This window comes from Agrobacterium larrymoorei, from assembly GCF_005145045.1.
In the GTDB taxonomy this organism is placed as follows: Bacteria; Pseudomonadota; Alphaproteobacteria; order Rhizobiales; family Rhizobiaceae; genus Agrobacterium; species Agrobacterium larrymoorei.
Map to the genome: position 1 here is coordinate 1,407,363 of NZ_CP039692.1, position 52,638 is coordinate 1,460,000.

Annotated in this window: 39 protein-coding genes (2 of these 39 running past the window's edge); 24 read left to right on the forward strand and 15 right to left on the reverse strand. The window is 57.4% G+C overall.

Going from position 1 to position 52,638, the window contains the following annotated elements:
- The 5 genes in view from CFBP5473_RS20740 to CFBP5473_RS20760 are tightly spaced (at most 20 nt apart) and all read left to right on the forward strand, a layout consistent with a single transcriptional unit that may run on beyond the window.
- On the forward strand, positions 1 to 926 hold the 3' portion of the coding sequence (locus CFBP5473_RS20740; RefSeq protein ID WP_027676194.1) for an ABC transporter substrate-binding protein. Its footprint begins 403 nt before the window's first position; 926 of the gene's 1,329 nt are visible here — the last part of the coding sequence; its start codon lies beyond the left edge, outside the window; it ends in the stop codon at positions 924 to 926.
- Positions 926 to 1,864, forward strand: a complete 939-nt coding sequence (locus CFBP5473_RS20745) for a carbohydrate ABC transporter permease (protein WP_027676195.1) — start codon at positions 926 to 928, stop codon at positions 1,862 to 1,864. The genes CFBP5473_RS20740 and CFBP5473_RS20745 overlap by 1 nt, the downstream gene beginning before the upstream one ends.
- Positions 1,864 to 2,685, forward strand: coding sequence for a carbohydrate ABC transporter permease (locus CFBP5473_RS20750; RefSeq protein ID WP_027676196.1), 822 nt, complete (start codon positions 1,864 to 1,866; stop codon positions 2,683 to 2,685). The genes CFBP5473_RS20745 and CFBP5473_RS20750 overlap by 1 nt, the downstream gene beginning before the upstream one ends.
- A 20-nt stretch (positions 2,686 to 2,705) precedes the next feature.
- Positions 2,706 to 3,764 carry an ABC transporter ATP-binding protein gene (locus CFBP5473_RS20755; RefSeq protein WP_027676197.1) on the forward strand — a complete coding sequence of 353 codons (1,059 nt, stop codon included), beginning with the start codon at positions 2,706 to 2,708 and terminating at the stop codon, positions 3,762 to 3,764.
- Positions 3,765 to 3,770: 6 nt separating this feature from the next.
- Positions 3,771 to 4,721: a sugar kinase gene (locus CFBP5473_RS20760; protein ID WP_027676198.1), complete on the forward strand. Its 951-nt coding sequence runs from the start codon at positions 3,771 to 3,773 to the stop codon at positions 4,719 to 4,721.
- A gap of 6 nt (positions 4,722 to 4,727) precedes the next feature.
- Here CFBP5473_RS20760 and CFBP5473_RS20765 read toward each other — a convergent pair whose 3' ends face one another.
- The gene (locus CFBP5473_RS20765; protein WP_027676199.1) at positions 4,728 to 6,725 is read right to left on the reverse strand and encodes a putative bifunctional diguanylate cyclase/phosphodiesterase; all 1,998 of its coding nucleotides are present in this window, start codon (positions 6,723 to 6,725) and stop codon (positions 4,728 to 4,730) included.
- A 324-nt stretch (positions 6,726 to 7,049) separates the two neighbouring features.
- Here CFBP5473_RS20765 and CFBP5473_RS20770 point away from each other — a divergent pair, with 324 nt between their 5' ends.
- From CFBP5473_RS20770 to CFBP5473_RS20780, 3 genes are all read left to right on the forward strand, one after another.
- Entirely contained in the window at positions 7,050 to 8,084 is a 1,035-nt protein-coding gene (locus CFBP5473_RS20770; protein WP_037171261.1) for a class I SAM-dependent methyltransferase, read from the forward strand.
- 129 nt (positions 8,085 to 8,213) lie between these two features.
- Positions 8,214 to 9,035 (forward strand): bifunctional allantoicase/(S)-ureidoglycine aminohydrolase, encoded by an 822-nt coding sequence (locus CFBP5473_RS20775; RefSeq protein ID WP_027676201.1) that lies wholly within the window; start codon positions 8,214 to 8,216, stop codon positions 9,033 to 9,035.
- 115 nt (positions 9,036 to 9,150) lie between these two features.
- The gene (locus tag CFBP5473_RS20780; protein ID WP_027676202.1) at positions 9,151 to 10,614 is read left to right on the forward strand and encodes a sensor domain-containing diguanylate cyclase; all 1,464 of its coding nucleotides are present in this window, start codon (positions 9,151 to 9,153) and stop codon (positions 10,612 to 10,614) included.
- Between the two features lie 27 nt (positions 10,615 to 10,641).
- Here CFBP5473_RS20780 and eglC read toward each other — a convergent pair whose 3' ends face one another.
- Both eglC and CFBP5473_RS20790 read right to left on the reverse strand, forming a co-directional pair.
- Positions 10,642 to 12,072 (reverse strand): endo-1,3-1,4-beta-glycanase EglC, encoded by a 1,431-nt coding sequence (eglC, locus tag CFBP5473_RS20785; protein ID WP_027676203.1) that lies wholly within the window; start codon positions 12,070 to 12,072, stop codon positions 10,642 to 10,644.
- 193 nt (positions 12,073 to 12,265) lie between these two features.
- Positions 12,266 to 13,060 (reverse strand): hypothetical protein, encoded by a 795-nt coding sequence (locus CFBP5473_RS20790; protein WP_027676204.1) that lies wholly within the window; start codon positions 13,058 to 13,060, stop codon positions 12,266 to 12,268.
- A 1,014-nt stretch (positions 13,061 to 14,074) separates the two neighbouring features.
- Between CFBP5473_RS20790 and CFBP5473_RS20795 the strand changes: the two genes are divergently transcribed.
- A complete protein-coding gene (locus CFBP5473_RS20795; protein ID WP_136954410.1) occupies positions 14,075 to 18,727 on the forward strand; it encodes a beta strand repeat-containing protein in 4,653 nt (1,550 codons plus the stop codon).
- Positions 18,728 to 18,816: 89 nt separating this feature from the next.
- Here the strand turns inward: CFBP5473_RS20795 and CFBP5473_RS20800 are convergent, their stop codons facing one another.
- Positions 18,817 to 20,013 carry an MFS transporter gene (locus CFBP5473_RS20800; protein WP_027676852.1) on the reverse strand — a complete coding sequence of 399 codons (1,197 nt, stop codon included), beginning with the start codon at positions 20,011 to 20,013 and terminating at the stop codon, positions 18,817 to 18,819.
- 235 nt (positions 20,014 to 20,248) lie between these two features.
- On the opposite strand from CFBP5473_RS20800, the gene CFBP5473_RS20805 reads away from it, so the two are divergent.
- Positions 20,249 to 21,889: a Na+/H+ antiporter gene (locus tag CFBP5473_RS20805; protein ID WP_027676851.1), complete on the forward strand. Its 1,641-nt coding sequence runs from the start codon at positions 20,249 to 20,251 to the stop codon at positions 21,887 to 21,889.
- A gap of 41 nt (positions 21,890 to 21,930) precedes the next feature.
- Here CFBP5473_RS20805 and treY read toward each other — a convergent pair whose 3' ends face one another.
- Positions 21,931 to 24,453: a malto-oligosyltrehalose synthase gene (gene treY / locus CFBP5473_RS20810; RefSeq protein WP_027676850.1), complete on the reverse strand. Its 2,523-nt coding sequence runs from the start codon at positions 24,451 to 24,453 to the stop codon at positions 21,931 to 21,933.
- 214 nt (positions 24,454 to 24,667) lie between these two features.
- On the opposite strand from treY, the gene treZ reads away from it, so the two are divergent.
- A complete protein-coding gene (treZ, locus tag CFBP5473_RS20815; RefSeq protein WP_037171657.1) occupies positions 24,668 to 26,446 on the forward strand; it encodes a malto-oligosyltrehalose trehalohydrolase in 1,779 nt (592 codons plus the stop codon).
- 56 nt (positions 26,447 to 26,502) lie between these two features.
- Here treZ and CFBP5473_RS20820 read toward each other — a convergent pair whose 3' ends face one another.
- From CFBP5473_RS20820 to CFBP5473_RS20830, 3 genes are all read right to left on the reverse strand, one after another.
- Entirely contained in the window at positions 26,503 to 29,697 is a 3,195-nt protein-coding gene (locus CFBP5473_RS20820; protein WP_027676848.1) for an efflux RND transporter permease subunit, read from the reverse strand.
- Positions 29,698 to 29,814: 117 nt separating this feature from the next.
- Complete coding sequence (locus CFBP5473_RS20825; RefSeq protein WP_027676847.1) at positions 29,815 to 31,005, reverse strand: efflux RND transporter periplasmic adaptor subunit; 1,191 nt, start codon at positions 31,003 to 31,005, stop codon at positions 29,815 to 29,817.
- A gap of 62 nt (positions 31,006 to 31,067) precedes the next feature.
- Positions 31,068 to 31,865 carry an alpha/beta hydrolase fold domain-containing protein gene (locus CFBP5473_RS20830; protein WP_027676846.1) on the reverse strand — a complete coding sequence of 266 codons (798 nt, stop codon included), beginning with the start codon at positions 31,863 to 31,865 and terminating at the stop codon, positions 31,068 to 31,070.
- Between the two features lie 135 nt (positions 31,866 to 32,000).
- On the opposite strand from CFBP5473_RS20830, the gene CFBP5473_RS20835 reads away from it, so the two are divergent.
- Together CFBP5473_RS20835 and CFBP5473_RS20840 are read left to right on the forward strand one after the other, a co-directional pair.
- Positions 32,001 to 32,900: a LysR family transcriptional regulator gene (locus tag CFBP5473_RS20835; protein ID WP_027676845.1), complete on the forward strand. Its 900-nt coding sequence runs from the start codon at positions 32,001 to 32,003 to the stop codon at positions 32,898 to 32,900.
- Between the two features lie 150 nt (positions 32,901 to 33,050).
- A complete protein-coding gene (locus CFBP5473_RS20840; protein ID WP_027676844.1) occupies positions 33,051 to 34,088 on the forward strand; it encodes an NAD(P)-dependent alcohol dehydrogenase in 1,038 nt (345 codons plus the stop codon).
- Here the strand turns inward: CFBP5473_RS20840 and CFBP5473_RS20845 are convergent.
- A complete protein-coding gene (locus CFBP5473_RS20845; RefSeq protein ID WP_136954411.1) occupies positions 34,075 to 34,491 on the reverse strand; it encodes a hypothetical protein in 417 nt (138 codons plus the stop codon). The two genes, CFBP5473_RS20840 and CFBP5473_RS20845, sit on opposite strands and share 14 nt — an antisense overlap.
- Between CFBP5473_RS20845 and CFBP5473_RS20850 the strand changes: the two genes are divergently transcribed.
- The 9 genes from CFBP5473_RS20850 (at position 34,465) to CFBP5473_RS20890 (ending at position 42,916) form a co-directional block, all read left to right on the forward strand.
- The gene (locus CFBP5473_RS20850; RefSeq protein ID WP_027676843.1) at positions 34,465 to 35,349 is read left to right on the forward strand and encodes an AraC family transcriptional regulator; all 885 of its coding nucleotides are present in this window, start codon (positions 34,465 to 34,467) and stop codon (positions 35,347 to 35,349) included. The two genes, CFBP5473_RS20845 and CFBP5473_RS20850, sit on opposite strands and share 27 nt — an antisense overlap.
- A 96-nt stretch (positions 35,350 to 35,445) precedes the next feature.
- The gene (locus tag CFBP5473_RS20855) at positions 35,446 to 36,351 is read left to right on the forward strand and encodes an ABC transporter substrate-binding protein (protein ID WP_027676842.1); all 906 of its coding nucleotides are present in this window, start codon (positions 35,446 to 35,448) and stop codon (positions 36,349 to 36,351) included.
- Positions 36,352 to 36,417: 66 nt separating this feature from the next.
- Positions 36,418 to 37,920 (forward strand): sugar ABC transporter ATP-binding protein, encoded by a 1,503-nt coding sequence (locus CFBP5473_RS20860; protein ID WP_027676841.1) that lies wholly within the window; start codon positions 36,418 to 36,420, stop codon positions 37,918 to 37,920.
- Entirely contained in the window at positions 37,910 to 38,887 is a 978-nt protein-coding gene (locus CFBP5473_RS20865; RefSeq protein ID WP_027676840.1) for an ABC transporter permease, read from the forward strand. The genes CFBP5473_RS20860 and CFBP5473_RS20865 overlap by 11 nt, the downstream gene beginning before the upstream one ends.
- A 39-nt stretch (positions 38,888 to 38,926) precedes the next feature.
- Positions 38,927 to 39,658, forward strand: coding sequence for an SDR family oxidoreductase (locus CFBP5473_RS20870; RefSeq protein WP_027676839.1), 732 nt, complete (start codon positions 38,927 to 38,929; stop codon positions 39,656 to 39,658).
- Between the two features lie 32 nt (positions 39,659 to 39,690).
- Complete coding sequence (locus CFBP5473_RS20875; protein ID WP_027676838.1) at positions 39,691 to 41,316, forward strand: FGGY-family carbohydrate kinase; 1,626 nt, start codon at positions 39,691 to 39,693, stop codon at positions 41,314 to 41,316.
- Between the two features lie 24 nt (positions 41,317 to 41,340).
- Complete coding sequence (locus CFBP5473_RS20880) at positions 41,341 to 42,066, forward strand: SDR family oxidoreductase (protein WP_027676837.1); 726 nt, start codon at positions 41,341 to 41,343, stop codon at positions 42,064 to 42,066.
- Positions 42,067 to 42,141: 75 nt separating this feature from the next.
- A complete protein-coding gene (locus CFBP5473_RS20885; RefSeq protein WP_027676836.1) occupies positions 42,142 to 42,570 on the forward strand; it encodes a MerR family transcriptional regulator in 429 nt (142 codons plus the stop codon).
- On the forward strand, positions 42,506 to 42,916 hold the full coding sequence (locus CFBP5473_RS20890) for a carboxymuconolactone decarboxylase family protein (protein WP_027676835.1): 411 nt from the start codon (positions 42,506 to 42,508) through the stop codon (positions 42,914 to 42,916). The genes CFBP5473_RS20885 and CFBP5473_RS20890 overlap by 65 nt, the downstream gene beginning before the upstream one ends.
- An 18-nt stretch (positions 42,917 to 42,934) precedes the next feature.
- Here CFBP5473_RS20890 and CFBP5473_RS20895 read toward each other — a convergent pair whose 3' ends face one another.
- The 6 genes from CFBP5473_RS20895 to CFBP5473_RS20920 all read right to left on the reverse strand — a co-directional run bounded on the left by CFBP5473_RS20895 (position 42,935) and on the right by CFBP5473_RS20920 (position 51,133).
- Positions 42,935 to 44,872, reverse strand: coding sequence for a beta-galactosidase (locus CFBP5473_RS20895; RefSeq protein WP_027676834.1), 1,938 nt, complete (start codon positions 44,870 to 44,872; stop codon positions 42,935 to 42,937).
- Positions 44,872 to 45,963 carry an ABC transporter ATP-binding protein gene (locus CFBP5473_RS20900; protein ID WP_027676833.1) on the reverse strand — a complete coding sequence of 364 codons (1,092 nt, stop codon included), beginning with the start codon at positions 45,961 to 45,963 and terminating at the stop codon, positions 44,872 to 44,874. The genes CFBP5473_RS20895 and CFBP5473_RS20900 overlap by 1 nt, the downstream gene beginning before the upstream one ends.
- On the reverse strand, positions 45,956 to 48,061 hold the full coding sequence (locus CFBP5473_RS20905) for an alpha-galactosidase (RefSeq protein ID WP_027676832.1): 2,106 nt from the start codon (positions 48,059 to 48,061) through the stop codon (positions 45,956 to 45,958). The genes CFBP5473_RS20900 and CFBP5473_RS20905 overlap by 8 nt, the downstream gene beginning before the upstream one ends.
- On the reverse strand, positions 48,058 to 48,909 hold the full coding sequence (locus CFBP5473_RS20910; protein WP_027676831.1) for a carbohydrate ABC transporter permease: 852 nt from the start codon (positions 48,907 to 48,909) through the stop codon (positions 48,058 to 48,060). The genes CFBP5473_RS20905 and CFBP5473_RS20910 overlap by 4 nt, the downstream gene beginning before the upstream one ends.
- Positions 48,909 to 49,817, reverse strand: a complete 909-nt coding sequence (locus CFBP5473_RS20915; RefSeq protein ID WP_027676830.1) for a carbohydrate ABC transporter permease — start codon at positions 49,815 to 49,817, stop codon at positions 48,909 to 48,911. Before CFBP5473_RS20915 ends, CFBP5473_RS20910 begins: the two co-directional genes overlap by 1 nt.
- Before the next feature lie 86 nt (positions 49,818 to 49,903).
- Complete coding sequence (locus tag CFBP5473_RS20920) at positions 49,904 to 51,133, reverse strand: ABC transporter substrate-binding protein (RefSeq protein WP_027676829.1); 1,230 nt, start codon at positions 51,131 to 51,133, stop codon at positions 49,904 to 49,906.
- 150 nt (positions 51,134 to 51,283) lie between these two features.
- Between CFBP5473_RS20920 and CFBP5473_RS20925 the strand changes: the two genes are divergently transcribed.
- The gene (locus CFBP5473_RS20925) at positions 51,284 to 52,195 is read left to right on the forward strand and encodes a helix-turn-helix domain-containing protein (protein ID WP_027676828.1); all 912 of its coding nucleotides are present in this window, start codon (positions 51,284 to 51,286) and stop codon (positions 52,193 to 52,195) included.
- 95 nt (positions 52,196 to 52,290) lie between these two features.
- A protein-coding gene (locus CFBP5473_RS20930) for a D-TA family PLP-dependent enzyme (RefSeq protein ID WP_037171661.1) crosses the window boundary here: on the forward strand, positions 52,291 to 52,638 show its start. It continues 732 nt past the right edge of the window; only the first 348 of its 1,080 coding nucleotides appear in the window; the start codon lies at positions 52,291 to 52,293; the stop codon falls past the right edge of the window.

Genomic DNA, 52,638 nt, shown 5'->3' on the forward strand with positions numbered 1-52,638 from the left:
TCGTTGAAAGCGATTTTGCTGAGGCAGGCATGCAGTTTGCCAAGGATAGCGACGGCGTTCTGCGCTCGCTGCCCTTCTCGGTGGATTACTGGATCCTCTACTGGAACAAGGAACTCTTCGACGCCAAGGGCCTGAAATATCCGCAGACTTTCGAAGAGCTGGTGTCCGCGGCTGAAGCCCTCACAGATCCGTCCACCAACACCTATGGCTTCGTGGCCCGCGGCCTGAAGAACGCCAACACGCCGGTCTGGACCTCACTGATGCTGGGTTACGGCGCGACCCCGATCGTGGACGGCAAGATCGACACGCAGACCAAGGAAGCGGTTGAGGCGGCGAAGCTTTATCAGCGCCTGATGACCAAATCCGCCCCTCCCGGCGTCTCCGGCTTCAACTGGGCCGAAGCACAGTCTGCCTTCCTTCAGGGCAAGATCGGCATGTGGTTCGATGGCGTCGGCTTTGCGCCGCCAATCGAAAACCCGGAAAAATCCCGCGTCGTCGGCAAGGCGGGCTACGGCGTCATGCCAAAGGGCCCGGCACAGCAGGCGGCTGGCACGTTCGGCGACGGTCTCGGCGTGGTCGAAGCCAGCCAGAAAAAGGAAGCCGCTTACCTCTTCTGCCAGTGGGCGATTTCGCACGAAATGGGTGCGCGTCTGTTGCAGGCCGGTGCGGGCGTTCCGTTCCGCCAGTCCATTCTGGAAGATGCCAAGGTTCGCGAAGGCGTGAAAATGCCGGGCGAGTGGCTGGATGCCGTCGTCGGTTCGGGCAAGGTTTCCAAGCTCGCACTGCCGGTCATCATTCCCGTCACGGAATTCCGCGACATCTACGGCGTCGGTCTCACCAACATGATCGGCGGTGCTGATCCTGCCGAAGAGCTCAAGAAGGCGACGGAACAGTTCACGCCTGTTCTGGCACGCAGCGAGGGATAATGGTGTCTGTCAGCATCGAAAATGTCGCCAAGACAACGAAAGTCGTCAGAAGGAGCAAGCCCACGCGGCTTGCTCCCAACTACTGGCCTTTCGTCATTCCGGCACTCGTCGTCATCGCCGCAGTCATCGTTTTTCCATGGGTCTTTACCCTGTGGATGAGCGCGCAGCGCTGGACGCTGGGGCAGGAGCAGAGTTTCATCGGCCTCGATAACTACATCCGTCTGGCAAGCGATGCCCGGTTCTGGGAATCGATGTGGCATACGCTGGTCTATACGGCGCTGTCGGTTGTGGCCCCGCTGTTTCTCGGCACCTTGGCTGCCCTTGTTTTCGATGCGCAGTTCCCGCTGCGCGGTTTTCTGCGCGGCGTGTTTGTCATGCCGATGATGGCGACCCCGGTCGCCATTGCACTCGTCTGGACCATGATGTTCCACCCGCAGCTCGGCGTACTGAATTACCTTCTGTCCTTCATCGGCATTGGTCCGCTGGAGTGGATATATAACCAGTCCACCGTCATTCCGTCGCTGGTGCTGGTGGAAACATGGCAGTGGACGCCGCTCGTCATGCTCATCGTGCTGGGTGGTCTCGCCGCCGTGCCGCGTGAGCCTTACGAAAGTGCCGAAATCGACGGCGCGAATGCGTGGCAGAAATTCCGTTATCTCACCATGCCGATGATCGCGCCCTTCCTGATGATCGCCGTCATCATCCGCTCCATCGATGCCGTCAAAAGCTTCGACATCATCTATGCGATGACGCAAGGGGGGCCCGGCACGGCATCGGAAACGATCAACATCTACCTCTACAACACGGCATTCGCCTATTACGACATCGGTTACGGCTCGGCCATGGCTGTCGTCTTCTTCATCGTCATCATCGCGCTGTCCTTCGTTCTTCTGATGGTTCGTGCGCGCACCCAGTGGAACGAGATGGAGGACCGCTGATGACCCGCAAAACCATAGACCGCATCAGCCTGTTTCTCGTCGCTCTGGTGATGATTTCGCCCGTCATCCTGTTCTTTCTCTGGATGATCTCGCTGTCGCTGAAATTCGAAATCGACAACGGCGCCTATCCGCCGATCCTCATCCCGGAACGCTTCGCATGGTTGAACTATGTGAAGGTGTTCGAGGAGAACAACTTCTTCCTCTACTTCTGGAACTCCGTTCTGGTCACGGGCGCAGCCACCTTCCTCGCCCTCGTCATCGGCGTTCCCGCAGGCTATGGCATTGCGCGGCTGAAGGCTGAGAAGGCGGCCATCGTCATCATGATTGCGCGTATGACGCCCGGCCTTTCCTTCCTCATTCCGCTGTTTCTGCTGTTCCAATGGCTGAACCTTCTCGGCACGCTGTGGCCGCAGATCATCATCCATCTGGTGGTGACGGTGCCAATCGTGGTCTGGATCATGATCGGTTACTTCGAAACGACACCGAAGGAACTGGAAGAAGCTGCCAGCATCGATGGCGCATCATCATGGCAGGTGTTCCGTTTGGTGGCGCTGCCCATCGCCAAGCCCGGCATCGTGGTGTCCTTCATCCTCGCCGTCATCTTCTCATGGAACAACTTCGTCTTCGGCATCGTGCTTGCCAGCCGTGAAACCCGCACGCTTCCGGTCGCGGTCTACAACATGCTGTCCTTCGAACAGGTCAGCTGGGGGCCGCTGGCTGCCGCAGCGCTCATCGTGACGCTGCCGGTTCTGTTGCTGACCATGTTCGCGCAGAAGCAGATCGTCGCAGGACTTACCGCAGGTGCCGTCAAGGGCGGCTAACGAAATCTAGGATAAACATCATGGCACCGGTCAATATTCAAAACGTTCAAAAGCGCTTCGGTTCGGTCAACGTCATCCACGGCATCGATATCGATATTCGTGACGGCGAATTCGTCGTGCTCGTCGGCCCCTCCGGCTGCGGCAAGTCCACGCTTCTGCGTATGATCGCGGGGCTGGAAGAGGTCAGCGATGGCGAAATCCACATCGGCGCACGCGAGGTCAGCCACCTCCCCGCCCGTGACCGCGATATCGCCATGGTCTTCCAGAACTACGCGCTCTATCCGCATATGACGGTGGCCGAGAATATGGGCTTTGCGCTGAAGCTGAAGAAGGTCGATGCGTCGCAAACGAAGGCGAAGGTGGATAAGGCTGCGGGCATTCTCGGTCTGGAAAAACTGCTGGATCGTTATCCACGCCAGCTCTCGGGCGGCCAGCGCCAGCGTGTTGCGATGGGCCGCGCGCTGGTGCGCGATCCCCAAGTCTTCCTCTTCGATGAGCCGCTGTCCAACCTCGATGCCAAACTGCGCGTACAGATGCGCGGCGAGATCAAGGCCATGCACCAGCGCATCGGCACCACCACCATTTATGTGACGCATGATCAGGTTGAAGCTATGACCATGGCCGACAAGATCGTGGTTCTGCATGATGGCGTGATCGAACAGATCGGCGCGCCGCTGGAGCTTTACGACCGCCCCGCCAACCTGTTCGTTGCGGGCTTCATTGGCTCGCCTGCCATGAACTTCGTTCGCGGGCGCGTGGAGGAAGGCATATTCCGCACGGCCAAGGGCGTAACGCTGCCCCTGCCGCCGACTGCCGACCCGGCAGCACTCGGCGGTCGTGATCTGGTCTATGGCATCCGCCCCGAACATATCCGCGCTGCGGATACCGGCATCGAAGGACGCGTCGAACTGGTAGAAGGCACCGGCTCTGAAATCTACGCCAAGCTGAACTGCGGAGGCGAAGAGATCGCCTGCCTGTTCCGCGAGCGGCTGGATATTCGCTTTGGCGATACGGTTCGTGTTGCCATCGATCCCGCTTCCGCGCACCTCTTCGACAAGGAAACAGGCAAGCGAATCTGAGTTTCGATGACAGTTGCAGTTGAAGACGAGAACCACGGTAAGCGCGTACTTTGCGTAGGCGCTGCCGTGCTGGACACGCTGTTTCGCGTGCATGATATGCCCACCGGCCAAGGCAAAGTCCTGCCCTATGAGATGGTGCAGATTGCCGAGGGCATGGCATCGAGCGCAGCCTATACCGTCCACCGCATGGGCGGGCGTGCAAGCCTTTGGGGTGCCGTGGGCGATGATGAAACCGGCACTCGAATCTTGCGTGATCTCTTAGAAAGCGGGATCGACACGGCAGGCATGACCGTGGCGAAAGGTGCCCGCTCGGCGCTCTCCACCATCATCATCGATGACCGCGGCGAGCGGTTGATCGTGCCCTTCTACGATCACAAGCTTCACGAAACCAAACGCTCCTGCACAGAGGCCGATATCGCGCCTTTTGATGCCGTGCTGGTGGATGTGCGCTGGCCGGAACTGGCGCTGGATGTGTTGACCGTCGCCCGTGCACTGGGCAAGCCCGCTATTTTGGACGGAGACGTCGCCCCCGTCGAAACGCTGGAAAAGCTCGCGCCCGCTGCAAGTCACATCATCTTCTCGGAACCGGCAGCGGAGCGCCTGACCGGCATCTCCGATGTCGCCGCCATGCTGCCCGTGCTGCACCAGCGCTACCCGGAGATATTCATCGCCGTTACCGCCGGGCCCCTCGGCTGCTACTGGACCGAGGCGGGTGACCCAGAAGTGCATTTTCAATCCACGATGAAAATCGAGACGGTGGATACGCTGGCCGCGGGTGATGTGTTCCACGGCACTTTCGCGCTGGCCATGGCAGAGGGAATGGAGAGCCGCGCGGCAATTCAATTGTCCTCTGTTGCTGCGGCTTTGAAATGCAAGATTTTTGGCGGGCGGATCGGCACGCCGACGCGAGCGGAGGCTGAGATGGCTGTAACGGAGTGGCTTACTGGCACTGCTTAGAGCAGCTCAAGCCGGACGAACAAGACCGGTTCGCAAAATATACGGCGTCGTGTTTTCCTCGAATTTCTCGGCAGGGACAGGGCGTCCGACGAAGTAGCCCTGAACCTGATCGATGTGGAATTCGCGCATCAGCTGAAGCTGCTCATCCGTTTCCACGCCTTCCACAAGGATTTTGGGACCGCGGTTGCGGATCAGGCCGATGATGTCTTTCAGCATCAGTCTTCCACGCGGCGTTGCGCTGTCGTGCAGGAAGGATCGGTCGATCTTGACGGTATCGAATTCGATCAGCCGCAGCCATGACAGGCCCGCGAAGCCGGTGCCGAAATCGTCCAGCCAGATTTTGATGCCGAGCGTCTTGAGATCGCTGATACAGTGAAGGACATCGGAATTCATGTCCATCTCCAGCCCTTCGGTAATCTCGAAAGCCAGTCGCCCTCCCGCAATTCCAAGCTCTCCGAGGATTGCCGCAACGGCGGTGGCAAAACCGGGACGTTTCAGCTGGATCGGCGACACGTTGACGCTGACGATCGGTACCTTGTCGGTCTGGAGCATCTGCTGGCACGCGCGCCGAATAGCCCAAAGGCCAAGATCCATGATAGCGCCGGTGCGTTCCGCAATGGGGATGAAGATGTTGGGAGGAACCATCGTTCCGTCAAGGAGACGCAACCGCATGAGCGCTTCTGCACCCTTCACACCATCGGAAGAGAGGTCGCGGATCGGCTGATAGACCAGTGAAACGAGGTCCTGCTCGATGGCGATGTTCAGCAGCGCTGCAACATTCTCGGTGTCATCGCTGGTGATGGGATCGTTCGGATCGAAGAGCTTTATCCTGTTCCGCCCGCCTTCCTTCGCAAGGTAAAGCGCGCGGTCCGCTTCATTGATGACGCGTTCCAGCTTTGGCTGCGGAACGGTGCGCGCGTAAGACGCGCCAACGCTGACGGTGATGATCGATGTGCCATCCCGGCGACGCTCGTGAGCAAGGCACAGGCTCTCGACGGATTTGCGCAGCATATCGGCAATCTTTTCGAGATCGCGCGGCTTGTGAAAGTGCGCGAGAGCGATGAATTCCTCTCCTCCATAACGACCGACGACGGCGTCATATTCGCTCATGACATCCTGCAAGGTCTGCGCAACGCGCACCAGGCAGCGATCACCTTCCTGATGACCGTAATAGTCATTGTATTTCTTGAAGAAATCCACGTCGATCAGAAAGACCGCGAATTTCTTTTCGGATTTCACCCAGCCGTTCCAGAGTTCACGCAGCCGGGCGTCTATCGCGCGCCTATTGGCAACGCCGGTGAGGGGGTCTGTGTTGGAAAGCCGCAAAAGCGCCTCGCCCCGTTCATCCGCCTCTCGCTGCTGAACCTTGGCTTCCATGGCGTTGAGATAAACGTGGTAGCGCTCCCGGTTCAGGCGCCAGTTCACATAGGAGGTGAAGATGAAACAGGAGAGATAAAAGGTTCCGAAAGCGATCTGGTAGTAGATGTCTTCGTGAAAGAAGCTCAGCGCGACGAAATAGGTGGCGAGAACGAGGCTGGAAGCGACCAGCGAGAGAACGAAATTGAAGGTGAAGAACAGGTTCGCGCCCATCATGAAGATGGCGCCGAAGACCATGTAATAGGACATATTGGTGACGTAGCTGGTCATCATGGATGGAACCAGCCAGCCTATATAGCCGCAAACGAGCGCTGCTGCGCAGGTCACGTCCATATGGTCAGTCTTGATGGACGCCCTGATCTGCAATTCCAGAACGATCAGTGCCGCGATGCCGACGACGAAGCGCGCGAAGGTGGTGTGGATGGATACATCCGGAACCAGCAGCACATCCGTCAGCGAAAACAAGAGATAGATGGGAACAGCGACCCAAAGCCCCTGCCGGATGGCCTTGCGACGTTTAGCATCGGCTTCTTCGAAAAAAAGCTTCCGCAAAGCATTGGAAGACCGCTTTCGCGATGCATCCGCATGCAGGTCAAGCTCTACCACATCTGCCAAAGTGTGCTTCATGCACTGTTCCATAGGTTGCAATATTTTCTCAGTAAGTAATCATTCTTACCTTGATCATCTTGTTGCTGCGGTCGCTTATGACCTTCCTTTTCCCTCTCTTCTTTTAAAGCTTAAGAGGAATTGGCGGCGGGACTATACCCCAGGGCGCATTAAGTTTCTTTAAATCCGGTTGTTCGACATTGCTGCATTAGATTTACCTTAACCGCAGAAACCTAGAAATAAATTCCTGTTTGTTCCTTTTCCAACAATGAATCCTATCGCCATCCAGTTGAAATTATCCTAGGGTTAACAATGTCTTAAACAGGAGAGACGTTAGTGACCCAGATGAGTAATACTGTATTCGATGGCGAGAGTTTGATCACACCGGAAGCTATATCTGAGGAAATTTTTGCTAAAAGAGGCTCGCAGTTTCAAGAGCAAATAGCACTTTCCCAAGCAGAGATTGCACTCATTCTCAATTTGGCACAACAGCAATTTCTAAGCGGGGTCTCGCCACAGACCATAATACATTCAGTGGCCGGAAGATTGCATACTGTACGTGAAAAATACCATTCGAGCGTGTGGAGAGAGCTTATCCCTCTCATTCAGGATCATCCGGTCTCTGATTATTTCCTGCAAGATCCGTTTACGAACTGGTCTTTCGAGAAGCCGCGCGGCTATTCCGGCGATGCCCAGCTTCTGGATTTCATCTACGGCCATGAGAGCGTAGCCGACAAGATTGCTGCAGCGTCTCCCATCGGGGCCGCTCTTTACGATTACACGAAGGATGCATCCTCATCGGTTGCGGTGCGCGAGCGTCGCGATATTTTGACCCGCTATGTCGATCAGATTACGCTAGAGCGGGGGCCGGAAACGGAAATCCTGACGATCGCCGCCGGGCATCTGCGTGAGGCGAACCGTTCGCAGGCGCTTGCCAAGGGGCATATCAAGCGGTGGGTTGCGCTGGATCAGGATCCGCTCAGCATCGGTTCCATCTCCCGTGATTTTCATGGCACCTGCGTCGAAGCGATTGACGGCTCGGTAAAGGGCATACTGGCGCGCAAGCATGATCTCGGCACCTTCGATTTCGTTTATGCCGCAGGGCTTTACGATTATCTGGTCGACAAGGTCGCGATCAAGCTGACGCAGCGCTGCCTGGAAATGCTCAAGCCCGGCGGTACATTCCTGTTTGCCAACTTCGCGGAAGAGATCGGCGTCGACGGCTACATGGAAAGCTTCATGAACTGGGCGCTTCTTCTGCGCACCAAGTCGGACATGTGGAACATCATCAACGCCAGCGTCGATGCCAACTCGGTTCACGCGGAAGTCTTCTTCGGCGAAAACCGCAACATCGTCTACGGAATCATCCGCAAGCTTTAATCGTCAGATGCTTGACCAAAGCCGCGGTGCTTCTTGCTGGAGCGCTGCGGTTTTCCATTCAGACCGGATTCCCATCAGCACCGAAAGGCTTTACAGCTTTCGTAACGAGAGCCTGCTTTGGAGTGCATGATGGAAAAGAAGCGCTATTATTCCGATTTTGGTGGCCTGCCGGGCCAGACCGAGTTGCTGTCCAGCAAGGCGGTATTCAAGACCGCCTATGCGGTTATCCCGAAGCGCGTTCTTTCCGATATTGTGACCAGCGTTCTGCCGCATTGGACCGACGCGCGCGCCTGGATCATCGCGCGGCCCATGACGGGTTTTTCGGAAACTTTCGCGCAATATATCATGGAAGTGCAGCCGGGTGGCGGAAGCACGAAGCCGGAGCCGGATGCCCGTGCACAGGCAGCGATCTTCATGGTCGATGGCGAGATGACGATTACACTCGATGGCACGGATCACGCACTCCGCGCCGGTTCTTTTGCATATATTCCGGCGGGCAGCATCTGGTCGCTGCGCGCCACCGGCACCACGCCTGCCAAATTCCACTGGGTGCGAAAGGTCTTCGACGTAGTGGAGGGGCTGGAACTGCCGCCAGCCATCTTTACCCATGAGGATGAGCATGAGATGGCCGCCATGCCGGAAACGGAAGGCAAGTGGGCAACGACCCGCTTTATCGATCCGGCTGACGGTCGTTACGACATGCACCTCAACGTGGTGACCTTCGAGCCCGGCGCGACCATTCCCTTCATGGAAACCCATGTGATGGAGCATGGACTGTTCGTGCTGGAAGGCAAAGCGGTCTACCGCCTCAATGATGACTGGGTTGAAGTGGAGGCGGGCGACTTCATGTGGCTGCGCGCCTTTTGCCCTCAAGCCTGCTATGCAGGTGGGCCGGGACGTTTCCGCTACCTGCTCTACAAGGACGTAAACCGCCACGTTAAGCTCTGGTAACCTCTTTTTTGCACTGCGATAAGTTATTGCTTATTGAGTGTTTTCTGAAGAGGGGTAATGTGTGGAGCATCTTCCCTTAGGGAAGTCTCCATTGCGCAGCAGCAGAGACATTGCCATGACCCGAGAATTCGATGCAGACATATTCGCTTTGGCACCCGTGGCCATGTGGATTGAAGACTTCTCGGGCGTAAAGAAGCAGTTCGATCTTTGGCGTGCCGCTGGCGTTACCGATCTTCGCGCATTTTTGCGGGAAGATCTCTCTCGCGTCGAACGCTGCTCCAAGAAAATCAAGGTGCTTGAAGTCAACGGAAAGACGCTCGACCTTTTCGAGGCGAAGGATTTCGATCATCTGATCGGAAATCTGCATCTGGTTTTCCGTGATGACATGCTGGAAAGCCATATCAACGAACTGGGCGCGCTATGGGACGGCGAGACGACGTTCTCCAGCCACGCCGTCAATTATGCGCTGAGCGGCAGGCGTCTCGATATTCAGTTGCGTGGCGCGGTCATTCCTGGGCATGAAGCCTCTCTTGACCGCATTTTGCTGACGACGGAGGATGTGACCGAGCGCGAAGAAGCGCGCAGGCGTGAAGAAAAGAACCGTCTTTACGCGGAAGGCATGTTCGAGCACTCGCCGGTTTCGCTGTGGGTCGAAGATTTCAGCTATGTGAAACGGCTGATCGACGACGCGAAGGAGCGTGGCATCTCGGATTTCCGCGTCTTCATGGATGTACACCCGGAATTCGTGCGGCAATGTATGAGCGAAATTCGCGTCATTGACATCAATCAGTCAACGCTCGATCTGTTTTGTGCCCCGGACAGGCAAACGTTGCTGCATCGACTGGGGGATATCTTCCGCGACGAGATGGAAAAGCCCTTCCGTGAGCAACTGATGGACCTGTGGAACGGCAACCTGTTCCACCAGCGGGAAATCGTCAACTACGCGCTGGACGGCTCGGAGCGGCATGTGCTGCTGCAATTTTCGGTCTTCCCGGGATACGAGCACGACTGGTCTCTGGTCCAGGTGGCGCTGACCGATATTACTGCACGTAAGAAGGCTGAGGCCTATCTCGAATATCTCGGCAAGCATGATGTGCTGACCAAGCTTTACAACCGCGCTTTCTATGCCGACGAGTTGAACCGTCTGGAGCGCAACAGGCTACGCCCGGTTTCCGCAATCATTATCGACCTCAACGGGCTGAAGGATGCCAATGATACGCTGGGCCACGATGCGGGCGACGCACTTTTGCGGCGGCTGGGAGAAGTGTTGAACGGCGTGGTTTCCACGCCCAACCACGCGGCCCGTATTGGTGGCGACGAGTTCGCAATTCTTATGCCGGGTGCTGACAAGCAGACGGCGGCAACCATGGTGGATACGATCTACGAATTGTTGAAGATCAACAACCAGTTCTACTCCACCGCACCGCTCGGCATTTCCCTCGGCGTTGCGACGAGTGAGGATGGCGAGAGCCTCGAATATGTGGTGAAGCGCGCCGATGCCAATATGTATGAGCAGAAGAAGGCGCATTACGCCACGCTCATCTCTAAAGCATCTCCGGCGAAACAGGCTGGCAGATAAAACGCCAGCCTGGCTCTTAAGCCGCGATCACACGAGCAGATATTGCGACTGGTGCTGAACGCTTGCCGTTGCTGGATCTTCCAGCTCATAGGCACGAATGTAATCGATCTTCATTTCCGAGCCATTTGGCAGGCCGTTTGCAGGCGTCCCTGCAATGCCGCCAACAGCCAGGTTGACGAGCATATACATGGAATCATGCATATCGGCAGGCGTGTCGATCTGCGCCACCGCCACATCGTCAAAATACCAGGTGATGTGGTTTTCATCCCAGAGAAGGCCGTAATTGTGGAAACCTTCAGTGCTGGCAACGCTGACATTGTTGATCGACGACGTCTGCTGGCCGGATGCATTGGAGTGCGCCGAAAGGATCAGCGTGTTCGGGTTCTGCCCACGCATCTCGATGACGTCCAGCTCCGGTGGCCATCTGCCATCGGTCGGTAGCAACCAGAAGGCAGGCCAAACGCCTTGATCCGAAGGCATATCTGCCCTGATCTCGAAATAACCATAGGTCTGCGAGAAGGATGGGTGGGTGGTCAACATGCCAGACGTGTAGTCATAGCCGTTTACCGCGTCAGAAATCGCATCCGGCGTCGGCGCTGCCTTGATCGTCAATATACCGTCCTGAATCGAGAAGGGATTGACGGACGACGTGGGCTGATAGGCCGGGTTTATGTACCACTGCTTTTCGGAGTTGGTGTGCAAGCTGCCGCCTTGCTCTCCGGCCCACCAGAATTTCGGCTCCCAGGTGCCGCTCGTTCCGTTGCTGAGCGAAAGGCTGTTGAAGTCGTCTGAGAAGGTGGAGGTCAGTTGCGACCGATCCAGGCTGAGCTTGAACTGCTCCGGCTTGAGATCGTTGGCCGTCGTATTTGCCAGAACGACGCTTTCACCATTGTCGAAATTGAGCCAGAGATCATTGCCTTTCTGGCTGGATGCACTGAGAAGATGGTCGAAGGAGGTGACGCCATAGCCATCGAGGCGGATGAAGTCGTCGGAACCGAAATCGGTAATCAGATCCGTGCCGTTGCCCTTGGAGAAGACGAAAGTATCGGCCCCGCCGCCGCCGATCAGCACATCGTTGCCCGCGCCGCCATCTATGGTCTGGCTGCCGGAGCCGCCGGTTATGATGTTGTCGAGATCATTGCCGAAAGCGTGGCGGCCATCGCCGGTTACTCTCAGATTCTCGAAATTATCCGGCAGGGTGTAGCTCATCCACGTATCTATCGTGTCGATGCCTTCGCCGGGCGCCTCGACAGCGCGGTTGATGGTCGAATACAGGTAGTAGATGTCATCGCCCGTGCCGCCATGCATCGTCACGTTGACGCTGCCATCGCCCCACATGGAATCATTGCCGCCGGTGCCGTAAAGATCAGGGCCGGAGCCCGTTGCCGAGAAAAAGCCGGTTGAAGTATCGCTATAATAAAGTGGTTTGCCCACCGCATTCGTGATCGATCGTGCCATCGCAACGCCTCCTGCGCGGTTAGTCCTCCCTTAATGTCCTCCGAGATGAGTGTACCAGCGATGGCGTTTCGTTTTGTGGCTAAAATGCGAAATATGGCCTTTGGACGGCCTTGAAATCTGAGGGGTGAATTTGCACATGCGCTCACGCAGAAAAATGTGAGTCTTGCGCTAACTAAATGTAATTACTGTGTTTTCAGACGGGAAGCGTGATTTCCAGTGCTCCGATCTCGGCCCAGGTCGCCTTGACGGTGGTATGATCGGAAAGGCGGAGAAGCCCACAGAGGCTTCCTGTTGTGATGACCTGACCGCGCTTGAGCCCACCCAGATTATCGATCTGCGCATTTGCATAGTCAACCAGAGGTACCAGCGGATCGACTTGCGGATGCTTCGGCACGGCGGCGAAGAGAACGTCATCGTCTGCCTCAAGCGTCAGCGGTGGCAGATCGGGCGACTGCAGGGCCACCGCCTGAAGAGTGGAAGCTTCAATTACAGGGCCAAGAACAAAAGAGTGGTTGCCCAGCCGGTCTGCAAGGAAAAGCGGGAAGGGCGCCTTGTTTTCCTCCACGAGACGATAGCTGACGAGCTCAGCGCCCAGATGAACGGAAGCAATATTCTCGATAATAACGTCGCGAGTATAGCTCTGGCCGATTGGAAGAGCTGGAAGATCATTGGCAAGAACAAAGCAGATTTCGATCTCAACCGCCACGGTTCCCGGCTTCGGCACGGTCAGCGGACCTTCTGCAGCGGTGTCATAGAGATCGAGCAGCGGAGCCGCGACGGCGCGACCATTATTCATGGCGATTTTCCAGCCAGCCACTTCCTTGCCGATTGCGCCGGTGGCGATGGCCTGCGCAGCCATTCCCGTTTCGATACTGTCTGGAATAAGACCGTTAGCCACCAGCGTCTCAACGCTCAGAGACGATTGCTGTGCCTCGGCCCCAGCCAGAACGACACCAAGCTTGATGTTCGCTTCCGTCATCGTCGTCATGCGTTTATCCTCCCGTAACGTCAGGCTTTTTAGCTTCATTACAGGCAAATGAGGCTCTGGCAAGGGACGTTGCAGGCGCAAACCCGCAAATGTACTGTCTTCAACATAATATTGGAGTAGAAGTATTTTCCGAACTCGCGCGTTTACGCCATGCTCATCAGCATACAGCCTCTAGCTCCGTCACGCATCTGGCGGTCGAGGCCGCACCTAAACGCCTATGTTCAGTCGCGCGCCAGCCTTGAGGTCGGGCGCCGGCGCAACTCATGAGATGCGCTAAACGGTTTATGCCGCTGTATAGTTGGACTAGATGGAGCCTGCGCTGCTACGTTGCATGGAGGCAATGAAATTATATGATTGATATTAAGAACATAATATATCTATACTGATGAAATAACATTTTTTACTGTGTGGTTAAAGATTTCCGTTGGGGCGACGCCCAAAAAAAGTCTGAAGAAATAGGAGTTTTTTTACGTTGAAAAACAAATCTTCATTTTGTACATCCTGTGGATGAAATTCACGCTCTGTTTTAGTGATCTGGAAAAACACCCGGGTATCAAAGAGATTTCGTCTCTTTAGTACTGTTTTTTTTAAATCGGGCTTTTGGTTACAGGTCGAATCATTCCAATATAGTGGTTGTAATAGGACTTCGAATTAACCAAATTTTAAAAGGTTATAGAGAATAGTCCAGTCGCTGAGGTGGGAAGTGGGCAATGCACTCGCAGCTAATGATAAGCTGCATATGTGCCTGTTCATGACAATCTCAAATTATTTGGCGTAAAAGGTCGGAGCCCGTAAGGGCTCTGCGTGCATGATGCCTTCCAGTACGCCGGCTCTCGAAAGCCATGTTTTCCAAGGATCGTTATTGCCCTGACGGGCGCCGGGTCGACTTTGCCGTCGGTTTGGTGCGCTGGTTTGCGAACGTTTGATCGTTCGCGCAGCTATGCGTGGTTTGAAGCCATTCATGTTGCCCGGCGCAGATAACATTTGTCATTTGCCAAACGGGGGCACGCGTCCATGACGTCAATTGTAGCTAATCTTTCGATCAAGCAGATAAGCAATCTTTCCACCACTACGATGAAGTCACTCACATCGGCTGACATCGCTGCGCTCAGCAATGCGCAGATTGGTGCTCTTAGTTCTACGCAGATCGGCGCGCTGAACACCGACATAATGTCGTCCATCGGCAGCGACAAGATCAGCGCAATCTCCGCCAAGGCAATTGTAGGCCTAACGGTCGATCAGTTGACTGCGATTGGTTCTGCTCAGGTTGTTGGCCTGACGACGACACAAGTTGCGGCAATGTACGCAAGCCAGATCGGCGCTCTCAATGATGAGGGCTTGGAGGCTTTGAGCTCGGCGCAAGTAGCCGTCATGAAATCCGATCAGGTCGCTACGCTGTCTGCTGATGAGCTGAAGAAATTCACGACGGATGAGATTGCAGCGATCAACACAAAGGCTCTTGCCGGTCTCCAGACTTCTGAAATCGCTTCGCTGGAAACCTCTGTTCTGCAGGCCTTCTCCAGCACACAGCTGGGTGCGTTCAACTCCTTGCAGCTCGGCGCTCTCAAGACCGAACAGCTTGCCGTACTGAAAACCGAACAGCTTGCAGGTCTTTCCGCCAAGCAGATCGTCTCGCTTGACTCCGGTGCTGTCAGCGGCCTGACTTCGGATCAGGTTTCAAAGCTCTCTGCGGTACAGGTTGCTGCACTGACGTCTAACCAGATCGACAGCATCAGCGATGACGCCATTGCTGGTTTCACAAGCGATCAGGCCAAGGTCCTGACCTCTGCTCAGGTTGCCAAGCTGTCTGCAGATGACCTGAAAAAGTTCGCTGCGGACGAGATTGCTGCCATTAACACCAAGGCACTCGCCGGTCTTCAGAGTGACGTACTCGGTGCACTGGAAACTGCATCCCTGCAGGCTTTCTCCAGCGCGCAGCTTGGTGCGATGACTTCGTCTCAGCTCGGCGCTCTCAAGACCGAACAGCTTGCAGTACTGAAAACAGAACAGCTTGCAGGTCTTACGGCCAAGCAGATCGTCTCGCTCGACACGGGTGCTGTCAGCGGTCTGACTTCGGATCAGGTTGCCAAGCTCTCCACAACGCAGGTTGCTGCACTGACCTCCGACCAGCTGGCAAACTTCAGTGGTGATGCGATCACGGCTCTGACGTCCGATCAGGCCAAGGTTCTGACATCTGCTCAGGTCTCCACCCTGTCCGCAGAAGAACTGAAGACCTTCTCCACGGATGAAATTGCAGCGATCAGCACCAAGGCACTTGCAGGTCTCCAGACTTCTGAGATTGCCCTGCTGGAAACCGCTGCTCTGCAGGCATTCAGCGGCGCGCAGATTGGCTCTCTGAACACAAATCAGATCGCCTCGCTCACGACTGAACAGGTCGGCTTGCTTGCGACCGGTCAGGTTGCCGCGCTCACATCCAAGCAGCTCGCTGCTCTGGTGCCTGGAAAGCTCAGCACGCTCACCACTGATCAGGTGAACGTTCTGACCAACCAGCAGTTGACGGCATTGAGCACAGCTCAGCTCGCCGCCTTCAGCGCCGATGCGGTCAAGGCTTTGGACTCCGATCAGATCGCCGTTCTGAGCTCCGGTCAGGTCGCCACGCTCTCTGCTGACGAACTGAAGGACTTCACGGCGGATGAGATTGCAGCGATCAACACCAAGGCTCTCGCAGGTCTCCAGACTTCTGAGATCGCCTTGCTGGAAACTGCCTCCCTGCAGGCCTTCACCAGCACGCAGCTTGGTGCTCTGAACGCATCTCAGCTCGGCGCTCTCAAGACCGAACAGCTTGCAGTACTGAAAACAGAACAGCTCGCAGGTCTTTCCGCCAAGCAGATCGTCTCGCTCGACACGGGCGCTGTCAGCGGTCTGACTTCGGATCAGGTTGCCAAGCTCTCCACGACGCAGGTTGCTGCGCTGACTGCGGACCAAATCAACAGCATTAGCGATGACGCTGTTGCAGGTTTCACGAGCGATCAGGCCAAGGCCTTGACCTCTGTTCAGGTCGCCAAGCTGTCTGCAGATGATCTGAAAAAGTTTGCTACTGACGAGATTGCTGCCATTAGCACCAAGGCACTCGCCGGTCTTCAGAGTGACGTACTCGGTGCACTGGAAACTGCATCCCTGCAGGCTTTCTCCAGCGCGCAGCTTGGTGCGATGACTTCGTCTCAGCTCGGCGCTCTCAAGACCGAACAGCTTGCAGTACTGAAAACAGAACAGCTTGCAGGTCTTACGGCCAAGCAGATCGTCTCGCTCGACACGGGTGCTGTCAGCGGTCTGACTTCGGATCAGGTTGCCAAGCTCTCCACAACGCAGGTTGCTGCACTGACCTCCGACCAGCTGGCAAACTTCAGTGGTGATGCGATCACGGCTCTGACGTCCGATCAGGCCAAGGTTCTGACATCTGCTCAGGTCTCCACCCTGTCCGCAGAAGAACTGAAGACCTTCTCCACGGATGAAATTGCAGCGATCAGCACCAAGGCACTTGCAGGTCTCCAGACTTCTGAGATTGCCCTGCTGGAAACCGCTGCTCTGCAGGCATTCAGCGGCGCGCAGATTGGCTCTCTGAACACAAATCAGATCGCCTCGCTCACGACTGAACAGGTCGGCTTGCTTGCGACCGGTCAGGTTGCCGCGCTCACATCCAAGCAGCTCGCTGCTCTGGTGCCTGGAAAGCTCAGCACGCTCACCACTGATCAGGTGAACGTTCTGACCAACCAGCAGTTGACGGCATTGAGCACAGCTCAGCTCGCCGCCTTCAGCGCCGATGCGGTCAAGGCTTTGGACTCCGATCAGATCGCCGTTCTGAGCTCCGGTCAGGTCGCCACGCTCTCTGCTGACGAACTGAAGGACTTCACGGCGGATGAGATTGCAGCGATCAACACCAAGGCTCTCGCAGGTCTCCAGACTTCTGAGATTGCCTTGCTGGAAACCGCTGCCCTGCAGGCCTTCACCAGCACGCAGCTCGGCGCTCTAAACGCATCTCAGCTCGGCGCTCTCAAGACCGAACAGCTTGCAGTACTGAAAACAGAACAGCTCGCAGGTCTTACGGCCAAGCAGATCGTCTCGCTCGACACGGGCGCTGTCAGCGGTCTGACTTCGGATCAGGTTGCCAAGCTCTCCACGGCGCAGATCAATGCACTGACCTCCGACCAGCTGGCAGGCTTCAATGGTGATGCGATCAAGGCTCTGACGTCCGATCAGGCCAAGGTTCTGACATCGGCTCAGGTTTCCACCCTGTCCGCAGAAGAACTGAAGACCTTCTCCACGGATGAGATTGCAGCGATCAGCACCAAGGCACTTGCAGGTCTCCAGACTTCTGAGATTGCCCTGCTGGAAACCGCTGCTCTGCAGGCCTTCTCCGGCAGTCAGATCGGCTCTCTGAATACAAGTCAGATCGCCTCGCTCACGACTGAACAGGTCGGCTTGCTCTCAACCGATCAGGTTGCTGCCCTCACATCCAAGCAGCTCGCTGCTCTGGTGCCTGGAAAGCTCAGCACGCTCACCACTGATCAGGTGAACGTTCTGACCAACCAGCAGTTGACGGCATTGAGCACAGCTCAGCTCGCCGCCTTCAGCGCCGATGCGGTCAAGGCTTTGGACTCCGATCAGATCGCCGTTCTGAGCTCCGGTCAGGTCGCCACGCTCTCTGCTGACGAACTGAAGGACTTCACGGCGGATGAGATTGCAGCGATCAACACCAAGGCTCTCGCAGGTCTCCAGACTTCTGAGATCGCCTTGCTGGAAACTGCCTCCCTGCAGGCCTTCACCAGCACGCAGCTTGGTGCTCTGAACGCATCTCAGCTCGGCGCTCTCAAGACCGAACAGCTTGCAGTACTGAAAACAGAACAGCTTGCAGGTCTTACGGCCAAGCAGATCGTCTCTCTCGACACGGGCGCTGTCAGCGGTCTGACTTCGGATCAGGTTGCAAAGCTCTCCACGGTGCAAGTTAACGCATTGACCTCCGACCAGCTGGCAGGCTTCAATGGTGATGCGATCAAGGGTCTGACGTCCGATCAGGTCAAGGTTCTGACATCGGCTCAGGTTTCCACCCTGTCCGCAGAAGAACTGAACACCTTCACGACGGATGAGATCGCAGCGATCAGCACTAAGGCTCTTTCGGGTCTCACGACGAGTGCGCTTGCTGACCTCGACGCTACCAACCTGAAGTCCTTGAGCACCCAGCAGATCACCGCGCTTAATACCGCCCAAATACAGGGATTGACCGGTGAAAAGGTTGGTGAACTGACGACAGCGCAAATCTCTGCTCTGACTTCGAAGCAGATTTCGTTGTTGACAACGGAAGCGGTGACCGGTCTGACGACCGATCAGATTGCATCGATGACCACGCTTCTGGGCGCTTTCTCAACCGATCAGATTGTCGCTATGGACGCCAATCAGATTGAAGCTATCTCGACGGATGGAGCCGCTAGCCTGACGTCTAGCCAGATATCGGCAATGAATGCCGAAGATATCTCGAAGTTCACGACCGATGAACTTGGTAAGCTGACGTTGAAGGCGGTTAAGGGCCTGACAACGGACAACGTTGCCAGCTTGACATCGTCGCAGGCGAGCAGCTTCACTCAGGCACAACTCCAGGCAATGGATCAGGCGCAGGTCGAGGCTATCCAGAAGCAGTACAGCTCCAACTAATAGCTGTAAAATTTACTGAAGCAGTACGGCGCCGGAGTAATCCGGCGCCGTTTTTTGTTTTCTGTACTTGCAGGAAACTGAAAAAGAGCTCACCGATGGCTCGGCAGCTTCGGCAGCAGTACCGTCAACAAACCTAGCAACGGCATGTAGGAGCAGAGGCGGTAGACGAATTCTATGCCTTCGCGATCTGCGAATATGCCGAGGACTGCGGCGCCTATGCCTCCGAAGCCGAATGCGAAGCCGAAGAACATGCCGGCTATGAGGCCGACGCGGCCGGGGACGAGTTCCTGGGCGAAGACCACGATGGCTGAAAAGGCGGAGGAGAAGATGAAGCCGATCACGACAACGAGTACGGCGGTCCAGAAAAGGTTTGCGTAAGGCAGCATCAGCGCAAAGGGAATGACGCCGAGGATCGAGAACCAGATCACCACGCGCGAGCCGAAACGGTCGCCGATCGGCCCGCCGAAAAAGACCCCTGCGGCAGATGCGCCGAGGAAGAGGAAGAGCAGGATCTGGGCGTTCTGCACCGAAACACCGAATTTCTCGATGGTAAAGAAGGTGAAGTAGCTGGAAAGGCTCGCCAGATAGGCGTTTTTCGTGGCGGTCAGAATGAGCAGCACGACGAGCGTGGTCATGACCTTGTTGCGGGCGAGTGGAAGCGCGCGGCTGACGACCTTTTTGCCCGCGGCGCTGCGACGATGACGGCTGTACCAGACGCTGACCCAGGAGAGGACCAGGAACCCGGCGAGCGCGATCAATGAAAACCAGCTGAGGCTTTCCTGTCCCCGTGGAATAACGATAAAGGCGGCCAGAAGAGGCCCGATGGCCGTGCCGGTGTTACCGCCGACCTGGAAGAAGGACTGCGCAAGGCCGTGACGTCCGCCAGAGGCGATGCGGGCAACGCGCGATGCCTCAGGATGGAAAATAGCGGAACCAACGCCGATCAGGCAGGCGCCGATAACGAGAACGGGGAAACTATGCGCAAAGGCCAGCGTAATGAGGCCGACGCAGGTGGAAAGCATGGCCACGGGCAGCGAAAATGGCATAGGCCATTTGTCGGTCGCGATGCCGACGGCGGGCTGTAGCAGGGACGCCGTTACCTGAAAAGCAAAGGTGAGAAGGCCGATCTGCATGAAATCGAGCGCGTAATTTGCTTTCAGCAGCGGGTATAGCGACGTCAGCAGCGATTGCATGATGTCGTTGAGCATGTGGCAGAAGCTGGCCGCAGCTATGATTGAAAAGGTTGTGGCTTCAGCATTGAAGCCGGGGTTGGTCACTCTGGCCATGTGGGAATCTCCTAAACGCGCATCCGCGCGGATACCCACGTTTTGAGAGCCCTATGCTTCTCCTTCAAGCCCAAAAAACATGCTTTCGTGCATTTTAGAGAAATAAAATCTTAACCTTTCGATGGATCGCTTTGCGACGCAATTGTTTGTTGGCCATTTGAAAGGCTTGCGCTGTCCTCATCCTGCCGCTATCGCCAAATTATATTTAAGCTGATTTCGAATTTTCGGAGTGAAAATGGAAAGCATCGCGGTCATTCTTTCCATGCTTCTGGCTGTGGTTTTCAGTGGATGGCTGGCACGGCTTTCGCCAGTTGCCGTGCCTTTGCCCTTGGTGCAGATCGCGCTTGGATCGGCAATTGCCTTCTTCTCCGGTTCTGCCGCAGAGCTTGATCCGCACGTTTTCTTTCTGCTCTTTCTGCCGCCGCTGTTGTTTCTGGATGGATGGCGCATTCCGAAAGAGGGACTGTTTCGCGACATAGGGATCATTCTCGAGCTTGCCCTTGGGCTCGTCGTTTTCACGGTTTTAGGGCTGGGTTTCCTCATTCACTGGATGATTCCGTCCGTCCCGTTGCCTGTCGCCTTCGCGCTGGCGGCAATCGTTTCACCGACGGATCCCGTCGCGGTTTCGGCAATCTCCGCCCGAGTGCCAGTGCCGAAGCGGCTGATGCATATTCTGGAAGGGGAAGCCTTGCTGAACGATGCATCCGGCCTCGTTTGCATGCGCTTTGCCGTGGCGGCGGTCTTGAGCGCGTCCTTTTCTCCGGCCTCGGCAGTCGTGTCTTTTATCTGGGTCGCGGCCAGTGGCATCGGCATGGGCGTCGGGGTGACGCTTCTGGTGACGCGCATAAAGGAGAGGGTGACGCTCAAGGTAGGCGAAGAGCCGGGAATCGAAATTCTTGTCAGCCTCCTGATCCCGTTCGGCGTCTATCTGCTGGCCGAAGCCGTGGAAGGGTCCGGCATTCTGGCCGCTGTCGCGGCTGGCGTCACCATGAGTTATGCCGAGCATCGGGGCAGGGCAATGGCCGCAACGCGGGTGAAGCGCGCCGCTGTTTGGGATACGGTGCAATTTACCCTGAATGGCGTCATTTTCGTTCTTCTTGGCGAACAATTGCCAGCGATTATTGCTGGGGCTGCCCGGGTCGTCAGCGAGGCGGGGCACAGCAGCCCGATATGGCTGGGTGTTTATGTGCTTGTTTTAACTGCCACTCTCGCTGTTCTGCGGTTGGTGTGGGTGTCTATTTCCCTGCGCTTCACCAGCTTCCGCGCTAATCGGCAGGGCCGCGAATTCGTCAGACCCGGCTGGAGGCTGATCGTCGCCACATCGCTGGCTGGTGTTCGCGGAGCGATTACCCTTGCTGGTATTCTGACCCTGCCGCTGGCGCTTGATAATGGCGCGCCGTTCCCGGCAAGAGATTTGGCTATTTTCCTGGCGGCGGGCGTCATCGTCACATCCCTGCTTGCTGCCAGCATAGGCCTGCCCGCGCTGTTGAGAAATCTGGAACTGCCGCCCGAAGCGGATATTCAGATAAAAGAGGACAAGGCACGGATTGCCGGTGCGGAGGCGGCGATACGGGAAATCGAGCGTCTTCAACGCAGCCTGAGTGAGAAGGGCTATGACGATGAAATCTATAGCGATATTGGCAACAGAATAGCTGCCTTTTACAAGGAGCGTATCCGCAATCGCACCGAGATATTGGATGACGTTCCGCAGGCAAAGGACGTTGCGAAGTTCGAAAACATGGTTCGGCTTGCCGCGATAAAGGCAGAGCGAAACGAAATTTTCGAGCTTCGGCGCAAGCGGGAAATTCCCGACGATCTTGCGCGAAAGCTGGTGCGGGAAATCGATTTGATCGAGACGCGGTTTACCGGACCTTGAACCGGTCGGGATGCCCCGACCGGTCTGTTTTGCAGGCTTGATCAGGCACTTTTCGCGTGCAGGATCAGGAACGATTGGTCTGCTAACGTGTCGCCAGTTATTTCGTGTCCGACCTTGATCTGCTCGTCGGTGAGGACATTGCGATAGTTTCGGTTCGCGAGCGAGGAGGGAAGGGGCAAAACCGCCTCCGCAAGCTTCGGGGGAAGGGCGAAGTCGGCTTTGCCTTCGAGTGTAAACCTCGGAAGAATCACCAATACCGCTTCGTCATCATGGATACGGGCGAAAGCAATCGTGTTGTCCTGCGCGGCCTCTAAAGGCACGTATTCACCCTGCTGGAACAACTTCGCTGACTGCTGCCGAAGCTTGAGCAACAGCACTATGATCTGTTGTTTCAGCGAGCCATTATGCCAGGAGGAGATATCTGCGATGTTTGGTTTGTCCGATGTGCTGAGCCACGTCGCCAGCATCTCGAAATCCGGCTCGCGGCGATTGTCCGGGTCCACAAGGCTGAAATCCAGAGCATCGCTGCCTTGGTAGATATCTGGCACGCCGGGGGCGAGAAGCTTTATGATTGTCTGGGTGATGCTGTTGGCAAGGCCTGCATCGATGAAGGGCCGAAGCGTCTTCAGGAAGTCTTCAAGAAATGCAGAGTTTTGCGGTGAAAAGAGGTGCTCGGCATAGTCCTTGACCGCTTGCTCATACTGCTCGTTCGAGTCTCCCCAGTTTGTCCGGAGCTTCGCTTCGCGCAGCGCCTTCTCGACATAGGCGAGGAAGCGATCCTTATATTCGCGGAGCGCTTGCTGATCGTTGACATCGAAATCCGGAAGCAGCAGCCCGGCGAGTGCCTGATAAAGCATCCATTCGATTTCCGGCTCCGGCGCTGCTCCGTCCTCAAGTTCGCAGACGACTTTGGCATTCATCTGCCGCCAGCGCTCCACTGCATCTACCCAAGCCTCAGGTGCCTCCGACAGGGTGTAGAGCCGGGCGCGGGCATCTTCACCGCGCTTGGTGTCGTGGGTGGAAGTGCCGGAAATGGCCATTGGCTGCAGCTTTGCGCGAAGTTGCATATCCTCGTGAAAGCGATCCAGTGAGAAACGCGGCGGTACCGGCTCGGCTCCGACTTCGTTGAGACCAAGCAGCATGTTTTGCCGATAGAACAGTGTGTCCTCTATGGATTTCGCCATCATCGGGCCGGTGAGTTGCTGGAATTTGGTGCGGAGAATGGCCGCTAAGTCGAGCGCTTCGGACGGAACTTCGCAGTTGAGAATACGGGTCAAAAACGCCAGCGCCTCTTGCGAAGGCACATGATTGCCGCTCTTTATGGTCTTCAAAACACTGTCGAGCAGTTTCTTGTCGTCGTTCCGCAAACCCTGCGCGGTGCCATAGGTGCGATAAACGGGGAAGGCGATGAGCATTTCGCGCAAGGCGTCTTTTAGATCGGCTTCAGAAAGCTCGTTTCCGCATTCAGCGCCAATCGTGCTGGCAAGTTTCAGAAGCGTGGAAACTTCCCCTTTAAAGTTTTTGTTGACCATCAGAAGCTTCGCATCGCGCAACTGCTGCTTCACATCGAGCTCTTTGCCGCTGAGCTTTTCATAGGCCGAGCGCAAGGTGTCCAGTTTATTATCATCCACCAGCGCGTGGCTCAGCGATGCGATGAATTCGTAACCTGTCGTGCCTGAAACCGGCCAGTCTGCCGGAAGCTGCTCGCCCTCGCCGAGGATTTTTTCGACCGTGATGTAGCAATCGGGACCAGCTTCCCGTCTCAGGCGGTCGACATAGCCTTTGGGGTCTGCCAGGCCATCGATATGGTCGATGCGCAGACCCTGAACCGAGCCGTTTCGCACTAGTTCTAGGATAAGCCTGTGGCTGTCGCGAAAAACGGCCTCGTCTTCCGCCCGCACACCTGCCAGCCCGGATACCTCGAAGAAACGGCGATAGGAGAGATTGCTCGCCGCCTCCCGCCATGATGTCAGGTGATAGGATTGCTGGTCGTGCAGCTGCTGAATTACCGTGGGGTCTTTGGTCTTGAGGATTTCCGCTTCGCGACCCTCATAGGTCTCCGGATTCAGCGGATAGAAGCTTTCGAAATAGGCAAAGGCTGGCTTTCCGGTTTTTGGGTCGGGCGCGATGCTGATGTCGCCATCTGCAACAACCTTTTCGAAACTATCGCCCAGAAAGGGCAGGGTCAGTTTTCTTGACCAGTCGATATCGAAATGGCGCGCGTAGCGGCTTTTCTCGCCATCCTCCACCACATCCCGCCACCATGGCGTTTCCAGAGAAGCGGCCATATGGTTTGGCACGATATCGAGGATGAGTCCCAGACCAGCTTTCTTCAGAGCCGCAACCAGCCCATCGAAGCCTTCGCGACCGCCAATCGCCGGGTCGATCTCATTCGCATCGGTCACATCATAGCCGTGGGTGGAGCCGCTGGTCGCAGTAAATATCGGCGACGCATAGAAATGGCTGATGCCGAGCGCTTTCAGATAAGGCACGAGCTTGGCCGCGCGGTCGAACGTCATGCCATTGCGGAATTGAATGCGGTAGGTGGCTGTCGGAAATGTCATGCGGCATCCCATGCGCTATGATGAGGAACGGAACTTTCAGGGCCTGTTGAACGCCATTGAAAGCGATGCGCAAACTGCCTGACGCTTCATGAGTTCCACCCTTCCAGATGCTTTCCGACAAAGTTCGAAAGAGCGTGAAATCCGGCTTTCTCCGGTGAACCTTTTCATCCTCACGCGGTTTGCTGCGGTGCACTCATTCAGATAAGGGCTTGCCGTGGTTCAGACATTCGATTTCGGTCCAGTTATCTCCAATCAGAACGTCACATTCCGTTTATGGGCACCGCTACAGGATAGCGTGAAGCTGCGCATCGGTGATGACCCGCCCAAGCAGATGGTGAGAGATGAAGAAGGCTGGCATCACCACAGCCTGAGCGATGTTTCACCCGGTACGCTTTACAAATTCGTTCTGGGCGACGGGCTGGAGATCCCTGATCCGGCATCGCGTTTTCAGCCGCAGGATGTTCACGGACCGAGCGAGCTTGTCGATCTTTCGACATTTCAATGGCAGTGCCACGAATGGTTGGGCCGACCGTGGGAGGATATCGTCATCTACGAACTCCATATCGGTACATTTACGAAGCAGGGAACGTTTCTAAGTGCGGTTGAACGTCTCGATCACCTGAAAGACCTCGGCATCACCTCAATCCAAATCATGCCGCTCAGCGATTTTCCGGGAGATTATGGCTGGGGTTATGATGGCGTGCTGCCCTATGCGCCCGACAGCAGCTATGGCAGGCCGGAGGATTTGATGGCGCTGGTGGATGCAGCGCATGAGCGCGGCATCTGCGTATTCCTCGATGTCGTCTATAACCACTTCGGACCGGACGGAAATTACCTCCCAAGCTACGCGCCGCTTTTTTCGGAAAGCCACGAAAACCCGTGGGGCAAAGGCCTGAATTATGATGGCGAAGGCGCCGAACAGGTTCGGGAATTCGTTATTCAAAACGCCATTTACTGGGTCACGCAGTTCAGGATCGACGGGCTGCGGCTGGATGCCGTTCACGCCATTGTCGATGACAGCGACGAACATGTGCTGCACGAGTTGGCTAGAAGAGTGAGGGACGCTGGAGGCGATCGGCACATCCATCTGATCGTTGAAAACGAGGATAATGACAGCGATCTTCTGGCGTGGGATGCGGCGGGCAAGCCTGAACATTTTACCGCTCAATGGAACGATGACATCCACCACGTCCTGCATATTGCCGCGACAGGCGAGACATTTGGCTATTACAAGGACTATTCCGACGACGAGAAGAAACTCGGTCGCGCCATAGCGGAAGGCTTCACCTTTCAGGGGGAGCACATGCCTTATCGGGAGGATGAGCGCGGCAAGCCGAGTGCGCATCTGCCGCCCACTGCTTTCATCTCCTTCATGCAAAACCACGATCAGATCGGCAATCGCGCACTTGGCGACAGAATGCAGAGCTACGCTTCGAAAGATGCGCTGAAAGCCATCGCCTCCATCTATCTGCTCGCTCCGCAGATACCGATGCTGTTCATGGGCGAAGAATGGGGGTCGTCCGATACCTTCGCTTATTTCTGCGATTTCGATGAGGAGTTGAACCAGAAAGTGCGTGATGGGCGTCGTGAAGAACTGTCTCGACTGCCCGGCTTCGATGCGGAAGACCTGCCTGACCCAACGGCCAGAGAGACGTTTGAATCGTCAAAACTCGACTGGTCGCGATTGGATGAAGAGGCTTCGGAAGAGACGCTATCCTTCTACAAAAAGCTGCTTGCTGTGCGAAAAAAGCGGATCGTCCCGCTGCTTCCGGGCATGACTTCAGGTGCTTCGCAATATGATGTTCGCGATGGTCTGGTGAACGTTACGTGGGTGTCTGAAGGCGGCAAGGCGTTGCGGCTTCTCGCCAATCTTTCGGACACGAAAAAGGCTGTCGGCGATTATCAGCAGGGCGAGGAAATCTTCTCGTTAGGTTCGGTCACCCGTTCTGAAATCGCGCCATGGTCGGTGATCTGGACGGTTGAGAATCGCTAAATAAAAAGAGCGCGGCATTGTCCGCGCTCCCTGTTTTCATGATTGTTCGAGCAGATTTAGCTCGCCTTCTCCATTCGGTAATCCGAGTTCGCTGGATCCTCCTGCTTGTGCTGGACAAGCGGGCGGTTGCCGGTCAGCGCTCTTACGAGCACGTAGAACACAGGCGTCATGAAGATGCCGAAGAAGGTGACGCCGATCATGCCGGAGAAGACGGCCACACCCATGGCGGCACGCATTTCCGCACCGGCGCCGGTGGAAATGACCAGCGGCACCACGCCCATGATGAAGGCGAGCGAGGTCATCAGGATCGGGCGCAATCTCAACCGGCTGGCTTCGATTGCGGCGGCGATGGGCTTGCGCCCCTCGAATTCCAGTTCCCGTGCAAATTCCACGATCAGGATCGCGTTCTTTGCCGAGAGGCCGACAAGGACGACAAGGCCGATCTGCGTAAAGATGTTGTTGTCCCCTCCCGTCAGCCAGACGCCCGTCAGTGCTGCCAGCACGCCCATCGGCACGATCATGATGATCGCAAGCGGAAGCGTCAGACTTTCATATTGGGCGGCAAGAACCAGATAGACCAGAAGAAGCGCTAACGGGAAGACGATGATGCTCGAATTGCCCGCAAGGATCTGCTGATAGGTCAGGTCCGTCCACTCGAACTCGATGCCCTGAGGCAGCGTTTCGTTGAGGATTTTCTCGATGGCAGCCTGTGCCTGACCGGAAGAATATCCCGGAGCCGGACCGCCATTGATATCTGCTGCCAGGAAGCCGTTATAACGGTTGGTCCGTTCCGGTCCTGTGGTGGCATCCACCTTCAACAGCGTCGAAAGCGGTATCATATCTCCATTGGAGGAGCGAACTTTCAGGCGGCCAATGTCTTCCGCATGGGCGCGGAACTGGGAATCCGCCTGCACACGCACACTGTAGGTTCGCCCGAAGGCATTGAAGTCGTTGACATAAAGCGAACCGAGATAAATCTGCAGCGTCTGGAACACATCGGTAACCGACACGCCAAGCTGTTCTGCCTTCGCGCGGTCGAGATCGGCATAAAGCTGTGGCACGTTGATCTGGAAGCTGGAGAAGATGCCAGCCAGTTCCGGAGCCTGATAAGCCTTTGCCATGACGGCCTTCTGGGCCTCATCCAGAGCCTGATAGCCGTAACCGGCACGGTCCTCGATTTGCAGTTTGAAGCCGCCTGTCGTGCCAAGGCCGTTGACCGGCGGTGGCGGGAACATTGCGATGAAGGCGTCCTGAATGCCCGCGAACTTCTGGTTCAGCTGCATGGCGATTGCACCGCCGGAAAGCTCTGGCGTCTTGCGTTTGTCGAAGTCATCCAGAACGGCAAAGACAATACCGGCATTGGAACCGATGGTGAAACCGTTGATCGAAAGACCCGGGAATGCGATGGCGTTGCTGACGCCGGGCTGCTCGCGGGCAATTTCGCTCATGCGCTTGATCACGTCTTCGGTCCGGTCCAGCGTCGCGCCGTCCGGCAATTGCGCAAAGCCGATCAGATACTGCTTGTCCTGACTTGGCACGAAGCCGGAAGGCACCAGGTTGAACATGCCATAGGTCGCGCCGACCAGGGCGAGATAGATGAACATGACGATGCTCTTGCGCGAAACGAGGCCGCCGACGGTGCGTCCATAACCATTGGAGGCCGCCCCGAAGAAGCGGTTGAAGCCGCGGAAGAACCAGCCGAACACCTTGTCCATGCCACGCGTCAACCAGTCTTTCGGTGCGTCATGCTCCTTCAGAAGCAGGGCGGAAAGGGCAGGTGAAAGCGTGAGCGAGTTGATGGCCGAGATGACCGTCGAGATGGCGATGGTCAGCGCGAACTGCCGGTAGAACTGACCCGACAGGCCGGAAATGAAGGCCAGTGGCACGAAAACGGCGACGAGAACGAGCGCAATCGCGATGATCGGGCCCGAAACTTCGCGCATGGCCTTATAGGTGGCCTCTCGCGGAGAAAGCCCGTTTTCGATGTTGCGCTCGACGTTTTCCACCACGACGATGGCGTCATCCACCACGATGCCGATGGCAAGCACGAGCCCGAACAGCGTCAGCGCGTTTATCGAGAAGCCGAAGGCATACATGACCGCAAATGTACCGATGATCGAGACCGGAACCGCGATCAGCGGAATGATCGACGCACGCCACGTCTGAAGAAACAGGATGACCACCAGAACGACCAGCGCCACGGCTTCCAGGAGCGTATCCACGACCTTGTCGATGGACGCGCGCACGAATTTGGTCGTGTCATAGACGATTTCGTATTTCACGCCATCCGGCATGGCCAGTTGGAGGTTATCCATCGTGGCGCGAACATTATCGGCAATCTCGATGGCGTTTGAGCCGGGTGCCTGAAGCACTGCGACGGCAACCGCTGGCTTGCCATCCAGCAGCGAACGAAGCGTATAGTCGGCGGCACCTAGTTCGATGCGGGCAATATCGCGCAGGCGTGTGATTTCGCCATTGGCACCGCTCTTGACGATGATGTTGCCGAATTCTTCCGGCGTTGAAAGACGGCCTTGGGCATTGACGTTCAGCTGAAGATCAACGCCATTCGGGCTTGGCGAAGCGCCGATGACGCCTGCTGCGGCCTGAACGTTTTGGGCACGAATGGCGTCGGAGACGTCTGACGCTGCAAGATCGTGGGCCGCTACCTTCTGCGGATCGAGCCACACGCGCATGGAGTAATCGCCAGCACCGAAAACCTGCACCTGACCGACGCCTTCGATGCGTGCAAGGCGGTCCTTGACGTTCAGCGTGGCGTAGTTGCGCAGATAGGTGATGTCATAGGCGTCCGTGGTCGAAACCAGATTGACGACCATGATGAAGTCCGGCGAACTCTTGACGGTGGTGATGCCGAGGGCGCGAACTTCCGAAGGCAGCCGCGGTTCGGCCTGCGATACGCGGTTCTGAACCAGCTGCTGCGCCTTGTCGGGGTCCGTGCCCAGCTTGAAGGTGACGGTCAGCGTCAGCACGCCGTCCGACGTGGCTTGGGAGGCCATGTAGAGCATGTCTTCCACACCGTTTATCTGCTCTTCCAACGGAGTAGCAACGGTTTCCGCGATCACGGCCGGGTTTGCGCCCGGATAGGTCGCGCGAACGACGACGGATGGTGGAACGACTTCAGGATATTCGGAAATCGGCAGCGCGCGCATGCCAAGCAGGCCCGCCACGACGATAAGAATGGACAGCACGGCAGCAAAGACCGGCCTGTCGACAAAAAATCTGGAGATGTTCATATCAAAGCCCTCTCCGGCAGAAATAGGGAACGCAAAGCCCTGTCCGGCGGCTGATCGCTGCCGGAAATGGGCCTTACGGGGGATTGGGTGCCGACCGCTTGGAGCGATCGGTCAGTATTAGTTGGAGGCCGCGACCTTCTCTTCCGTCTGCGGTGCGACAGTCGCGCCGGGGCGGATGCGTTGCAGGCCGTTCACCACGATCGTATCGCCAACGGACAGGCCGCTTTCGATGATGCGCTGACCGTCAGCCGGTGCACCCGGCTTGATCTGGCGATAGGCGACCTTGTTTTCGCTATCCACCACGAAGACGAATTTCTTGTCCTGATCCGTACCGATGGCGCGGTCGCTAATGGTGATGCGGTTTTCCGGCTTTGGCTCGCCCATGCGGACCCGCACGAACTGGCCGGGAATGAGCCTGCCGTCCGGGTTTTCGAACACGGCCCGAACACCGATGGTGCCGCTGGTGGAATCAACCTGATTGTCGATCAGATGGAGGACACCCTTTATCGGCGTTCCCTCATCGGAAAGCGTGCCGATCTCGACCGGGATCTGCTCCAGAGCTGGTAGCGAACCGTTCGTCTTCGGCAGTTCCGCCAGCGCCTTCATCACTGTTCCTTCGCTGGCGTTGAAGCTTGCATAGATGGGGCTTACCGACACCAGCGAGGTGAGGACAGGCGAAGTCGAACCGGCGGCCACGAGATTGCCGGGGGTGATTTCGATCTTGCCGACGCGGCCTGAAACGGGCGCGCGGATTTCGGTGTAGCTGAGATCGAGGTCCGCCGTGGTCAAGGCTGCGCGAGCTGCGCGCAACTGTGCCTCGGCTTCCGTAAACGCGCTTTGGCGCTGGTCCATGTCGCTCTGCGAAATGGTGCGGTTGTCGGAAAGACGCTTGCCGCGATCCAGCTCCGTTCTTGCAAGGCTGACCTTCGCTTCGGCGGAAGCGACCTGCGCCTGCGCACCCGCGACGGCTGCCTCATAAGGCGCCGGATCGATGGTGAAAAGGGCGTCGCCTTCCTTCACCAATGCGCCTTCGCGGAAGTGGACGGCCTTGATCTGGCCAACGACGCGGGACCGGATTTGCACCCGTTCGATGGCTTCGAGACGACCGGAAAACTCTTCCCAGCGCATGACATTGCGGCTTTCAACCTTGGCAACAGTGACCGGTGTCGGCGGTGCCTCGGCTGGTGTGGATGCAGCAGTTGCATCGCCGCTGCCGGGGAATTCGAACAGAAGCGCTGCGCCAAAAATGGAGACAGCAAGTCCTAGACCGGTGCCCAACAGGGCCCGGCGCTTGTGATTGAGCGTCATGGGATCTCTCCTTGGCCCCGGGACAGGGCCGATCAGTTCAGCAAGTGAAATATAAAGGCGGTCTAAACTTTAAGGTCGCGGACGAAGGTCAGGAACTCCGAACAGACAGACGAAACCCAGGGGCCTCCATCGCCGCGATATAGACCCGTCCAGCCGATGCCGGGCGGGAAAACATGTTGTCTTACGCAGACATCCGATCCGATGAGCCGTTCTGCGTAATTGACGGTCTCGTCTCGCAGCGGATCGTCATCCGCCGTGAAAATCAGTGCCGGAGCAACCCGGTTAAGCCGGGTGCACTGGCAGGGCGCGGCGTAAGGGTGAAAGAAGCCGCAGGCCTTTGCCAGATAATGGCTCCAACCATCCGCCCAACGCTGCCGCATTCCAATCCGGTCTGCCTCACGGAACGATTCCGTCGTCATCATCGGATCGATCATCGGGGACAGGAGAACCTGTCCCGCAAGCTTGCCCGGCATCCGGTCCCGCGCTTTGAGCGCCAGACCCGCTGCCACGTTACCACCCGCTTCTTCTCCGGCAACGAACAAGGGGGACTTGGCGCTGCCGAAACTCTTGCGGTCGTTATTCAGGTAATCCAGCGCCTCATAGGCGCAATCGATCACCAGTGGAAACTCGTTGCCTGAAGCCTCGCTGTAATTGGCTTCCACGACGACGACGCCGTTTTCAGCCAAGGCACGAGCCACGGGCAGTTCGGGGCGGTCCGATCCTTCTTCGAGAAAGGAACCACCTCTGAGATAGAGAACGACTGGCGGGTTGCGCAGGGTCTTCACACCTTCGTAACGGCGCACGAGGAGAGGCGGTTTGGCCGCTTTCCCACACCCGAGCTGTTGCCATTGCGTCTGCATGACGAGGTTCCTTCGCGACACCAATTGCGATGCCGGTAGTTGCAAAATCTGTAATGCATATTATTGTTCGGTGAAATTCGATCAAGTCGGCGAATAAGAAAACACTATTCCAAAATCACGGATAATAGGCCAATTATGGATCAACTGTCTGCTATGCGCGTCTTTACCCGTGTCGTGGAAACGGGCAACTTCAGCCGTGCCGCAACCGCGCTCAACATGCCCAAGACCACCGTCACCAACATGGTGCAGGCGCTTGAAGGCCACCTTCAGACCACGCTTCTGAACCGGACGACCCGCCGCGTCATGCTGACCACGGATGGCGCTTTATATTACGAGCGCGCCGCACAAATTCTCTCGGAAATTGAAGAACTTGATGGCAGCATGTCCAGTGCTCAGGTTCAGCCGTCCGGCAAGCTCCGCGTTGAAATGGCGGGCGTCTTTGCGGATATGATGATCATTCCAAATCTATGCGACTTCTACCAGCGCTACCCTCAAATCCGTCTCGATCTGGGTGTGGGGGACCGGCTGGTGGATTATATGGCAGAAAACGTCGATTGCGCCTTGCGGGTGGGCACCTTGCGCGACCAGTCGCTTATTGCCAGAAAAGTAGGCGATCTGCATTTCGCGACCTATGCCTCACCATCTTACATACAAAGATTTGGAATGCCAGAGCAACCGGAGAACCTCGAGACGGATCATCACGGGGTGGGTTATCTCAATGCCGCGAACGGTCAGATCATGTCGATGTCATTCGTAGACGATTCGCGAAGTGCCGAAATCACGCCGCGCTATATCGTTTCCGCCAATGACAGCCGCACCTATCTCACGGCAGCTTTGGGCGGGCTGGGCATCGCGCAGCTTCCCGTTTTCATGGCGCGGGATCACGCAGAGCGTGGAGAGTTGGTTCAGGTGCTACCCGCATGGCGCAACGAAACCATGCCGATCTACATCGTCTATCCGCAGACGCGCCATGTTACCAACAAGGTCCGTGTCTTCGTGGATTGGCTGGCGAAGACGGTTCACACCAGCCTTTGATACGGAAAGGCCGGTGCCGCTGATACGCTTTTTCCATTTGGCAAAGAAATTTGTCAGGTAGGGATGATTTCTATTTACTTTCGCCAAAACTAAGTTTCATCACCTTCTCATACACCACGTTCCGCATCTCGGACCCTGAAGGAGGAAACAATGAAGGCTCTGGTTCTGGAGGAAAAGGGAAAGCTGTCGCTGCGCGATTTCGATCTCCCGAATACGCTCGGTCCGAAGGATGTAAAAATCCGCACCCACACCGTTGGCATCTGCGGATCGGATGTCCATTATTATACCCACGGCAAGATCGGACATTTCGTCGTCAACGCTCCGATGGTTCTGGGGCATGAGGCATCCGGCACGGTTCTGGAAGTCGGTGCGGATGTCACGCATCTGAAGGCAGGCGACCGTGTTTGCATGGAGCCGGGCATTCCCGACCCGACCTCGCGCGCGGCGAAACTCGGTATCTACAACGTCGATCCCGCCGTTACTTTCTGGGCAACGCCGCCGGTTCACGGTTGCCTTGCGCCGGAAGTCGTCCACCCTGCGGCTTTCACTTACAAGCTGCCGGATAACGTGTCCTTCGGTGAAGGCGCGATGGTGGAGCCTTTCGCCATCGGCATGCAGGCTGCGCTCAGAGCACGCATTCAGCCGGGCGATGTCGCTGTCGTAACCGGTGCCGGTCCCATCGGCATGATGGTGGCACTTGCGGCGCTGGCTGGCGGCTGCGCCAAGGTCATCGTCGCCGATCTCGCCCAGCCAAAGCTCGATATCATCGGTGCCTATGAGGGTATCGAGACCGTCAACATTCGCGAGCGCTCGCTGCCGGAAGCCGTTGCGCAGGCAACGGATGGCTGGGGATGCGATATCGTGTTCGAATGCTCCGGTGCGGCCCCGGCTATCCTCGGCATGGCAAAGCTTGCTCGCCCGGGCGGTGCAATCGTGTTGGTCGGCATGCCGGTGGACCCCGTTCCTGTCGATATCGTCGGCCTTCAGGCAAAAGAACTACGCGTGGAAACGGTGTTCCGTTACGCCAATGTCTACGACCGCGCCATCGCCTTGATCGGCTCCGGCAAGGTCGATCTCAAGCCGCTGATTTCCGCCACGCTTCCTTTCGAAGACAGCATTGCTGGCTTTGACCGCGCCGTCGAAGCCCGGGAAACGGATGTAAAGCTGCAAATTCTCATGCCGCAATGATGGCGGTGACCGGTACTGATACGGCACCGGTCAACTCCTTGTGAAAAAGTATAAGTAGGCTCTGCTGCACAGCAGCAAAGCCTTTGACCGCCTGATCTAAAAACGGCATGAAATTCGGGATAAAACCCCACAAATTTAATGGCCTGCAAGGTGAATTCACCCTGCAGGCTTTCGTTTTTGCGACATGCCGCACTGCGCCAGATTTCGGACTCGTCAGTTTTCGACGCCTGAGTGTAAAAAAAGTATCAGCAATTCTTGCGCCATGATGTGGAAAGGGCGTTAGCACGGGTTCATGTTTATCGCGACGCCGGATGCAGCTTGAGGAGAAAGCTGCACGAAGCTGCAAAGCAGGCGCGGAAATGCTTGGGAGAGAGTGATGCAACCCGATCTGGAACTGGTCCATATACGCAAGGGCGAATCCTTCGCTGCCTGGCGGCATGGCTATCCGTTCAGAACGGTTCGCTGGCATTACCACCCCGAATATGAAATCCATCTGGTCGTCGCCACGTCGGGCACCTTTTACATCGGTGATTTCGTCGGCAGCTTCAAACCGGGCCAGTTGATCATGACCGGGCCCAATCTTCCCCAGAATTGGATCAGTGAAATCGAAGCGGGCGAAGTCGTGCCTGCGCGTTCCCTTGTCATCCAGTTTCCAGAAATCTTCATCGAGGAAGCATCCGCGTCCATGCCGGAAATGGATGCGATCCGTCCGCTTCTGGAGCGCAGCCGTCGCGGTCTTCTCTTCGATGACGAGACCAGCGAGCGCGTGCGCCCTCTGATCGAGCGGCTGATCGAAGCGCAGGGTATCAAGCGGCTGGCGCTGTTCTGGGAGATACTCGATCTCCTCGTGAACGCGCCAGATTATGAGGTGCTGGCAAGCCTCAGCTTTGAGCTGGACCTGACAGGCATCGGCGATAGCGGCATCAACAGGGCGCTGTCCTATCTGCGCCAGAACCTGACCGACCAGATCGAGGAGGCCGAGCTTGCCGATATGGTCGGGCAAAGCCAGAGCGCGTTCTCGCGTGCTTTCAAAAGACATACGGGCACGACACTGGTGCGCTATCGCAATCAACTGCGGGTGGATCTTGCCTGCCAGATGCTGCTCAGCGATCAGGACGTGAAAGTGGCGGAGGTCTGCTATGAGGTGGGCTTCTCCAACCTGTCGAATTTCAACCGGCATTTCCTCAAGCTGAAGGGAATGTCACCGTCTCAATTCCGCACGACATTCGCGGCCCAGAAGGCCTTCGTCATGGCGGACTGACGTAACGCAAAACCTGAACTTCAACCAATTCGGGCGGCATGGCGCTGTCCGGAAACGGGCTCGCCTTGCCCAATCGTCCATACGGGAGGAAATGAAATGAAATCGAAATTGTTGATGGCTTCGGTAGCACTCGCAATGATGGCTGCTCCAGCGCTTGCGCAGGAAAAGCTTAAGATCGGCATGACGTTCCAGGAGCTGAACAATCCCTACTTCGTGTCCATGCAGGAAGCGCTGAAGGAAGCGGCAGCAAGCATTGGTGCTGACGTTGTCGTAACCGATGCGGGCCATGATGTCGCCAAGCAGATTTCCGACGTGGAAGACATGTTGCAGCAGAAGATCGACATTCTCCTGCTGAACCCGACCGACAGCGCCGGTATCGAAGCTGCCGTTCATGCAGCCAAAGCCGCAGGCGTCATCGTTGTTGCCGTGGATGCGAACGCCAACGGCCCGGTCGATACCTTCGTCGGCTCCAAGAACCGCGATGCGGGATATATGTCCTGCAAGCATCTGGCGGAATCGCTGGGCGGCAAGGGTGAAGTCGCAATCCTCGACGGTATTCCGGTCGTTCCGATCCTGCAGCGCGTCGAAGGCTGCAAGGCCGCTCTCGCCGAGTTTAAGGACGTCAAGCTTGTCGATACGCAGAATGGCCGTCAGGATCGCTCGGTAGCGCTTGGCGTTGTCGAAAACATGATCCAGTCCCGCCCCAATCTCGCAGGCATCTTTTCCGTCAATGACGGTGGTGCAATGGGTGCTTTGGCCGCCATTCAGGGCTCCGGCAAGGACATCAAGCTGACCTCGGTCGACGGCGCGCCGGAAGCTGTCAAGGCGATTGCTGACGGTACGGCCTTCATCGAAACGACCGCGCAGTTCCCGCGTGACCAGGTTCGCGTCGGTCTTGCCATGGCGCTTGCCCAGAAGTGGGGCGCTCGCGTCGTGCCGAAGGAAGTTCCAATCGACGTCATGGTTGTCGACAGCAAGAACGCTGCCGATTTCAGCTGGTAATTCCTCCCGGTCCCGCCTTGCCTTCGTGCGGGGCGGGACACCCTTTCCATCCAAGAGGAGGGCGCAATGCTTGAACTGAATGGGATCAGAAAAAGCTTCGGCAAGATCGAGGTTCTACAGGGTGTGGACTTGAATGTCCGCGCGGGCGAAGTTCATGCGCTTCTGGGCGAAAACGGCGCTGGCAAGTCCACGCTCATGAAAATCCTCTGCGGCATCATCCAGCCCACCGAGGGCACGATCCGCATCAACGGCACCGAGCATCAATTCGCCAATTACGATGAGGCGATTGCCGCAGGCGTCGGCATCGTCTTTCAGGAATTCAGCCTCATCCCCTATCTCAACGCCGTCGAGAACATGTTTCTGGCACGCGAAATACGCGGGCCTCTGGGACTGTTGAACACGAAAGCAATGCGCACCCGCGCTGCCGAGATCATGCGCATGCTGGCGGTTGACGTTCCGCTCGATATGCCGGTGCACCGGCTTTCCGTGGCAGAACAGCAATTCGTGGAAATCGCCAAGGCATTGTCGCTCGATGCCCGCATTCTGGTGCTGGACGAACCGACCGCCACACTGACACCCTCCGAGGTCGAACATCTGTTCAAGGTCATGCGCGAGCTGCGCAAGCAGGGTGTCGCGATCATCTTCATTTCCCACCACCTCGAAGAAATCTTCGAAATCTGCGACCGGATCACGGTTCTGCGCGACGGAGAGTTCATCGGCTCCTGCGATGTCGCGGATGTGGATAATGATCGTCTTGTGGAGATGATGGTCGGTCGCCGCATCGAAAACAATTTCCCACCAAAGCCCGTCATCGATGCAACCGCCCCGGTGGTGATTGAGGTGGAGGAAATCCAGCTGAAGAAGACCGGTCCCGTTTCCCGCTTTGCGCTGCGGCAGGGTGAGATACTGGGTTTTGCCGGGCTTGTCGGGTCCGGTCGTACCGAAACCGTGCTTGCCATGCTGGGCGCTCATTCCGCGACCCGTTGCAAGGTGCGGGTGAATGGAACGGAAAAGCGCTTTTCCGGCCCGGATGAAGCATTGGAATATGGCATCGGTCTTCTGCCGGAAAGCCGCAAGGACGAGGGGCTGATTACCAGCTTCTCCATTCTTCAGAACATCTCGCTCAACAATTACCGCAAGTATCGCAAGTACCAGTGGTTCATCGATATGAACAAGGAGCTGGAACATACCGAGCGGGCCATGGAGCAGGTTCGCGTCAAGGCGCAGGGGCCCTATGCGCGGCTGGATACGCTGTCCGGCGGCAATCAGCAGAAGGTCGTCATTGCCCGCTGGCTGAACCACACCATGAATGTGCTGATCTTCGATGAGCCGACGCGCGGTATCGATGTGGGCGCCAAGGCGGAAATCTACGCCCTGATGCGCGAGTTTACCCAGAAGGGCCACTCCATCATCATGATTTCATCCGAACTGCCGGAAGTCATCGGCATGTCAGACCGCGTCTGCGTCTTCCGCTCCGGCGGCATCGTGGCGACGGTGGAAGGCGATGACATCAATTCAGAAACAATAATGACAAACGCAACGACCGGGAGGCTTGAACATGTCGCTTGATACAAACACGGCTACGACTGGAAAGGCCGCTGGATTCAGCTTTGGTCGTTTGCTTCATTCGCCGCTGGCTCTGCCTTTGGCGGGCCTAATCGTGGTGTCTATCCTCATGGGTCTGGCAAGCGACAATTTCTTCAGCCTCAACAACATCATGAACGTGCTGCGTCAGGTCTCCGTTGTCGGCATCCTCGCGGTCGGCATGACCTTCGTCATTCTGACGGGCGGTATCGATCTTTCCGTCGGCGCGGTCATGGCGCTGGTGGGAACGCTGAGCGCCGGGTTGATGGTCAATTACGGCGTGCCAGCCTCGCTCTCTCTGGTTATCGGCCTCTTCATCGGTCTCGGCATAGGTCTCTTGAACGGCATTCTGGTTGCCTGGGGCAAGATGCCCGCCATCATCGTCACGCTGGCCACCATGGGCATGGCGCGCGGTCTGGGTCTGATCTATTCCGGCGGTTATCCGGTCAGCGGCATTCCAAGCTGGATTTCCTGGTTCGGCGTCGGTCGCGTCGGCGTCGTTCCGGTGCCGGTCATCATCATGGTGGTAATCTACGGCATCGCCTGGGTGCTGTTGCAGCGCACCGCTTTCGGTCGTCACGTCTACGCGCTCGGTGGCAATGAAACCGCTGCGCGCCTCTCCGGCGTCAAGACGCGCCGCGTCAAGCTCGCGGTCTACGGCATTTCCGGCCTGACCGCCGCCTTCGCAGCCGTCATCCTCACCGGCCGCCTGATGAGTGGTCAGCCTAATGCGGGTGTCGGCTTCGAACTCGATGCCATTGCCGCCGTCGTTCTTGGCGGAACAGCCATCGCAGGCGGTCGCGGCCTCATCCTTGGCACGCTGATTGGCGCAATCCTTCTCGGCATCCTCAATAATGGCCTGAACCTCATGGGCATCAACCCTTATCTTCAGGATGTCATCAAGGGCGCGATCATTCTGCTCGCCATCTATATCGGGCGCGAATGGCGCTGACGCCACGCTTCCCGGCAATTTCGAAAACAGGAGAATAGCATGTCTGAATCACTGCAGGGCAAGGTGGCCGTTATTACCGGTGCTGCGTCCGGTATCGGCCTTGCCACCACGGAAGCGCTGCTGGAGCAGGGCGCAACCGTCGTCATGGTGGACTGGAACGAAGCCGCTTTGAACGAACTCGCAAGCAAGCTTGGCGAGCGGGCAATTCCACAGGTAACCAACCTTCTGGATGCCGACAGCTGCAACGCCATGGTGCCGGATATTCTTCAGAAGGTCGATCATATCGACATTCTTTATTGCAATGCAGGCACCTATATCGGTGGCGATCTGACGGAAACGACGCCGGAAGCCATCGACAAGATGCTCAACCTCAACGTCAACGCCGTGATGAAGAACGTTCATGCCGTCGTGCCGCATATGAGCGAGCGCAAGACGGGCGACATTATCGTCACCTGCTCGATTGCCGGTCACTTCCCGACCTACTGGGAGCCGGTTTATTCCGGTTCGAAATGGGCCATTACCAGCTTCGTGCAGGGCATGCGCCGCCAGATGATCCCGCATGGCGTGCGCGTCGCGCAGGTCTCTCCTGGGCCCGTTGTCTCCGCGCTTCTGGCGGACTGGCCGGAAGAAAATCTGCGCAAGGCGAAGGAATCCGGTAGCCTTATCGATGCAAGCGAAGTCGCGGATGCGGTCGTCTATATGCTGACGCGCAAGCGCACCGTCACCATTCGTGACATGCTGGTGCTGCCCACGAACTTCGACCGCGTTTGACGCATAGGGCATAGAAAGACGGGAGATTTGTCATGGCTCAGTATCTGATCGGGGTGGATGTTGGCACCGGCTCCGCACGCGCCGGGGTTTTCGATACCGCAGGTCGGCTGCTGGGCACGGCAAAGCGTCCCATCGATATGCATCGTGAAGATGGCGGCATCGTCGAACAATCCAGCGAGCAGATATGGCGCGCTGTATGCGGCTCCGTCAGGGAAAGCGTTGCCCGCGCCGGGGTCGATCCGGCGCAGGTCATCGGCGTCGGCTTCGATGCGACATGTTCGCTCGTTGTGCGGGGACAGGCAGGCGAGACGCTTGCCGTTGGCGATCCGGCTCACCCCGAACGCGATGTCATCGTATGGATGGACCACCGCGCAGTCGAACAGGCCGAGCGGATCAACGCTGGAAATCATGACGTTCTGAAATATGTCGGCGGTCGCATATCGCCTGAAATGGAAACGCCGAAGCTTCTCTGGCTGAAAGAGAACAAGCCAGATATCTATGCCCGCGCCGAACATTTCTTCGACCTCACGGATTTTCTGACATGGAAGGCGAGCGGCGCTCTCGACCGCTCCGCCTGCACCGTGACGTGCAAGTGGACTTATCTGGCGCATGAACGCCGCTGGGACGATGCTTATTTCCGTGCAATCGGACTTGAGGATCTGGCCGATCAGGGCTTTGCGCGCATCGGCAGAAACGTGGTCGATCCGGGCACGGCTCTGGGGCAAGGCCTTGCTGCCGAAGCAGCGGAGGTCATGGGTCTGAAGCCCGGAACCGCAGTTGCTGCGGGCCTGATCGATGCGCACGCAGGCGGTGTCGGCACGGTCGCAGCCGGTGGCAATGCCTTCAATTGCCTCGGCTATGTGTTTGGCACATCCTCCTGCACCATGACGACGACGAAAGAGCCTGCTTTCGTGCCGGGCGTTTGGGGGCCTTATTATTCTGCCATGGTGCCGGGTGCATGGCTGAACGAGGGTGGGCAATCTGCCGCTGGTGCTGCCATCGATCACCTCGTGCAATTGCATCCTGCGACCAAAGAGGCGACGGATATCGCCGCGCGCGAAGGCAAGTCCCTGCCACAATGGCTTGCGGACCGCGCCGTAGAGATCGCCGGTTCGCCATCCGGGGCAGTACGGCTGGCTGATAATCTCCATGTTGTACCGGAATTCCTCGGCAATCGCGCGCCCTTTGCCGATCCGCACGCACGCGCCGTGATCATGGGGTACGGCATGGAAACCGGGCCGGATTCCCTGGTCGCTCTCTATGTGGCGGGTATCTGCGGCCTCGGTTATGGTCTTCGGCAGATCATCGAGACGCAGGCGAAGAACGGTGCGCCTGTCGAGACGATCAGCGTCAGCGGTGGCGCTGGTGCGCATCCTCTGATCCAGCAATTGCTTGCCGATGCGACGAGCCTTCCGGTCGAGATTACGGAATGCGAGGAGCCCGTACTGCTCGGTTCGGCCATGCTGGGCGCGGTTGCTTCAGGCGCGTTTCCCGACTTGCAAACGGCAATGCCCGCAATGTCGCGCGTCGCCACGCGCTGCAATCCTCACGAAGAAAACGGAGCCGTCCAGAAAGCGCGTTATGAGGCATTTCTTACGCTTCAGCGCACGGCCCGCGAAATCCGCACGGCAACCAAAGCCGCAACACATTCGGCCTGAAGGCCATAACATTCAGAGGTTATCATGCAGTTTTCCGGCAAATCCGTCATCATTACCGGCGCAGGCAAGGGCATTGGCCGCGCATGTGCCAGGCTCATGGCGGAGCGCGGGGCGGAAGTGGTGGCGCTCAGCCGCACCCAGTCCGATCTCGATAGTCTCAAAGGCGAAATCGGCGGACGCTCCATTCAGGTCGATCTGGCCGATGCCGCCGCAACGCGGGCTGCGATGGCGCAGGCCGGAACCTGCGATTACCTGATCAACAGCGCAGGCATCAACGTGCTGGAAAGCGTGCTGGATATGACGGAGGCGGGTTACGAAGCCGTGCTCGGCATCAATCTTCGCGCTGCGCTGATTGCCTGTCAGGAATTTGCCCGCGCGCGTGTCGCTGCCGGCGGCGGCGGAGCCATCGTCAACATCACCTCCATCGCCGGTCACAGAGGCTTTCAGGACCACCTCTGCTACGCGGCCTCCAAGGCTGGTCTTGAGGGCGCAACCCGTGTGCTCGCAAAGGAACTCGGACCCCACGGCATCCGCGTCAACGCTGTCGCTCCCACGATTACGCTGACGGAGCTTGCAGCGGAAGCCTGGAGCGACCCCGCAAAAAGCGCGCCCATGATGGTGCGCCACCCGCTGAACCGTTTCGCCGAAGCGGAAGAGGTGGCGCAGAGCATCGCGCTACTGCTCTCAGACGACAGCCGGATGATCTCCGGTGCCGTGCTTCCCATCGATGGTGGCTTCCTCGCTGTTTGATTTGTGAAAAAAGACCATTGACTTGGAGTGCGCTCCAACTCGTAACTTCCCAAGCGTTGTGACGAAGAGGTACTCATGAAGAGCGGTGAACTTGCAAGGCGCTCTGGCCTTTCGGCCTATACCATCCGCTATTACGAGCGGATCGGCCTGCTGCCCTATGCCGATCGCGATCGCTCCAGCAGACGCGATTACGACCCGTCGATTCTCGTCTGGATAGCCTTTCTCGGTCGCCTGAAAACGACCGGGATGCCAATCAGGGATATGTTGCGCTACGCCGCTTTGAGAACGCAGGGTGACGACACCGTGCGGGAGCGGCAGGCAATCCTCGAAGCGCATCGCGAGCAGGTGCGGGCACAGATCGAAAATCTTCAAGATTGCCTCCTCGTCCTTGACCAGAAGATCGCCGGATATGCTGGCGAAGATCAGAGGATGAAGGATTATGACGCAATCTCTACCCCATCAGGAAGAAAGCAGGCTGGAACGCGGACAACGCGCACTCGCTGAAATAGACGGAGAGGCCGGGGCAAAAGTCATTGCCGCATTGGCGGATATCGCTCCCGACTTCGCCACCTACCTGTTCGAATTTCCCTTCGGCGATATTTACAGCCGACCGGGACTGGACCTGAAATCACGCGAAATCGCGACCATCGCTGCGCTGACCGCCCTCGGCAACGCTGCACCGCAATTGAAGGTGCACATCGAGGCCGGTCTCAACGTCGGACTTTCCCGTGAAGAAATCACGGAAACCATCATGCAGATGGCGGTCTATGCGGGCTTCCCTGCGGCGTTGAACGGCCTCTTCGCCGCAGAGGAAGTCTTTGCTGAACGCACCGCCAAATCGGTCGCGTAAATAAATGAGAAGGCCGCTTTACGCGGCCGTCTCGATCCAGGCCGCAACCTGTTGCGGTTGCAGTTCGCTGCTGCCAAGCACCGGCTCTGCGCCTTCTGGCAGCGTCCATGCCTCGGTGCCGTAGTTGAAGGCGAAAACCATGTTGCCGCGGCGGCGGATACGGATGGTGGCGGGCAGTGGCATCGTTTTCAGCTTTGCCTTGTCTGCCGCGAGAGCCAGAACCGAGGACAACAACGCTTCATCCGCCCAGCAGGCGAGATAGAGCATATTGTCTTTTTCAGTCAGAGCCGGATCTCCGTTGCCGAAGCGGGCAAGAACATCAGCCGAGGTCTGCACGGTTTCCCGCCAGCGAATGGCAGCGCCGGAGATTGCACCCGTAACAGTATCCGAGAGGCCCGGTCGCAGCGTAGACACCTGAATGACGCGATTACCGGTCTTGTCCCCGAGCGGACCCGGAGGCAGGTTCTTCGGAATGACGAAGTTGCGGTCGCGTGAGCCGGTGCGGGCGCCGATGAGAATGGTGCCTTTGGCGTTGCGCAGAGCCGCTTCCGTTGAGGCGCAGACTTCCGTCATGCAGGGCACGACGACCAGCTGGTACCCATCAAGCGAAGCGCCCGGACGGACGAAATCGACATCGAGACCAAGGCGGCGAAGACCCTCATACCAGCGGAAGCAAAGTTCCTCATAGCGGAAATCCTTGCCCTGCGGCTGGATCATCGTTGTCCAGTAGCTCTGGTAATCGAAAACCAGCGCGACATGCGCCTTGCCGCCTTCAGGCAGTGTCATTGCCATCAGTTCTTCACCAACCTGCTGCGCCTCAAGACCGCCCGGCGAAAGCTCGTCCAGACCCGCGATGTTGAGACCGGCATGCATCTGTTCCTGTGCGAAGGAAGCCTGCCGCCAGCGGAAATAGCTGACCACTTCTGCGCCATGCGCAAGCGCTTCCCATGTCCACAGCCGCACCATGCCGGGTTTCGGCACGGGGTTCCATGGTGCCCAGTTGACGGGGCCGGGCTGCTGCTCCATCACCCAGAAACGACCGCGACCGACGCCGCGATAGAGATCGTGGTGATAGGGCGCGATATCCGGGTGAGAGGTTTCGGCCCAGCGATTGCGCTCTTCTTCCGTGAAGGGAAATTTTTCCACGAAGCCGATGGGGTAGCTGTCCCAGGATGCGAGATCGAGATTCTCCGCCACCTTGAAGTGGTCGAAATCAGAGACGAAGCCCATGAAATTATGGGTGATCCAGCGATCCGGCGAATGCAGGCGAATGGTGTCGCACTGCATCTTGTCATATGCCGCCACCTGATCGGAATGGAAGCGCCAGAAATCCAGCCGGGTGGCCGGGTTCGGTTCCGTCACCGTCAGGTTTGGAAGCGCCACCTCATCGAAGCTGTTGACCTCCATGGACCAGAACACGCTGCCCCATGCCTCGTTCAGCTGCGTTGCCGACTGGTAGCGAAGACGCAGCCAGCGCTTGAACGCTTTCAGGTCTTCCGGCCCCCAGGACAGGATCGTGTCGTGGCAGCCATATTCATTATCCGTCTGCCAGCCGACGAGACCAGGGTGCTCGCCATAGCGCTTGGCGATGATCTCTACGATGCGCGCGCTTTCGCGCCACCAGGTTTCGGACGAGAAAGTGTAATGGCGGCGTGAGCCGAAACCACGCACTTTTCCATGCTCGTCATAAGGCAGGATATCCGGGTTTTCGTCCACCAGCCACTTCGGCGGCGTCGCCGTCGGCGTACCGAGAACGATCTTCAGACCGGCACCGGCCAGCACATCCATCGCGCGGTCCAGCCAGCCGAAATCGAACGTATCGCGGGATGGCTCGATGCGGGACCATGCGAATTCACCAATGCGAACGAATGAAATTCCAAGCTCGCGCATGCGGCGCGCATCGTCTGCCCAGCGACTTTCGTCCCAGTGTTCCGGGTAGTAACATACACCAAGCATTATCGAGTAAGATCCCCATTGATGAGCGCAAGGCCATCGCGGTTGAACAGATGGCAGGCTTTCGTATTGATACCGAGTTTCATCACGTCTCCGGGCTTTGCCGCAGCAAGACCATCCGCCTTCACCGAGATTTCCGAACCATCCGCAAGCGCCACGAAGAACAGCGTTTCGGAACCGAGATATTCGGCAAGGCGAACCGTACCTTCGATGACGATGTCTCCTTCACCGTTGGCATTGATATGCTCGGGACGAAGGCCAAGCGTTGCATCGCCGGTATATGACGGTGCCCCGTGCAGCTTTAGCTGCGCACCACCCGGAAGCGTCACGGCAAGCGCGCCGTCCTCCACCTGCGTTGCGTGGACATGCAGGAAGTTCATTTTCGGAGAGCCGATAAAGCCAGCCACGAAAAGGTTGGCGGGGCGGTGGTAAAGTTCGAGTGGGGAGCCGACCTGCTCGATCTTTCCGGCAGACAGAACCACGATCTTGTCCGCCATGGTCATGGCCTCGACCTGATCGTGCGTGACGTAGATCATCGTCGCCTTCAAATCCTGATGCAGCTTGGAAAGCTCTGCACGCATCTGCACGCGAAGGGCGGCATCGAGGTTGGAAAGCGGCTCATCGAAGAGAAAGACTTCCGGGTTGCGAACGATGGCGCGACCGATGGCGACGCGCTGGCGCTGGCCACCGGAGAGCTGGCCCGGCTTGCGCTGCAACAGCGCGTCCAGTTGCAGCATCTTGGCGGCTCTTGAGGTGCGCTCGGCAATGACCTCCTTGGAGTGGCCGGTCATCTTCAGGCCGAAGCCGATATTGTCTTCCACCGTCATATGCGGATAGAGCGCGTAGGACTGGAAAACCATGGCCACGCCACGGTCGGACGGGCCGATGCGGGTCATGTCCTGCCCGCCAATGGCCAGTTCGCCGGAGGTGATTTCTTCAAGCCCTGCGATCATGCGCAGAAGCGTGGATTTTCCGCAGCCGGAAGGACCGACGAATACGCAGAACTCACCATCCTTGACGTCGAGATCGACGCCCTTGATGACGGCGAGCGCGCCGAATTCCTTCTTGACGTTGCGCAGGCTCACGTCAGCCATTGATAGTGCCTCCCTTGACAGGTTCCAGTTCGATGAGCAGCGCGCTTTCCGGTCTCAGCATCGGCAGCGGCAGGCCGGAAAGGCCGACGCTTGAAAGCTCGAAGCTGATATCGCCGGAAAGCAGTCTCTTCTGCCCTTCGGATATACGAATGAATTCCGGCGTGGCCGGAAGCGTGTTGGTGATTTTCCAGCGACCGCCGAGCTTGGTGATGCTTTCCGGCAGCTTCAGCGGCTCAGGCTGTTCGCCTACCATCTGCGGTCCCTGAGCAACGATCACGACGATCTTTTCAGCACTTGCCGCACCCCAGACATAGCGGCCATCGACCGGCTCGATCTGGAAATTCGCGCCAGCCTTGTGCAGCAGCGGCCGTAGACGCTTGTAAGTCTCGATATATGTCTTGAGTTCGTCGCGTTCGTCATCCGCCAGTTCCAGCGGATTGAGTTCGACACCGAGATGATAAGCGAGCGCCACCAATGCGCGGAAGGCAAGCGTATGGCGTCGACCTGTCTGATGGTTGGGGGAGGCGGAGATATGGCTTCCCAGAATTTCCGGCGGAATGAAGCTGGATGCCCCACGCTGGATTTCCAGCCGCTCCAGCGCATCGGTGCAATCCGAGGTCCAGACGCGATTGGTGCGTTTCAACGCGCCATAATCGATACGACCGCCGCCCGATGCGCAGCTTTCGATTTCCACATTCGGATGCGCGGCGCGCACGCGGTCCATCAGGGCGTAGACCGCCCGTGTCTGAGCCGAGGTCTTGGCCCGACCGTCGCGTCCACCCGCATGGGTCAGGTCGCGGTTCATGTCCCATTTGATGTAGGAAACAGCGTGGTTCGCCAGAACCGCATCGATCTTTCCGAACAGATAGTCGGACACTTCTTGTCGCGTCAGGTCGAGAACGAGCTGGGTGCGGGACTGAAGCAGAGCGCGGCCTTCCACCTGCAAGGCCCAGTCTGGATGCGCCTTGTAGAGCTCCGAAACCGGGTTGATCATCTCCGGCTCGAACCAGATGCCGAACTGCATGCCGAGCGAGGTGACGTGATCGACCAGAGGCTTCAGACCATAGGGATATTTGCGCACATCGATATCCCAGTCGCCAAGGCTCGTCGTGTCGTCATCGCGCTTGCCGAACCAGCCATCGTCTAGAACGAAACGCTCGATGCCAAGCTCTGCCGCTGCGGTGGCTTGAGCTTTCAGCGAATCCATCTGGTGGTCGAAGTAGTTGCCTTCCCAGGTGTTCAGCGTCACCGGGCGCGGTGTCATTTCGCCATTCGGCCAGTTCAACAACTCTTCGCGAACGAAGCTGTGGAAGGCCTGAGTATCTGCCCCGGCATAGGCCAGCGGACTTTCATAGCTTTCACCGGCGACAAGAATGATCTCGCCCGGTTCGAACAGCTCACCTAGATGGATCAGCCGCTGGCCGTCATCCGTGCGGTCGATGACCATCTGGTGGTTGCCGCTCCAGCCGAGAGTGACACCGAAACGCTGGCCGGACCCTTCAACGAACAATATCGGAAAACGATCATGCGAGGTGCGCCCGCGACGGCTTTCCTGAGACCAGATGCCGTTGCCGAGCATTTCCTTGCGGGTCTGGAATTCACGGCCCCACATACCGGTAAAGCTCGTCAATTCCATGTCGCCCGACGGTGCCGCGAAGCTTGCGGCCATGCAGCGGTCTAGCTGGTAATCCGTGTCGCCGCGATTGGTGAGAACGGTGCCCATGGAGATGAGGCCTGATTCATGGCCGGTAATGCGGATCACGATATCGATTTTCGCTACGAGATCGCTGGCCTTGAGAACCGTGGTCCGCTGTTCCTGCTCGACCTTCCATCCGCCGAACTGAAGCGTGAAATCGCGTCCCTGTCGGTGTCCGGTAATCGCGGGCCAGCCAAAAAAGCCCATGCCGCCTGTCGGTAGCAGGACGGATGACGGCACGGCCACATCCATGCCGTTGACGCGGCTGGAGCGTTCAACGTCGAACAGGTCGTCCTGCTTAACCGACGCCTTACCGAAGAACAGGATTTCCGGCATGCCGAGTTCCGGCAGGCGCAGGTTGAGGGTGAAATGATCAGAGCCGATGGTGACGATGTTGCTCATCCCTTGGTCGCTCCCAATGTTAGGCCTGCAATGAAGTGCTTCTGCATGAGGAAGAACATGGCAACCGGCGGCAGTGCGGCAACGATGGAGCCCGCCGAAACCAGATGCCAGGCGGCAACCCATTGCCCGTTCAGCGAATAAAGCCCTGCTGTAACCGGCATGGCATGCTGCCCTTGCACGAGCACGGTTGCCCAGAAGTAATCATTCCAGACGAAGGTGAAGACCAGCACGGAAAGTGCGGCGATGGCGGGACGCATCAGTGGAAGCACGATATGGCGGAAGATGCGCCATTCCGACACGCCTTCGACGCGTGCGGATTCAATCAGCGCAAAGGGAAGACCCTTGATGAAATTGCGCATGAACAGGGTGCAGAAGCCCGTCTGGAACGCGACATGAAACAGCACGAGGCCGAGCGTCGTGTCGTAAAGACCGGCGCGCAGCGTCATATCGCGCACGGGCACCATCAGTATCTGGAAAGGAATGAAGTTGCCTGCGACGAACAGGAAGAACAGGATCAGATTGCCCTTGAACTTATAGACGGCCAGCGCAAAGCCGGTGAGGCAGGACAAGCCGACTGCACCGATAACCGTGGGGATGGTGACCTTGAACGAGTTCAGAATATAGAGCCCGATGGGCGAATCCCGGAAGACTGCCGTGTAGTTCTCGACACCGGCGAAACCGGAAGGAATGCCGAAGTAATTGCCTGCGGCCAGATCGCCAGCAGGCCGGACCGATGTGAGCGCCACGCCGATGAGAGGCAGGAGCCAAAGGAACAGCGCGACAGGCAGCAGGGCTTTGTAGGCGGTTTGCGCAAGCGGAGAGGCTTTTTGAATAGGTGCCAGGAACATCAGGCGTTCCTTTCCTGGCTCAGCATACGAACGATGAAGAGCGAGATGAAAATCATCATGATGAGGAACAGCACGACCGCAATCGATGCGCCGTAGCCCATGCGGAAGCCGTATTCGGAAAGCGCCTGCTCATACATGAAGTAGGATAGAACCTGGCTCGACCCGTAAGGGCCACCCGCCGTCATGACGGAAACGAGGTCGAAGGAGCGTAGCGAGCCGATGACGGTGACGACCATCGCGATGAAGGTTGCGGGTGCCAGCTGCGGCAGAATGATGTTCCAGAGAAGTTTCCAGCCTCTCGCGCCATCCATGCGCGCGGCCTCCACCTGCTCCGGGTTGATGTTGTTCAGGCCCGTCAGATAGAGGATCATGCAATAGGCCGTCTGCGGCCAGAGGCCCGCAACGATAATGCCGTAGGTCACGAAGCGCTCATCCGCGAGGATCGCGATCTGCTGGCCGGTCAGCCATTCCAGCAGGCGCGAGAACAGTCCGAAATCAGGTGCATAGAACCATGTGAACATCAGGCCGACGACAACCTGGCTCAGCACGAATGGGAAGAAGAACAGCGACTTGTAAAGCCGGATGCCTCTGACCGATTGATTGAGGAAGAGTGCTGCCGCCAGACCAGCCGGAATGGACAGCAGATAAAACACCAGCCAGATGACGTTGTTCTTCAGCGCCACGTAAAACGTGTCATCGCCCAGAAGCTCCACATAATTGCCAAGACCGATCCAGACCTTTTCACCAAGTCCGTCCCAATCGTGGAAACTGATCCAGATCGACTCGAAGATCGGAATGAGGACATAGATGAGGAACATAAGCATGCCGGGTGCCAGGAACAGCCATGGCGCAAGCTTCTGCTGATTGCGCTTCCAGAAACCCGGCGCGGATGAAACGGTGTTGCTCATGGCGGCACCTTTGGAACATGAAGGAAATTTCGGCCGGATGGCGCAAGATTGCTCTTTACGTCATCCGGCGCTGGGAGGAACGGGTCCTACTTGTAGACGCGGGCGCGGATCTTTTCGAGGCGCGCGAGGATTGCGTCGATCTTGTCAGGCTTCACCATGAATTCCTGAAAGCCTTCCATGCCGGCCTTCGCCATTTCGGCATTTGCATCGCGGTCATAGAACTGCGAGATGCCTTGGGCATTGGACAGCATCGTGAAACCGGCTTCGAGGAACGGATCCTGCGGCTTTGCAGCCTTGTTGTTGACCGGCAACTGACCGAGCGTCGCGTTCATCTTGGACTGGACGTCTGGAGATGCGACGTAAGCCAGAAACTTCTTGGCATCGTCCTTGTTCTTCGCGCCCGCGGGAATGTGGAACGTGTCCGTCGGCGCTTCTTCAGCCGAAGGCAGGTTTGGCGTGATCTGCGGGAACTGCAGGAAGCCGATCTGGTCTTCCTTGAGGCCGCCATTCTTGAAGGTCGCAACCGCGAAGTTGCCCATCAGATACATGGCAGCTTTACCCTGAACCAGCTGCGGAACGGCATCCTGCCAGTCGATTGCGGCATGGTTTTCGATGAAATAGCCCGGCTTGACCAGTTCTGCCCATTTCTCGAACACGGCCTTCACACGCGGGTCGGTGTAAGGCACCTTGCCGGAGGTCAGCTGCATGTGGAAATCGTAACCATTGACGCGCAGGTCAAGGTAGTCGAACCAGCCAGCGGCTGGCCACTGCGCCTTAGTGCCGATTGTGAACGGCGTGATACCAGCATCCTTCAGCTTCTTCGAAGCGGCGAGAAGCTCATCCCATGTCTTTGGTGGCGTGATGTTCTGCTGCTGGAAGATATCCTTCCGGTAATAGATGCCCCACTGATAATAGGTGTATGGCACGCCCCATTTCTTGCCGTCGATGGTCATCGAAGGTGCTGCGGATTTCAGCTGGTCATCCAGACCATTTGCCTGCCACACATCCGTCACGTCCAGAAACAGGTTTGCCTTGACGAAGGGCTCCATGCGGTTGCCCGCATACCATGCTACGACATCCGGCGCATCGGCGGTCAGGAAGTTGCGGATCGCGGACTTGTAACCCTCGTGGTCGAAGTTGTTCCACTTCACCTTCACGTCCGGGTTCGCCTTCTGGAAGTCGGCAATCAGCTCTTCCATAGCCTTTTTCGGCACGGGATCGGAATGATCGGAATTGATGGTGATTTCACCTGCGAATGCAGAGGTGAACATCGCTACAGACAAAGCAAGCCCGCTAAGGCTCTTCAAAAGGGTCATGTTTTCCTCCCTATGACCATCCCGTATCGCCGGTTGCGCGTGACCGTTCAACACGATCATTCGAGCAGGGCGATAGTTGGTGTTGATCATTGGCTTCAAAGCCGCAATAATCTACCGAGTTTTTGGTAATTTCTTCCAGGATCCTAAGCTATGCAAAATCTCCGCCCGGTTCCGCAAGATGAATCGGTACCGGTTCATCCAGATCACGATCCACGCCACCCGCTGGTCATTTTCGGAGATCATCGTTTTTGTGCAGGTGAAGCCTCGCTCGTTCAGCGCATGGCTGGGCCCCACATGCACAGCCAGATCGAATTGAATTTCGTTCTGGAAGGCAACATGACCTACTGGTTCGATGGCCGCGAGTTGACGCTGGACAAGGGGCGGCTTTGCCTCTTCTGGGGCATGATACCGCATCAGGTCATCGAGCGTGCTGAAGGCACGCGTTTCGTCTGTCTCTATGTGCCGATGTCCTTCTTTCTGGGGCTCGCCAATCTCACCCGCTTCCGCGACGCAGTTTTTCGCGGTGCCATGATCGAAGCGCTCGAGTTGCGCTCCTATGATCACGAAATCTTCGAGCGCTGGCGTCAGGAACTTCTATCCGGTGACGAAGGACTCATTGAAATCGTGCGCAACGAACTCACTGCCCGTGTGCTGCGCATAGAGCGTGACGGCTGGCGGGATTTGCGTGAGGAGGGGTCCGCAATTGCCAGCCTTGGCGTTCACGAAAGCGAACGCATCGAACATGTCGAGCGGATGTTGCGCTATATTGCGGAGCATGCCCTGGAAGATATTTCGGCAGATGATGTGGGCGCCGACGTCGGACTTCACCCGAACTATGCAATGTCCGTCTTCAAACGCGCGGTGGGATTGACGATCAACCAGGCGATCATTCGCCATCGGCTCGATACCGCCCAATCCCTGTTGATCGCGACCGATCTCTCCATCACCGATGTCGCCTTCGAATCGGGCTTCGGCTCCGTTTCCCGCTTCTATCAGGCCTTTACCGACCGTTTCGGCCTTCAGCCGAAGAAATACCGCGTCGCTATGCGAAGCAAGGTTTAAGCGGGCGGGCAGAATCCCGCGCTACCCCATAGCCATTGCCTGAGATCGGATATAGCGTCGGCCACGACCACCGAGAGATTCTTCCCGAGGATATGATGCCACTAACAGATCAGCAGATCGCCGAACTCAACACGCCCTCCGTCGTCGTCGATCTCGATATTGCCAGCAAGAATATCGCCCGCTTTCAGGAGCTTGCTGACAGGCATGGTCTGAATGTCCGCCCCCACATCAAGACCCACAAGCTCCCCGCCATCGCTGAGATGCAGCTCGCCGCGGGCGCTATCGGCATCACATGCCAGAAAGTCTCCGAAGCTGAAGCGATGGTTGCCGGAAGCGAGGCAATCAAGGATGTCTTGATCACTTACAACATCGTCGGTGAAACGAAGCTCCAGCACCTGCGCGCACTCTCTGAAAAAGTCCGGCTTTCGGTCGTTGCCGATAGT

What these genes read in the sequence shown, in the direction of transcription:
- CFBP5473_RS20820 (WP_027676848.1), bottom strand. Translation starts at nt 29,697, where the DNA reads ATGAACATCTCCAGATTTTTTGTCGACAGGCCGGTCTTTGCTGCCGTG.
- CFBP5473_RS20825 (WP_027676847.1), bottom strand. Translation starts at nt 31,005, where the DNA reads ATGACGCTCAATCACAAGCGCCGGGCCCTGTTGGGCACCGGTCTAGGA.
- CFBP5473_RS20860 (WP_027676841.1), top strand. Translation starts at nt 36,418, where the DNA reads ATGCTTGAACTGAATGGGATCAGAAAAAGCTTCGGCAAGATCGAGGTT.
- CFBP5473_RS20765 (WP_027676199.1), bottom strand. Translation starts at nt 6,725, where the DNA reads ATGAAGCACACTTTGGCAGATGTGGTAGAGCTTGACCTGCATGCGGAT.
- CFBP5473_RS20745 (WP_027676195.1), top strand. Translation starts at nt 926, where the DNA reads ATGGTGTCTGTCAGCATCGAAAATGTCGCCAAGACAACGAAAGTCGTC.
- CFBP5473_RS20870 (WP_027676839.1), top strand. Translation starts at nt 38,927, where the DNA reads ATGTCTGAATCACTGCAGGGCAAGGTGGCCGTTATTACCGGTGCTGCG.
- CFBP5473_RS20885 (WP_027676836.1), top strand. Translation starts at nt 42,142, where the DNA reads ATGAAGAGCGGTGAACTTGCAAGGCGCTCTGGCCTTTCGGCCTATACC.
- CFBP5473_RS20780 (WP_027676202.1), top strand. Translation starts at nt 9,151, where the DNA reads ATGACCCGAGAATTCGATGCAGACATATTCGCTTTGGCACCCGTGGCC.
- CFBP5473_RS20890 (WP_027676835.1), top strand. Translation starts at nt 42,506, where the DNA reads ATGACGCAATCTCTACCCCATCAGGAAGAAAGCAGGCTGGAACGCGGA.
- CFBP5473_RS20755 (WP_027676197.1), top strand. Translation starts at nt 2,706, where the DNA reads ATGGCACCGGTCAATATTCAAAACGTTCAAAAGCGCTTCGGTTCGGTC.
- CFBP5473_RS20840 (WP_027676844.1), top strand. Translation starts at nt 33,051, where the DNA reads ATGAAGGCTCTGGTTCTGGAGGAAAAGGGAAAGCTGTCGCTGCGCGAT.
- CFBP5473_RS20855 (WP_027676842.1), top strand. Translation starts at nt 35,446, where the DNA reads ATGAAATCGAAATTGTTGATGGCTTCGGTAGCACTCGCAATGATGGCT.
- CFBP5473_RS20925 (WP_027676828.1), top strand. Translation starts at nt 51,284, where the DNA reads ATGCAAAATCTCCGCCCGGTTCCGCAAGATGAATCGGTACCGGTTCAT.
- CFBP5473_RS20760 (WP_027676198.1), top strand. Translation starts at nt 3,771, where the DNA reads ATGACAGTTGCAGTTGAAGACGAGAACCACGGTAAGCGCGTACTTTGC.
- CFBP5473_RS20800 (WP_027676852.1), bottom strand. Translation starts at nt 20,013, where the DNA reads ATGGCCAGAGTGACCAACCCCGGCTTCAATGCTGAAGCCACAACCTTT.
- CFBP5473_RS20835 (WP_027676845.1), top strand. Translation starts at nt 32,001, where the DNA reads ATGGATCAACTGTCTGCTATGCGCGTCTTTACCCGTGTCGTGGAAACG.
- eglC (WP_027676203.1), bottom strand. Translation starts at nt 12,072, where the DNA reads ATGGCACGATCGATCACGAATGCGGTGGGCAAACCACTTTATTATAGC.
- CFBP5473_RS20900 (WP_027676833.1), bottom strand. Translation starts at nt 45,963, where the DNA reads ATGGCTGACGTGAGCCTGCGCAACGTCAAGAAGGAATTCGGCGCGCTC.
- treY (WP_027676850.1), bottom strand. Translation starts at nt 24,453, where the DNA reads ATGACATTTCCGACAGCCACCTACCGCATTCAATTCCGCAATGGCATG.
- CFBP5473_RS20880 (WP_027676837.1), top strand. Translation starts at nt 41,341, where the DNA reads ATGCAGTTTTCCGGCAAATCCGTCATCATTACCGGCGCAGGCAAGGGC.
- CFBP5473_RS20830 (WP_027676846.1), bottom strand. Translation starts at nt 31,865, where the DNA reads ATGCAGACGCAATGGCAACAGCTCGGGTGTGGGAAAGCGGCCAAACCG.
- CFBP5473_RS20845 (WP_136954411.1), bottom strand. Translation starts at nt 34,491, where the DNA reads ATGGACCAGTTCCAGATCGGGTTGCATCACTCTCTCCCAAGCATTTCC.
- CFBP5473_RS20795 (WP_136954410.1), top strand. Translation starts at nt 14,075, where the DNA reads ATGACGTCAATTGTAGCTAATCTTTCGATCAAGCAGATAAGCAATCTT.
- CFBP5473_RS20920 (WP_027676829.1), bottom strand. Translation starts at nt 51,133, where the DNA reads ATGACCCTTTTGAAGAGCCTTAGCGGGCTTGCTTTGTCTGTAGCGATG.
- CFBP5473_RS20850 (WP_027676843.1), top strand. Translation starts at nt 34,465, where the DNA reads ATGCAACCCGATCTGGAACTGGTCCATATACGCAAGGGCGAATCCTTC.
- CFBP5473_RS20775 (WP_027676201.1), top strand. Translation starts at nt 8,214, where the DNA reads ATGGAAAAGAAGCGCTATTATTCCGATTTTGGTGGCCTGCCGGGCCAG.
- CFBP5473_RS20750 (WP_027676196.1), top strand. Translation starts at nt 1,864, where the DNA reads ATGACCCGCAAAACCATAGACCGCATCAGCCTGTTTCTCGTCGCTCTG.
- CFBP5473_RS20865 (WP_027676840.1), top strand. Translation starts at nt 37,910, where the DNA reads ATGTCGCTTGATACAAACACGGCTACGACTGGAAAGGCCGCTGGATTC.
- CFBP5473_RS20875 (WP_027676838.1), top strand. Translation starts at nt 39,691, where the DNA reads ATGGCTCAGTATCTGATCGGGGTGGATGTTGGCACCGGCTCCGCACGC.
- CFBP5473_RS20910 (WP_027676831.1), bottom strand. Translation starts at nt 48,909, where the DNA reads ATGTTCCTGGCACCTATTCAAAAAGCCTCTCCGCTTGCGCAAACCGCC.
- CFBP5473_RS20805 (WP_027676851.1), top strand. Translation starts at nt 20,249, where the DNA reads ATGGAAAGCATCGCGGTCATTCTTTCCATGCTTCTGGCTGTGGTTTTC.
- CFBP5473_RS20905 (WP_027676832.1), bottom strand. Translation starts at nt 48,061, where the DNA reads ATGAGCAACATCGTCACCATCGGCTCTGATCATTTCACCCTCAACCTG.
- CFBP5473_RS20895 (WP_027676834.1), bottom strand. Translation starts at nt 44,872, where the DNA reads ATGCTTGGTGTATGTTACTACCCGGAACACTGGGACGAAAGTCGCTGG.
- CFBP5473_RS20790 (WP_027676204.1), bottom strand. Translation starts at nt 13,060, where the DNA reads ATGACGACGATGACGGAAGCGAACATCAAGCTTGGTGTCGTTCTGGCT.
- CFBP5473_RS20915 (WP_027676830.1), bottom strand. Translation starts at nt 49,817, where the DNA reads ATGAGCAACACCGTTTCATCCGCGCCGGGTTTCTGGAAGCGCAATCAG.
- CFBP5473_RS20770 (WP_037171261.1), top strand. Translation starts at nt 7,050, where the DNA reads ATGAGTAATACTGTATTCGATGGCGAGAGTTTGATCACACCGGAAGCT.